Origin of the sequence: Flavobacterium sp. WG21 (assembly GCF_000335775.1) — a bacterium.
Taxonomy (GTDB): domain Bacteria; phylum Bacteroidota; class Bacteroidia; order Flavobacteriales; family Flavobacteriaceae; genus Flavobacterium; species Flavobacterium tructae.
Window position 1 is genome coordinate 1 of sequence record NZ_AMYW01000031.1, and the last position, 57,671, is coordinate 57,671.

Below are 57,671 nucleotides of genomic sequence, written 5' to 3' on the forward strand. Positions count from 1 at the left end.
TTTTTTATAGAAAGAATCTAAGAATCTAAGAATCTAAGAATCTAAGAATCTAAGAATCTAAGAATCTAAGAATCTAAGAATCTAAGAATTTAGCCCTGTAACGGCGTAGTTGCCTTCGCCTTTACAGGACTTGGTTTCTTGATGAGTTTTGCTTCTTCGCTAAAACGGGTAAGTTCGATTTTTGGACTTCCAAACAGTGAGATCTCTGACTTATCGCCGGCTGCGATTGCTAAATTGTTTTCTGCTAAAATAGTAGCGACAGAAGAGCCTTCAGTGGTAACGTTAGCCTCTTTTAAAGTAAATTTTATTCCTGTAAAAACAGCGTTATTGTCTAAACGGATTGTTGCTTTTTCGGCGATACCTTCAATAGCGGCAGTTGTTTTTTGGTACAAATCACATTTGAATTTTATGGCAGAAACTAATGTTTTAATCGAAGCGTTTTTGCTGAGTTGTAAGGAAGCATCTTCTGATTTTAAGTTTAGTTCGGTTTTGGATCTGTCATCTGCAAACAAACTGAATTTTTTTGAATTTACGTTGAGTAGTAATTTAGCATAATCGAAACTATGAAAAGTGATATCGTCTAATTTAAGTTCCTGAATGGCATAGACTACAGCCTCATTTTTGGCAATTACGGTTTTTAATGAACCGGTATAGATAACATGAACAACCAGTTTTTTGAAGATCGTACTTTCTTTGGCAGTATAGAGACGAAGTACTTTTTCTCTTAAATCCGTTCCAATGATTTCATGCAGATTGTCATCGGCTTCAATTCTAATTTCATTTTTTTCTCCTCGTTCCAGGTAAACTTCCAGATTGTCATCTGCTTCAATGCCATCAAATTCACCAACTTCTTTTACCGAAGTGGTTACAATTTTTGATCCTTTTATTTTTTCTCTTCGCTGGGCAAAAGTTAAGGTCGTAACCAATAATAATAGAAGAAGGGCCGTATTCTTTTTCATTAATTCTAAGATTTGATTTGGACAAATATAAAAAAATCATCCACTTTCGATGAATGATTTTTTTACATTTAACAGATAAATAAGGTTTATCCCTGGCTAATCGTTCCTCCTGAACTTGAAGTTTTTTCAATTGTTTTTGGAGTGATGTCATAATTGACAGTTCCTCCGCTACTGGCTGAGGCTTTAAGGTTTACAATTGGATGAACATTTACGTCTCCTCCGCTTGAGGCTTCGGCATGAATTTCATTTGCCAAAAGTTTACGAGCACTAACACTACCGCCACTTGAAGCTGAAGCCTGCATTTTTAATGCTTTTCCTTCCAGGCGGATAGAGCTCCCGCTGTCTGAATCACAAGTAATGTTATCCGATTCGATATTCACATCTACAGTTGAAGCACTGGAAGCTTCAATATTAATATCCTGACCCTGAATTAGGCCTTTACTCATAATAGATGCGGCGCTCCAGGCTGCTAATTTATCGATAACAGGCATTTTTACGGTTACCCTTTTTGTGGCAATATCCTGAAAACTATTGTATTTGCATTTGATGTATAGCGTTCCATTTTCCACTTTTGTTGTGATTTCCTGTTGAATGTTATCGTCAGCTTCAACAACAACTTCCGTAGAATCAGATTGGATGATAACAAGATCTATCGCATTGCTAACCGACACTTTTGTAAAATTACCGGATAGGGTTCTTTTTTCAGTAGTAACATTTCCGCTTCCTTTAATAGTATTCACATTAAGGTTACAAGAGGCAAACAATAATGCAGTAACTGCTGCAATAATGAATTTTGTAATATGAATGATTATTTTTATCATGGCCTAGTTAATTTTGATTACAACTCCGTTTTTATCAGTGGTTAATTTTCCTTTGGTTTTCTTTGCGTTTAAAATTTCTTTTCCGTTTACTTCGATGGAAACTCCATTTACGGTATCGTTTTCTATGAAACTTTTTTCGGTCGTATCATCATATTCGTCTCCATACTCATTTTCTTCGGCAGGGCAGTCAAGGCATTTGATTTTTGAACCTTGCACTTTGTAATTGTAGTTACCGCTAAAGTGTAAGTTGAAAAAATCATTGTCAGAATCGTCATAATCTTGTACAGATGAATCCGGCTTGAATAATTGCCCTTCAGGTAAGTATAAATATACATCTACTTCCTGTCCTCTGAATTTGTTTTTTACATCTGTAAGAAAATAATTATCCAAAATTAAGCGATTTCCGTTAAGCTCAAACTTGTAGTTGATTTTTTCTGCTCTTTGTTTGGCATTGATAAACGAGTTTCCTCTGGCTGTTTTTTCAATTTGAATGTAAGGAGCAGCTTCATCTGTAGGTAAAACATGCAAGCGAACATCGTTAGAATAGATTAACTGATTGTTGGCAGAGTCTTGTACAAATTCAAAATCGCTACGGTGGTCCAGATCTTTCGCATAGTAATCATTGTATCTGAATTTTACGAAAAGAGTATCTTTTGGAGTAATGTTGATTGATTTTTTCTCGACCATTTTGTTGTCGTATGAAAGTTCTGTCGCTTGTTTGATTCCAATGCTGATCGCGATAGCAACTGCAATAATCCAAATGGCTAATAATGTATATTTGGTAATGTTTCCAATGGACTTCAGGTTTGGAGATAACAATTTGAAACCTAAAAGTGTCAAAAAGAAAAATGGAATTCCAACAGCAAAGAACATTAATAAACCAAATGACCAAAGCGGATAATCTGTAAAGTTTCCGGCATCTACAAAGTTTTGCCATGGAAAATCAACAAAAACATTAGTTCCTAAAGTGAAAACTCCAATTAGCAACATAATCAAAGTACTGATTCCGGATATGATTAAAATGACTCCTAAAAATTTAGCGAATATTTTAAAAACCGTCATGATAAAGTCTCCAAATGAACTACTTATTCTCTCAGCTCCCGACTTTACCTGGTTTCCCATTGCGTCATAATCTGCATTTTTAAATTTATCAGATAAGTTTTCAATTTCTTCACGAACTTTTTTCTCAATGTTCGAGATCGTTACCGGTTCACCAGTCATTTCCAGTTTCTCCGAAGTTGTAATTGCTTCAGGAGTTACGATCCAAAGAACGAAGTAAGCTAAGATTCCGGTTCCAAAACCTGCGAAAACAAATATTAAGAAAATAATTTTGATCCAAACAGCGTCAATTCCAAAGTAATGCCCTAAACCGGTTGCTACACCACCAATCATTCCTTTTTCTTTGTCACGGTATAATTTTTTGTGTTTTCTTGTTCCGTAATCATTAAAAGACTGATTTGTTTTTTCTTCATCTTCCAGAATATAGTCTTCAGGCTGTCCCATAACGGCAATCACCTCATCAACATCTTTCAGTCCTACAACATGTTTATCGCTTTTTTGTTTCTCAATTAATAATTCTGAGATACGCATTTCGATATCTTTGATGATTTCATCCTGTCCGGACGAGTTGGTAAGAGATCGTTTTATGGCGTCAAAATAGCGTGTCAGTTTTAGATATGCATCTTCATCGATGTGAAAAACCATACCGCCTAAGTTAATATTTACTGTTTTGTTCATGACTTATTGATTTTGATTGGTGATTAGTTTTACGGCGTCAGACAATTCTGTCCAGGTACCGCTAAGTTCGTTTAAAAATGTTTGTCCTATTTCGGTTAATCCATAATATTTCCTTGGTGGTCCTGAAGTAGATTCTTCCCATCGATAATTAAGCAAACCGTCGTTTTTCAGCCTAGTTAAAAGTGGATAAACTGTTCCCTCAACAACTAGTAATTTTGCGTTTTTTAAAGTGTCTAATATTTCTGATGTGTAGGCATCTTTTTCTTTTAATACAGATAAGATGCAAAACTCAAGAACACCTTTGCGCATCTGTGCTTTTGTGTTTTCAATGTTCATAATTTCATTTTGTTTTTTTTTGATTGAACAATTCGTTTTTTGATTGATGATGATTGATTGATGATTGAGATGCCGGTTTACCCTTCCGGCTCGGGTGATTGATGATTGATGATTGATTTCGAAACTTTTGTGATGATAGTCAATAAGGTTCCGACTATAACTTTTAATTTTTATGTTAGGCTGAGCGAAGTCGAGGCCTACTTAATAAAAGGGATTGTTATCGGGTACTTGTATAATTCTCCGTTTGACGCTTTTATCGAAGCGTAAATCACTAAAAAGAATTCAACAAATTTTAATACTCCAAAAAGTAAAACTGCCGTTGCTCCAATACTTAATAATGCAATGTTTCCATTAAAGTCAAAATTTCTGATGATGAAATTTTCGTCGTTAAATACAGCTTCCATAGGAATATTTTGTAAAAAAACAGTGATGAAGATCGGGATTGCAATTAAGGCCAAAACCAGAGTGTAAAGCAAAAGACTCAGTTGAAAATTTAAAGTCTGTTTTCCGTGGTGGTTTACAAATTCTGATTTGTCTTTGTAACTCGTCCAGATTAATATCGGGAAAATGTAGTTCCCAAATGGAATGATGTACTGACTTAAAGTGCTTAAGTGTGTGAACGTTGCAGTGTTCTTTTCTGATGAAGTTTCCATGATGAGTGGTGTTGTTGTTTCCATGATTAAAAGTATATAGTAATTTCTTATGCAAATATATATCTAAAAGACAGTATCTTGTTTTGCATAGTACCAAATATTAACAAAATATTAACAAGTTTAAAATTGTTTGAATGCCTATAAAACGCTGAAAATCATTCGGAGTGCCTGAGTTTATTGGTAGTCCTTGAAAGTATTTTAAATTTATTGTGCGCGCATAGTTTTTTTGTATTTTTACATAAAAAAATAAATACCATGGCATTATCCGTTTCCAAACTCAATAAATTTGTATTATTCAAACTGCCGTCGGCCTACATTTGTGGTGTGCGTGTAAAGGCAATCGACAAAGACAGATGTGTCGTAAGTGTTAAGCACCGATGGATCAATCAAAATCCGTTCAATTCGATGTATTTTGCCGTTCAGGCAATGGCAGCAGAGTTAACTACCGGAGCATTGGTAATTTCTCAGATTCAACAAAGCGGGAAAAAGATTTCGATGTTAGTCGCTAATAATAAAGGGAACTTTACCAAAAAGGCGACAGGAAGGATAACATTTGTTTGTAATGACGGACACTTAATCGCCGATGCAATAAAAGAGACCATCAAAACCGGTGAAGGACAAACCTTCTGGATGAAATCAATTGGAACAGACGAAAGTGGTACTCAGGTTTCAGAAATGGACTTTGAGTGGAGCGTTCGTGTTAAATAGTTTTTTCGCCAAATTCCGCCAAAGGGAACGCACGAAGTGATTTCGCAAATTATTTTTTGCAAATGTTCAGATATCTGGGAGGAGCAATGATGGCCTTTGATGAAATTTAGAGCTTGGTCAAGGGAATAGAGACAGGCATTTGGTCATGAATTAGTATGCAATTTAAAAGTCAAATGATGAATGTCGAATGTAGTTTGTGACAATTGCTTTACGCGTTCCCTTTGGTTGGGGCATATTTTTATTTGTTTTGAAAAAAAACTTAGTCGAAATGACAAGGAACAAAAAAAGAGGCTAATGACAGCCTCTTTTTTGTTGAAATTAAGTTTCGTTTATTTTTTAGAGCAACAAGATTTCTTATCTGTTTTTGCAGTATCTGTCTTTGCAGTGTCTGTTTTCGCATTATCCAATTTTTTACAGCAGGATTCTTTTTTAGCTTTTTCTTTTTTTGGAGCTGGTTTAGTGTCTTGAGCCTGAACACCAATTGTAAATAAAGCAACAGCTAAAACGGCAAATAAGTTTTTCATTTTTGTTTAATTTAAGGTTTTACGATTTTGTTTTTTAATTGAAGATAGAAATTCAAATATAGAAAGACTTTCTAAAGTTAACTCTTACGGTTTAGTTAATGTTTTTGTAATAATTCATTTTAAAACGGGGCATAGAGAGAAGGTTATTATAGCGCTTTAATGCTATAAATTTGGATAAAAGTACATACGCCAATTTGTTTAATAATTCAGATTTACTCCAAAACCAACTCCCATATCACTGTCATAATGCGTTGTGATTCCGAAGTTTCGTCCAACGATGTATTTCAAACCGGCCATATACTCTTTGTCTGTATTCCACATCAAATTCATGCGCAGACGTCTGGCAAGAGGAATGTCTTTCCGTTCAAACTGAATTCGGACATTTCCATCAGTAAAAACCTCAACTTGTGCTTTTACCAGCATAGGCAAGGTATACTCAATACCGGCGCTTAGAACCGAACGATGGTCTTTGGTATTCTTTTGTCCGAACATATTTTGTTCTTGTTCGTCAATTCCCATTTTTCTGTAACGCCAGTCAAAACCGATGAAAGGCATAAACCATTGCATTTTGCCTATGTAACGGCCAATATGTGTCTCTGTTTCGAAACCGTTTTTGTTGTTATAGCCTAATCTCCATTCGGTACCAATGCTCCAACGCGTACTGCTTAAAAGCGCTTCTCCGTCATTTCCGTTAGAGGCAAAGTCATTTTCTGCTCTAAAATGAAACATACGATCGTCCATCTTCAGCATCTTATCGGCCATTTTTTTATCGTGAATTAGTGGATTGGGTGCCTGATTCTCGTAAGTAAAAATACGTCCCATTCCGGCCATCATGTGGTACAGGATATGACAATGAAAAAACCAGTCTCCTTCGGCATTGGCCTGAAATTCGATGGTATCGGTTTCCATCGGCATAATGTCAATCACATTTTTTAACGGAGAGTAATCGCCATGTTCGTTCAAAATTCTAAAATCATGTCCGTGTAAATGCATGGGATGACGCATCATTGATCCGTTGTACAATACGATTCGGACGTTTTCGCCTTTTTTGATCAGGATTTTATCAGTTTCAGAAATAACTTTATTGTCTAAACTCCAAACATAACGGTTCATATTTCCGGACAACTCAAAACGCAGTTCTTTTACCGGTGCATCTTTAGGCAACGTTGTTACCGTTGGCGATTTTAGCATTCCGTAATTCAAAGTAGTAATTCCGGCAACTTCAGTTGTGTCTGTAGCCATGTTCATGCCTTCCATGTTGTGATTGGAGTGATCTTCCATTTTCATAGGCTCGCCACCTCCGGTAATCTCAGGATACATAACGGCATTCATATCCATTTTGTTCAGCGACATTTGCATACCCATATCGTTCATGTCACCATTCATCTTCATCATATCATTCATCATTTTCATTCCTTCGAAATATTTTAATTTCGGAAGATGGTTGACAGACTGTTTCGTTCCTGCTCCTAAAAATAATGAAGCAGCTCCGGTTCTGTCTTCGGCTGTAGCCAGGAATGCGAAGGATTTTTTATCTTCAGGAATAGTAACCACCACATCATAAGTTTCCGAAACCGAGATAATCAAACGGTCAACTTCTACGGGCTCAACATCATTTCCATCACTCGCCACAACAGTTATTTTTCCACCGCCGTAGGTCAGCCAGAAATAACTCGAAGCCCCTCCGTTTGCAATTCTCAGTCTTACTTTATCGCCTGCTTTAAATTGTGAAAGCTGTTGTTCGTTTTTACCGTTGATCAGAAATTTTTCGTAATAAATATCACTGACGTCCATGGCATTCATACGTTTCCATTCGTTGGTTACTTTTGTTGCAAAGTGACCTTGTTTAATGGCTTCGGCATAACTTTGTGTCGTTCCTTTTTTTATGGCGAACCAATCGTCAGCATTGTGCAGCATTCGCTGTACATTTTCCGGTTTCAGATCCGTCCATTCGCTTAGAATAACCGGAATTGTCGGTAAATCATCGATTCCTTTTCTAATGGTCGGATCGTCTTTCTTTTTATTAATGATAAAAAGACCATACAAACCAATTTGTTCCTGTAACCCGGAGTGGCTGTGATACCAATACGTTCCATTTTGAATAATAGGAAAACTGTATTTGTGCGTTGTTCCCGGTTTTATGGGCATTTGGGTTAAATAAGGAACACCGTCTTCCTTATTCGGTAGAAACAGTCCGTGCCAGTGTAGTGCGGTGTTTTCTTTTTTTAAGTCGTTGTGTACGTAAATTTCTGCTATATCTCCTTCCGTAAAAGTCAGAGTGGGCATCGGAATTTGTCCGTTGACCGTAAGAGCTCTTTTTTCTTTTCCGGAAAAATTCACAATAGTGTCCCGAACATGCAGATCGTAACGAACCACTTTTTGCGCTTTTGTACTAAAAGTGATTAAAAAGAGGAGTATAATAGTCTGTAGTTTCATATTGATTTTTTTAAGGTTGGGATTTCGTAATCGTAGAGAGTTTACCATTACTAAAACCTAACTTGATTTTTACCTGCGTTATTTGGGTACTTTCGATCTCCATTTCGGTTCAGGTTCCTATTGTCGTAATTTTTCCCTCGGGCTGTAAATGTCATTTTTTCAATGTTTTAAGTATTACAATGCAAATTTCCGAAGTAAAGCTTACTTGGGGATTGTACAATTTTGAGAATGATTTGTAAGATTTTAAAAAATATCCAGTCACAAAGCTCGCAAGGGCTTATGTAAAGGGTGTAATCATTTATAGGGGCCGTAATTTTTTTGTCACGCAGATTTTAAAAGATTTTGAACAGATCTTACAGATTATTTAGGAGTAAATTTTTAAAATGTAAATCTGCTCAATCTGCAGAATCTGCGAGAAACAAATTCTTTCAAATTCTTTTAGTTACGGGTTAGAATAAATGAAAATGGATTACAAATTCTAAATCTCAATGCGGTTTTTATCCTTCAATTGTTTAAAACCGGTAGGAGTAAAGCCTGTGATTTTCTTGAATTGATTGCTCAAATGTGCTACATTACTATAGTTTAGAGCATCTGCAATCTGACCTAACGACAGTTCATTATAAAGGAGCAGCTCCTTTACTTTTTCTATTTTTTGGCTGATAAAGTATTTTTCAATAGTTGTGTTTTCAATCTCTGAGAATAAATTGCTTAGCGTGCTGTAATCCTGGCTGAGGTTTTTAATTAAGTGATCAGACAAGTTGACTTTGTGGTCGTTGTTTTTAGAATGAATCAGGTCAGCGATGTCTTTTTTTATCCTCTCCACCGTCTTGCTTTTTTTGTCATCAATAAAATCAAAGCCCAGTGTCTGTAAACTTTTGAGCAGCACTTCCCTTTGACTTTCAGAAATAGAGTCCTGTAGTTTGACTTCACCTAATGCAACAGAAATTGGATGGAGTCCAAGTTTTTTAAACTCAGACTCCACAACCATTATACATCGTCTGCACACCATGTTTTTGATGCAGAGTGTCATATTTACTTGATCGTTTCTACCACACTTCCGCAAGTTAACATTGACGAACCGTAATAAGGATTTTTAATCGTCTTTTCTTTGCTCAGCCAGTCGGCATCGACCATCGGGCAGTGTTGTTTGTATACGGCCTGATCTGATTTTGACACTTTAATAAGTTCGTAAGTGTTTTTGGAGAGCGATTTGAAAGTTTCGCGCTGTTTTTTAAGATCTGTGGTAGCCGAAATACTTTTAGCGTCAGCCGTTATTTTTTTCATGACTTTCATCCAGGCGTTGTGTTCTTCACCCTTCAATTGGTTCATTTTTATAGCTGTGATGGCATCCAGTAAATCTTTGGCTTTTGCCGAAGTGAGTTTGGCATCGCTTTTAATTAAGGCATCTTTTACCGTAAAATAAGCATCATAAACGGTTTGTAACTGACTTGAATCGGCAACTTCTATTGTTGTAGTTTCTCTTTTTATGGAAGTGGCCAAAATAATATTAGCAGAAAAAGCGACTAAGATTACTATTACTATGGTTAAAATTGATTTTTTCATTGTATCTGATTTTATTAGAGCGTTAAATTCCCTCTAAGTTAAATAATTTAAGATTGATTATTACTAATTATAGTCTCATAAATAATCTGATGCACAGTGTGTTACTTTTTTTATGAGAAATAAAAGCTTCGTTACAAAGCGTAACTTTGGCTGTCAGAGATACAAATTATTTTATTTTTGGGGGTGACCAAATAGAAGTAAAACCAGCAGAAATACTGATGTTTTTGTAGTAAGGTATTGTTTTTTCCGGAGAGAAATTGAATAGATTTTTTTCAAATTCAAATTCATTCTTTGTCATTAAGCTGAATTGAAGCCCGGATGGGGTACAGCCCGAATGATCACATTTTCGATTGCAGCCGTGCTTATCATTTTTTGAGCCGTTGTCTTTTTTGCAACAGTTTTTTTGAGAAGTATCAGCCGTCTCATGTTTTGAAACCGCTTTCTTTTCGCAGGAACTTTTCGCGTTCGTTTTTCCGCAGGCATAACCTTCACTTGGCATCAGTAAGAAACCAAAGGTCATGATTAGAAACACTATGTAAATTTTTCCTGTCAACGAAAATGTTTTAGAATTACAAATTTAGGTATTTTTTTTTACTCTTGAGTTTTTTGAAATTCAATACTCACAGTTTTTTATAATCGGTAGGTTTCATGTTTTCCTTTTTTTAAAGTAATTGGAAAGGTGGCTTTCATCGGTAAAACCAAATTCATGAGCAATTTGTTTAATGGGCAGCTGATTGTTGTGAATTCGCTTTTCGATTAAAGTAGTTCTCAGATTGTGAATGTACTCACGATAGCTTATGGCAAAAGTTCTTTTAAAGTAAGCGCTGAAATAAGTTTGGGCAATATTAAAGTGATCTGCAATAACTTTAATCTGAACCAATTTGGGGTTGTAAATGTTTTGATGAATATAGGTTGCGATTTGTTCGTTGTCAATAGGAGTTGATTTCAGTTGCAGATTCATGCAGCGGATGGTTTCTTTAATCAATCCAAAAATGGAAAGGATCTGATAAAAAATTATTGGCGAGCTCGAAACATCCGTCTTACAATTATAAGCAGTAATGTTTTCGATCGTATTTTTTAAAATGGTTTTGCAAGGATCGTCTAATTTTAAAATGGTTTCCTTCAGCAACTTGTTCCGCATAAAATCCTCCGGAGTGTTCAGCAGTAAATCATCACAAAAAAGATTCCTGTTCGAATCAAAATAGTTGTCAGTAAACTTGATGTAAACAAAACGCGTTCTTTTTTTAATATCGAAATAATGCTCGTCTTCCGGAGAAATCACAAAGAGATCACCAGATTTATAAGGCAATAAGTTGTGGTTAAGATGGTGAATTCCGTTGCCTTTTTTGATGTAAATAATCTCATAATAGGTATGAGTGTGCGGAACATGGGGAAATACGTCATCTTCGAACTCATGAATGACAAGCTTTTCAAACTGATTGAATTTAGGCATAACTTAAATTTACAAGTTTATGTCGTAAATATACAATTTATTTTCTGCTTAACAGTGTTAAATTTGCAGCATAGAAATTCTATTCCTTTCTATTACAAACAAATGAAAAAAAGTCTTATTGCACTCTCATTAGGAGGTTTGACTATCGGAATTACCGAATTTGTCATGATGGGTTTGCTGCCTGATATTGCTTCAGATATGAAAGTTTCGATTCCGGTTGCCGGATATTTAATCTCTGCTTACGCACTTGGTGTTGTCATTGGTGCGCCTTTACTGGTAATTCTGGGAAGAAATTTTGCACCCAAAAAAATGCTTTTAATTTTGGCTTTGATGCTGACGGTATTTAATGCTCTTTCGATTATTGCCCCTGATTACAATTTTCTATTCGCTTCAAGATTTCTTTCGGGATTACCGCACGGAGCTTTTTTTGGAGTTGGTGCTGTGGTAGCGAGCCGTTTGGCCGATAAGGGTAAAGAAGCTCAGGCGATCGCTATTATGTTTTCGGGTTTAACACTGGCGAATTTAATAGGTGTGCCTATTGGTACTTATATAGGGCATAACTTTATCTGGCGTTATACTTTTGTTTTAATTGCCGCTGTAGGTTTGCTAACGTTTTTATTTATTTCGTTATGGATGCCAAATCTGGAAAAGAGCAGAACGGTCAATATGAAAACCCAGTTATTATTCTTTAAGAAAACAGAAGCCTGGCTAATTATTGGAATTACAGCCATTGGATTCGGAGGTCTTTTTGCATGGATTAGTTATATCGCACCTCTAATGACAAATGTTTCTAAGTTTGCGCCCGAGGATGTGTCTTATATTTTGATTTTGGCTGGTTTAGGAATGCTGGTAGGCAATTTTGCCGGAGGTAAACTGGCTGATAAATATTCTCCGGCACCTACTGTACTGGCGCTGCTTTTTGTTATGGCGATTGATTTAATTATGGTGTACTTTTTCTCCTTCAATCAATATGTATCTTTATTCCTGACTTTTTTAACGGGTACTGTTTCTTTTTCGGTGATTGCTCCAATTCAGATGTTAATGATTAAAACGGCTAAAGATGCTGAGATGATTGCTTCGGCAGCGCTGCAGGGAAGTTTTAATATCGGAAATGCGTTGGGAGCCTTTTTGGGAGGTTTGCCATTGTCTGCAGGGTACAGTTATGCTTCGCCAAATTTAATCGGTTTGGTTATGGCGTTAAGCGGAATGGTAATTACTTTTGCTTTAATGCAGAAACATAAAGGGAATTTGCAGTTGCAAAAAGCGTAAAGATTTTGTTGTAATCTTTGAGAGCTATTGTTGTTGGTTAGATTTAGACGATGCGAGAGAAGCGTAAGCGGTAAAAAGTTAGCTAACGTTAAGGTTTGCAAATTATATTAAAAAAGAGTCTTGAACTTATCGGGTTCAAAGACTCTTTTTTTGTTTTTTTGATTCCTCCCAAGCAGGGTTGTAGTATGTTGTTTTTCTTTTTAGTAAGAATATGGTGTCTTTACAGTGGTAGCTTGACTTCGTATGCGATAATTTTTGTGACAGGAATACTGTTTTTTGTTATTTTTTTTGAAAAAACAGCCATTAAAAACAGCTCAAAAAAGAAGTTGACAATATCGCAATGAGTTCCCTTGTAATCGATTGTTTTTTTGTAAAACCACCGCAATCTGCTAAAAAAAATAAAAATGTATTTACTATTTATATCGGACTTAAATTGCATTTGTGATATAAAAAGGCGGTTTTATTTTTGGTATGTCATTTATTTTGGGAAATTTTTATGACTTTTAATTTTTTATCTCAAAAAAATATTTAAGTTTGTGTAATCGATTACAACTTTTTTTAAGGCTAAAAAAATGACCTTATTTAGAAGGTCAAAAAACAACTCAAAAAAGAAACTGTTGTCTTAGAAGTGAGGCTTTGATTATCAGTTAAAAAAAGAGGGAACCTAATCAAAACGAAATAACCACTTAGAACAAACAATTAATAACTTAAACAATCAACCATGAATTTTAAAGATTTATTTAACAAAGGAGCAAATTGTTGCTTTGCAGTTGTTTTCTTATTGTGCTTACTGGCCGGCAATCAAATGCAGGCGCAAAGTATTACACTCGAAGGAACCGTTAAGGATGCTGCAGGACTCACCTTGCCGGGTGTTAATATATTAGAGAAAGGAACAAAAAACGGAACTTCCTCAGATTTTGACGGACGGTACAAATTAAAATTGACCAATCCCAAAGCAGTTGTAACCTATTCGTTTATAGGTTTTAAAACCAAAGAAGTCAATGCTGCCGGAAAAACGAAAGTTGATGTTGTTTTAATTGAAGATTCAAATGCTTTAAATGAAGTGGTTGTGGTAGGTTACGGTACCGTTAAAAAATCGGATCTGACAGGGGCAGTTTCTTCCATTTCAGGAAATGACCTGAAAAAAGTTCCGGTTTCTAATATCGCCGAAGCTTTAACGGGTAGAATCGCCGGAGTTCAGGTTACTTCAAGCGAAGGTTCACCGGATGCCGATATTAAAATCAGAGTGCGTGGAGGCGGGTCTTTAACACAAGATGCTTCTCCGTTAATTATTGTAGATGGTTTTCCGGTAAACAGTATGAATGATATTGCGGCTTCTAATGTTGAATCGATGACGGTTTTGAAAGATGCTTCTTCTACTGCAATCTATGGATCAAGAGGAGCAAACGGGGTTATTATTATTACGACTAAAACCGGTAAAGACGGAAAAATGGCTGTGAGCTATAATATGTTTTACGGAATGAAAACCATGGCCAAAGAAATCGAGGTTCTTCCGGTTGATGATTTTGTAAAATGGCAATACGAATATGCATTATTGGATCAGACGGATAAAACGATTTTGAGCAATCCAAGCTCCTATACCAAGTATTTTGGCAGCTGGCAGGATCGTGATTTGTATAACGGTTTAAAAGGAACAGATTGGCAAAAGCAGATTTACGGCCGTCGTGGTGAAGTAAACAGCCGTGATTTAGGAATTCGTGGAGGGAATGAAAAGCTTAGTTACAACTTTAACTATGCATATTACGATGAAAAAGCAATTATGGCAGGTTCGAATTTTAAAAGAAACAACCTCTCATTGGCCTTAAAAAATAAAGCAAGCGAAAAAATAGACCTTGGATTTACAGTGCGTTACTCTGATACTGATATAAATGGTGGCGGTGCAAACGATCAAAATCAGGCTTCATCATTAGACAGCCGTTTGCGCCATAGTGTGGGTTACGCACCAATTCCAATGCCGGGATTAACTACTGATAATGATGATCAGTCTGTGAACAGTTATCTGGTAAATCCATTTTTGGCAATAACAGACAATGACCGTCAGCAGTTCCGAAAAAATTATAATTTATTGGGAAGCTTTGGTTGGAAACTGGCTAAAGATTTAAAATTTCAAAGTGATTTAGGATTGGACAATTCAAACTATTCTGATTATCGTTTTTATGGGTCTTCTACTTATTTTTCAAGTACAGCCAAAATAGGTGCAGGAAAGCCGGGTATGGTCATGAGTGATCGTAAAGACGTACGTTTTAGAAATGCCAATACTTTAAACTATGATTTTAAAAATATTCTGGGAGACAATCATCATTTGACGGCACTTTTAGGAGAAGAGATGATTACGACAACCTCAAACACCGTAACTACGACGATTTTAAATTATCCGAAATTTTTTGATTTAGATCAGGCTAAGAAATTAACGACACAGGGAACACCTTTTTCAGTGGACAATTTTTACAGTGCGGATGATAAATTGCTGTCCTTTTTCGGACGTTTAAATTATGATTATAAAGACCGCTATTTGTTAACAGCTTCTTTTCGTGCAGACGGTTCTAGTAGGTTTTTAGGAAACAATCGTTGGGGGTATTTCCCGGCAGCAGCGGCAGCATGGAAAATTTCTGAAGAGGATTTCCTGAAAAATGCTTCCTGGTTAAATCTTCTAAAGCTAAGACTTAGTTATGGTGAGGCGGGTAACAATAACATTCCTGTTGGGCAAACCGTTCAGAGTTATTTGTCCAGTACAAATGGGTTCATAAACGGTTTCGATAGCTATTGGTCTCCATCGAGTGTTTTGGCAAATCCGGAATTGAAGTGGGAGACTACTGTAACGCAAAATATTGGTCTGGATTTCGGGTTTTTTAAAAATCGTCTGAACGGAACTTTTGATGTGTATAAAAATGTTACGAAGGACTTACTGATCGAGTTTCCGGTAGGAGGTACAGGTTACAAAACCCAGTTTAGAAATATGGGTGAAACACAAAATACCGGTTTTGAAGCAACCCTGAATTTTATAGCCATCGAAAAGAAAAATTATGGTTTGAGCTTTTCTGTGAACGTTGGAATGAACAAAAACCGAATCAACTCTCTTGGCGTAATGGATAATTTTGGCACAAATACCAATTGGGCGTCTACTGATGTTGGGAATGATTATGTGGTAAATGTAGGTTCTCCAATGGGATTAATGTACGGATATCAAAGCGACGGACGCTATGAAGTTTCGGATTTTGATTATACAGGAGGAAAGTACACCTTAAAAGCAGGAGTTGTTGATGCAAGCAGTGTAGTAGGTGCTTTACAGCCGGGGATGATGAAGCTGAAAAATACAGATGGTTCTGCTGATAATAAAGTGACAGCATCGGATCAAAAAGTAATAGGAAATTCTAATCCTAAACATACCGGAGGTTTGGTTATTAATGCAAATGCTTACGGTTTTGATCTTTCTGCCGCTTTCAACTGGAGCGTTGGTAATGATATTTACAATGCCAATAAAGCCGAGTTTTCAACAGCAAACCGAAACGGGCAATACAAGAATTTAAGCACCGAGATGGCAGATGGCAAAAGATGGACAAATTTAGATCCTGCTTCGGGACAATTGGTAACAGATCCTGCTGCTTTAGAAGCGCTAAATGCCAATACTACGATGTGGTCTCCTTACATGCAAAAATTCATGTTTACAGACTGGGCAGTAGAAGATGGCTCGTTCTTCAGATTGAATACGCTGACTTTAGGATATAGTACACCGCAAGCCTTAACCTCTAAGCTGGGAGTAAGTAAATTGAGATTCTATTTTACCGCAACGAATGTGTTTGTAATTACAAATTACTCCGGTCCGGATCCTGAAGTGTCCACAAGAAGAAAAACTCCGCTAACACCGGGAGTTGATTATTCGGCTTATCCGCGCAGCAGGCAGTTGGTTTTTGGTTTAAACCTTAATTTCTAATTTAAAACGTATCACAAAATGAAATATAAAGTAATAATAGCAGGATTGATAATCTCAGGTTTGTTGACTTCTTGTCAGGATTTCGGGGAGGAATATTTTGATACACCGGCACAGTCAACCTTAGACGAACAGCTTATTTTTTCTACTGCCGGACTAGCTCAGGGTGCTGTCGATGGAATAAAAGTCTCATTTGGAGAGGAGCAATCTTATAGAGGAAGACTTTTGGCTTACCAAGGACTAAATACAGATACAGAATGGCTTTTGACTTCTTCAAGTGATAATGTCAAATCGGATCTGGTAGTTTATGATGCAAAATCGGATAATACAGAAATGAATTCGCCAAAAAATGCCTGGGCCATGATGTATGAAGGAATTGAACGTGCTAATTTGTGTATCAGAGGTCTGCGCAAGTACGGTAATCCATTACCGAATACAGAGATGGGGCAGTTGTTAGGAGAAGCACTGACTTTACGAGCCATTTATTACGCCGATCTGATCAGAAACTGGGGTGATGTTCCAGCCCGTTTTGAACCAGTTTCTACGTCGACAATCTATGTGTCTAAAACAAGTCGTGACGAAATTTACAAACAGTTAATTGCCGATTTAGGCGAAGCTTCAACTTTAGTAGCATGGCCTAATGAAACTGCTGCTACAACAAGCACAGAGCGTATCAACAAAGCTTTTGTAAAAGGTTTAAGAGCCCGTTTGGCTTTGATGTCCAGTGGCTTTCAGCAATATCCGGACGGAGTGAGAAGAAGTACAGATCCTGCACTTTCAGTAGGTACGATGTACAAACTGGCATTAGACGAATGCCGTTCTGTAATTGCCAGTGGTTCTGCACATTTAGAACCGACTTTTGAAGGTTTATGGAGAAAATACAATCAGGAAAGTACAACAGCCGGAGGAGAATCGCTTTGGGAAATTCCTTTTGCAGCCACACGAGGCAGAGTCCTGTTTACTTTCGCTGTGCGTCATGATGCTTCAGATCAGTTTCAACAGATGGGAACTAATAAAGGCGGTGTAAACGGACCGTTGCCATTTGTTTTTTATGACTACGATCAGGCCGACAGTCGCAGAGATGTTACCTGTGTGCCTTACAAATGGGGAGCTGCGGTAAACGGCAAGTCCAAACAAGAACTTACAGATTTACAAACCTGGTATTTTGGTAAATATCGTTTCGAATGGATGAATCGTATCGTTTCGGCACCAAATGACGATGGGGTAAATAAAATTTACATGCGTTATGCCGAGGTACTTTTAATGGCTGCTGAAACGGCAAATGAATTAGAAGGCCCGGGATCTGCCGCGGTCTACTTAAAAGAAATCCGCCGCAGAGCGTTTGCCTCGCAAAACCAGGCGGTAAAAGTAGACGCTTATGTAGATGGTCTGACAAGTAAGCAAGCCATGCTGAACGGTATTATCGAGGAGAATAAATATGAGTTTACCGGAGAAATGGAACGTAAGTTTGCCCTGATTCGCTGGAACTTGTTAAAAGTAAAATTAGACGAAGCTAAAGTTAAAATGACTCGTTTAAAAGCACGAAGTGATGAATATGCCAATGTGCCTTCAACACTTTATTATAAATACAAAGCAGATAATACTACACTTGAGATTTATGGTTTAAACCGTGGAGAAACTCAGGCGCAGGGTACTGATTATACGTCAAAAAGCTGGGATAAACTGGATGACAACAAAATAACCACACTGTACAAAGCCGGAGTTAATCCTGATAAAAGACAATTTTGGCCAATCTGGCAAACGTTTATTGACGGAAGTAATGGACAGTTAGCAAATGACTGGGTTTTTGGAAACTAAAAACAATTAACAAATAAGAATTATGAACGCAAAATATATATTTAAAGGACTGCTGGCTATGTTTTTATTGGTAATTGCCGGTTGCGAAAGTTACAATGAAGCAGTGTTGGAGGATATAGGAGCCAATAGAGTATTTTCTCCAATCGAACTAAAAGCGGTAGTGAAAAATCAAACTACGGTCGAACTAAACTGGACCACAAAAGAGGATGTTGATCATTATACGGTAGAATTCAGTGCTGATGATCCGGATTTCAAAACAATTTACAAAACAGTTAATGTTACCGCAAAAGAACTTCCGGTAAAAGTTGCATTAGAAGGAGAAACGGTTTATTCGATAAGAGTAAAAGCAGTCAGTACTTTAGGACTTGCCGATTCGAAATGGTCTGTAACAACAGCAGCAACATTAACGGAGCAAATCTTCTTTCCTGTGCAGCCTGCCGATATCGAAGCAAAACAAGTGACGTTAAGATGGACGCCTAACAGTTCTGTTACCCAAATTACTGCGGGTCCAGGCGGAATTACGCACACGATTACAGCAGCCGAAAAAACGGCCGGTGCAGCGATAGTTACGGGATTTACAGGAGAAACGGCCTATACTGCCACTTTATTTAACGGAACCAAAAAGAGAGGAGTGGTTACTTTTACTACAGGAATTGACATTGGAACAGCTACTTTAGTTAAACCTACGGATGATTTGAATGCAAAAATCGCAGCGGCAGATCCTGATGCAGTATTGGTATTGATGCCGGGAGAATACAATGTTTTTGTTGGTGAAATTATTTTGAATAAATCGATTACAATTAGAGGTCTGAGAAGCGATAATAAGCCTTTGCTTCATAATAAGTTTACACTAAACGCAGGAGCTAAATCCGTTAGTTTAATTGATTTGGATATCAATGGCGACAAGACTCAAAGTGATGCTGTAAAATACAATGAAATAAGTACTGCTTACGGCGCTCTTTTAATTAGTGGTTGTAAGGTTCATGATTTTGTGAAATCGTTTATAACACAAACGGCAACAGGTATTACTAAAATTGTTTCGGTGACGGTTGAAAATAGTGTCGTCACTAACATATTAACGGTACAAGGTGATTGTATCGATTTTAGAACCTCGCATTTGGCATCGTTAACCCTTAAAAACAGTACTTTTAACAATTGTGCTACAGGCCGTGATTTTATCCGTATCGATAACGCACCTGGCATTACCGGGACGGGTTTAACAACTACAGTATTGGTAGATGCCTGTACCATTTCAAATAAAGCGATGACAGCTTCTAATAGAATTCTGTATGTGCGTTTTGCCAGTAATGCTTCAACAATTCGCAACACGCTTTTTGAAACACCATTAGCGATGTATACCAATCAGACCTCAACGACACCACCTACTTTCTTGAATAATAACTATTTTAATTCGGCTGCATTACATACAGCCGGTGTTGCTGCGGTAAAATATGATGCTTCGGGAACTTACGGAACGTTGGATCCTCAGTTTACGAATAGTGCAACAGGAGATTTTACTCTTAAAAATCAAACGTTAATTGACAAAAAAGTAGGAGATCCGCAATGGAGACAGTAATTAGTTTATAAGTTGTTTAAAAAGGAACAGGGATGCAATTGGTTTTGCATCCCTGTTTTTTTGGGTATAGAGGAAAAAATTGCCGACCATTTAAATCAAGCTTTTCTAACAAACAGAAAAGTGTTGTGTACTATACTTTTTTTTGAATTTATTCTAATTCGACACAATCGAAAATCGCATTCTTGAGAATCTTTTCATTTATTTCGGCCTCACTGTCAATTCTTAAAATATTATCGCAGTCCTCAAGGTCAAAATTCCATATCGCGTTTGGTATCCGTTCATCAAGTAATGCACTTGCGAATTCCAGCTTTGATGGTGTGTCAACAGATGTTTTGAAAACGTAAATCATAATTTGCTTTTTTTAACGGAACAAATTTCAATAAACGTTTTTCAAGTTTATAGGATGCAGGAAGCAATAATTAGGACTTATCAATCAATTTACGATATTGAATAGGAGTGATTCCTTCATGTTTTTTAAAGAAACGGCTAAAGTAAGAATGATCCTCATGTCCTACCTGCATAGCGATTTCACTTACAGAAAAGGTAGTTTGGTACAACAGGTATTTTGCTTCTGTTAAAATGGTCTCATCAATCCATTTGACCGCAGACTTACCGGTTGCCGATTTGACCGATTTATTTAAATGATTGGGGGTAACATTAAGTAAAGAGGCGTAATAATTTACCTGATGATGCGTCCTGATATTAGCGTAAATGAGTTTTTTGAACTTAGCAAAAATAACAGCTGCGGCTGTATTGCTTTTAGATGTTTTGGGAGCATTTTTATTCATCTCAAAGAACAAAGCCATTAAATAAGACTGAACGATATCAGAATTATCGATTTCAGTTTCAAGATAAGCGGCCTGTAAACGCTTAAAGAGATTCACTATAAAATGGAAGTTGTCCGGAGAGATTATAATTTTTGGATTTCCTCCAATTTTAAGAAAGTCGAAATCATTGAGCATTTCACTGTTGCCATATTTACCGATCAAAACATCCGGATGAAACTGGCAAATAAAACCAATATGTTTCGTGTTAATATGCTCAATAGAGAAAATCTGCCCGGCCGGAACAATAAGCATTTCATTTGGATTGGTTTGGTATTCTTCGAAACCAACCTTTGCAACATGAACTCCGGAAGTCACAAAAAGTATGGTGTGACAACTGTGTTTTGAAGGAGGAACAGCGTAACGAAGCTGCATCATTTCTTCCATTTCCAGACAAAAAAAATGGTCAGAGCTGGATTTAAACAATAAATGCATTGGATTTTCCTGTCCTAGAAATTTTTCACGAAACACTTTCGCGCCATAGGTTTTTATCTCTCCGTTGGCATTGCTTTTCATAATTTAATAATACAGTCTAAAATCAAGTAATTTGCAAAGAGCATAATGCTTTTGATAAAGTTCTTCCACCACTTCAGTAATGTCGTCATTTTCCTGATACAGGCTAAAAAAAGCTTTGTCGATGGTACTACAGCTCGCGATCTTATTATAAGTAGAGCCGTAACCCGAAATCGCCCGTGCACCGGTAATGTCTAAAAAGTACTGCGCTTCTTCGTCGTTTAAATCAAGTACTTTTAAATTGGCAAAATGAATAATTTTTCCTTTCATTTTTCCTTCAAAAAGTTCTGCGATTTCTTCCAGACTATAATAGTAATCATGCAGGCAGATATTGTTGGGGCCGCCTGGCATTACCAAATAAATAATTTCGTAATCTTTAAAATTGTGATCTTCATAAAGTAAAACATTCAGACTTTCTTCTAAGCCTTCAATGGTATCGCAAGTTTTGTAAATACTGGCGATACCCTGATCAATAGCGATTTCTTCCAGGTTTTTTACTACCTGGGTAACAAAATTGTTTTCGATGTCAGGAACACCTTCAAGGCAGAAGATGAATTTTTCGGAATCCATACCAATGTGTGTTTTCGTTCTCACAAAAGTATTTTTAATTGTCGAAGAATTGTTGTCCGAAAGCTATTTTAACGCATTTTTTACATTAAAAAAACAGCGGTATATTCCTGAAAGCAGAAAATCCACTTTTAGTACAACTAAAAATGGATTCCAGGATTGATTTCGTTTTTTTGATTTTTATAAATTTAAATCCAGTTTTGCAATTAAAGCACTAACCGCAAGCACTGGCTGACTAAAGGTGTTTGATTCCAATAGTTTTTGCCACCATTTTTGTTCCTCCTCGGTAAAGGTGTGAGTATTGTTGGTTACCGCTGCTGTTCTTTTGTGTCCGCAGGCTGCACAAAATTTTGCTTGAGGAGTTCGGTAAGGTTTAGAACAACATTCGCAAGGCGGACCGTAAAGATCAATTCGATGATGCATAATAGCATTAGGATTGGTTTCTTTAAATCCGGTTAGTTCTTTATAGTAATTTAGAAGTTCACTGAATCGCTCTGTTCTGGTCATATTACATTTTCCATGTTCAAAGCCATTACGATAGAGTTTAGTTGCAATTTGATATTCTTCTGTATGTAACATAGGAACTTCTGTTTTGCAACGCCAACACCAAAGTTTTTCCATGGTTCGTTTTTTTGGTTTTTATTTTATGGTTAAGTATTATAGTTTTCTTTTTGTGATTTTTGTTCTTTTTAATACGCTAAGTTATATCAGTTTTCAGAGAATAACTTACGGTTTCACGTAATTTGCAACAAAAATCGTTTTTTAATAGATTAATTCACTAAGTAGAAATACCTGATTTTAGTTTAGATTTTGAAGTAAGTTTTTGATTTTAGTCTCGTAAAAAGACAGTGTAAGCCTCAGATTAAGGTTTTGGAGAAGTTATTTTTTGAAGAACAAAAGCTGGAGATTAGAATTTGGATGTTCTGAAATTGTTTGGAATCTAAACAAAAAAACAAAAAAAAGAGAAAATCTCATGGTGTGGAGACTTTCTCTTTTTTAGAAAATAAATTTTCAATGATAAACTAACGATGGTTTATTTTTCCTGCTCCAGATTATCCGCAGCCGAAATCTGATCCAAAATATTAGTTTGATTAGGTGAAATATAGTTTTTAATCTCAGGATGAGTTTCTTTTTTAAAAAGAAGGTCCAACGCATTGTACAGTCTTAATAAAACCTCTCTGTCTTCTTTTTCAATCTCTAAAGCCGTGTTGAAATTAAAAACGTAGTTATTCGAATTGCGTACTTCTACTTTTATCGTTTTTGACGTGATTTTAAATTTAACTATATCCATGTTTTTATAAATGATTTAGCTTATAAAATACTATTCTGACCTGTCCGCATACTTTTCTTATAAAAAAAGAAGAAGTACAAAGTCTGAAGTCCGCTGTCGTATTGTTTACATTGTTCGAATTTCAGTTGCTTTTTTTTAATTTCCTCATTCTAATTAACGGGTTAGAGAGGGTGTAAATTTAAATAAAAACCCCTAATCAATTGATGATTAGGGGTTTGTTTTTTGTAGCGAGGACGGGAGTTGAACCCGTGACCTCAGGGTTATGAATCCTGCGCTCTAACCAACTGAGCTACCTCGCCAAGACTGCAAGTAGAACCGTGTTCCTCATTGCGGGTGCAAAGATAGAAATAATATTAAAGCTTGCAAGCATAAAATGAAGAAAAAAAATATTTTTAAAAATGTGTTGTTTTTGGACATATATTCTTATATTTCCAAAAAAATTAAAAGTAGCACATGGATCCAAAAATACGTTACGAAATCGAGTTTCCGATCAATTCTTCGCCGCAACTATTGTATCAATATATATCAACTCCGTCAGGATTATCAGAATGGTTTGCTGATAATGTAAATTCAAGAGGAGAATTTTTTACTTTTATATGGAACGACTCACAGGAAAAAGCGCGTTTGGCTTCCAAAAAAACAGGTGAAAAAGTCAAATTCAAATGGGTGGATGAAAGCAGTAAAGACACCGAGTATTTTTTTGAATTGCACATTCTGGTTGATGAACTTACCAAAGACGTATCGTTAATGGTAGTAGATTTTGCTGATAAAGAAGAAGTAGGAGAAGCTAAACAACTGTGGGAGAATCAGATCTCAGATCTGAAACATCTTATCGGATCTGTTTAGTAAAATTCTATTTTATACCTTATATTTGCCCTGAACAAAATTCAGGGTTTTTTTATGATTAATTTTAACGGAAATATAGTAGCAGAAGAAGATAATATATTAACTCAAAACCGCGCATTTTTATACGGAGATGGTGTTTTTGAAACAGTAAAAATTATCAATAATAAAATCTTGTTCCTGGAAGATCATTATTTCAGATTAATGGCTTCTATGCGTGTGGTTCGAATGGAAATTCCGATGAATTTTACCATGGAATATTTTGAAGAGCAGATTTTAAACCTTGTTCAGCAAAAAGGAATTTCGGCATCTGCCAGAGCCAGAATTACTGTTTTTAGAAAAGAGGGCGGACTTTATTTGCCTAAAACAAATGAGGTTTCGTATTTAATTCACGCAACAGTACTTGAAGATGTTTTATATGCTTTAAATTCAGTTGAATACGAAGTAGATTTGTATAAGGATTTTTATGTGACTAAGCAATTGTTATCGTCGATCAAAACTACTAATAAGATGATAAACGTTACCGGAAGTATTTTTGCTCATGAAAATGGTTTGGCCAATTGCATTTTGCTTAACGATACTAAAAATGTAGTTGAGGTATTACAGGGGAATTTATTTATGGTTATGGGTAAAAAACTTATAACTCCGCCAATTTCTGAAGGTTGCCTTAACGGTGTGATGCGCAAGCAGATTTTAGCTTTGGCTAAAAAAGTAGAGGGCATAGAAGTAATAGAAGAAATAATTTCACCATTTGATCTTCAAAAAGCAGATGAATTATTTCTGACTAATGTGATCATGGGAATTCAGCCGATCACGAAATATCGAAAAAAGGACTTTACAAGTAATTTGGCTCATCTGTTATTACAAAAGCTGAACGAATCCATTTCTGAAAATTAATTCAGATATGGATTTTCAGGTGCATTTGACCAAATAAGATAGTCGCCTCCAAGTTCAATGATTTGCTCTTTCCAGAAATGGGTGGTTGATTTTCCGATAATTTTATTTTTATAACTATTATCGGCAATGATCCAGGAGTTTCCCTGCATTTCATTCTCAAGCTGATTTTCATCCCAACCGGTATACCCTAAGAAAAAACGAATGTTATTTTTACTGATAGATCCGTTGTTTATTAAGTCTTTGGTCGATTCAAAATCACCTCCCCAATAAATTCCATTAGAAATCTCAACACTATTCGGGATTAACTCTGGAATATTGTGAATAAAATAAAGGTTGTCCTGTTCAACAGGACCTCCGTTATATATCTTGAAAGAGGCTTCAATCTCAGGAATCAGGTCATTAATAGTGTACTTTAAAGGTTTATTAATGATAAATCCTATTGATCCTTCTTTGTTATGGTCTGCTAATAAAATTACCGATCTATTAAATGATAAATCTCCAATTATAGAAGGCTCGGCAATAAGCAGGTGTCCTTTTTTTAATTTTTCTGAAATCATACGGCTACAATTTTTATTAAATTTAATCATAAAATTTCTAAAATCCCAAATAAAATCGTTGAAGCGCAAAAAAAAACCCTTCATAAGAAGGGTTTTGATTATATTATTAGTTTGGAGAACTTTCTTACTTAGTTCACCGCACCTTCTAATTCAGCACCAGCTTTGAATTTTACAACATTTTTCGCAGCGATTTGAATAGTTTTTCCTGTTTGCGGGTTTCTACCGTCTCTTGCAGCTCTAGCAGATACAGACCATGATCCAAAACCTACTAATGAAACTCTCCCACCTTTCTTTAGAGTAGCTCCTACGTTCCCTAAAAATGACTCTAAAGCTAATTTTGCCGCAGCTTTTGTGATTCCTGCATCAGCAGCGATAGCATCGATTAATTCTGATTTGTTCATAATATTAGTTATTAATTGTTGGTTAAAAAAAATTGTTAATACACAAATTTAGTAGGAAATCCGTTCCTTGCAAGTGTTTTCTTTATTTTTAGCAAAAATTGTTAATAACTTGCTTTTTTTGTTCATAAAGCAGAGCGTTAGTTGGTCAAAATCAGGTAGAAACCCCTGTTTTATTGACCTTAATAGACTTTGGCGCTTTCAGAAAAAGTTATTCCGTTTAGTAATTCTGCCACCTGCATTCTTTTTTTTCCAGGTAGCTGTAAACTCAAAATTTGAATGTAACCGTCTTTAACTGCAACTTTGATTTCTTTTTTACTGCAAATCAGACTTCCGGCTTCGTGAGAATGTGTCTCAGGAAGTAGTTTTGCCTCATATATTTTGATGGTTTGTTCTTCTTCTTTATCTTTTAAGAAGCACCAGGATGCAGGATACGGACTTAAACCGCGAATGAGATTGTTGATTTCTGCACCGGATTTGGTCCAGTCAATTTTGCAGTTTTCTTTGTTTAATTTGTAAGCAGTTTTTATTTCGGCAGTGTCTTCCTGAATGGTAGTTTTTACATTTCCGCTTTCAATAACTTTTAAAGTATCAATAACAGTTTCACTTCCTAATAGCATAAGTCGGTCGTGTAATTGTCCGGCATTTTCTTCCGGCTCAATTGCAATTTCCGAATTCAGGATCATTGCTCCGGTATCTATTTTGTCATCGATAAAGAAGGTGGTGACTCCAGTTTTGGTTTCTCCGTTAATAATGGCCCAGTTAATTGGTGCGGCACCACGGTAATTGGGTAATATGGAAGCGTGAAGGTTAAATGTTCCAAATTCCGGCATTTCCCAGACTACTTTTGGAAGCATTCTGAAGGCAACAACAATTTGTAAATTCGCATTTAAAGCTTTTAACTCCGCTAAAAAACTCTCGTCTTTTAAGTTTGTTGGCTGAAGTAACGTAAGGTTGTTTGCCAGTGCATACTCTTTTACTGCAGAGTATTTTATTTTTTGTCCGCGTCCTGCAGGTTTGTCTGCTGCAGTAATTACGCCCACGACATCGTAGTTGTTTTTAAGGATAGTGTCCAAAATGCCGACAGCAAATTCGGGAGTCCCCATGAAAATAATTCTCAATTTTTCCATTATGATTTTAAAGTGTATTTATTGTTCGCCAGTATGGTGATATGATTGTTTTCTAATAATTGCTGAAGTACCAAAATAATATCATTGGCATCCAGTTTGATTTGAGACTGAATTTCTCTGGAAGTCAAAGCGGTTGATTTTAACAAATACAGAATTTTATCAGCAATCGAATCGGCTTCAGTTATTTTTCCCTTCAACGTAATACAATAGGAACAAACGCCACAGTTTTCGTTGGTTTCTTCTCCAAAATAATCCAGAATCAATCTGTTTTTACAGGTTTTGTTTTCTTTTATATAATAGAGGACGGAAGAAAGCTGCTCTTTTTTGAGTTCATTCTGTTTTTCCAGATATTTAGAAACGCGATTTATAGTTAATTCGTCTTCACGCACTTCATTGAATAATACAGTTGAATCGTTGTTTTTGGCTTTGTATTCGATAATTTCTTTCTCTTTTAATTTTTCTAATAGAGCTAAAACCTGTTCTTCTGTATGGTGTGATTTTTTTGCAATCAGCGAAAGATTAAAAGGAGTTCTAATATCATAAACTCCGGGGTAAGTTCTTAGAATTGCTAATATAATTTCCTCGTCGTTTGAATTGAGATTCATGTATCGAATTACCTCTTTGGATTCGATTATAAATTGTAAAGTAATTTTTTCTGAGAATTCCTGCGACAAAGTAATGATTCCTTGCTGGTTTAAAAACTGTAATGCATTGTATGTTTTTAAAGTGGGGAAATCGTATTTGTTACAAAAGTTATTTAGTTTAAAAGAAAAGGACTCGTCTAAACCTTCTCCGTACGCTATCTGAAAATAGTTACAGAGTTTTATATACATCGTTTTTAGAAATTTTTTATCGGGCAGAATGCTTAAAAACTGCTGTTCAGTCTGAGTGGCATCTGAATTGTTAAAAAGCAATACTGAGAAAGCTTTTTCTCCGTTTCGTCCGGCTCTTCCGGATTCCTGATAATAGTTTTCTAAGTTTTCCGGTAGTTGTGTATGAATGACTGTTTTTACGTTGTCTTTGTCGATTCCCATTCCAAACGCATTAGTTGCTACAATAACCTGTGCTTGTTCCGACATCCAAAGCTGCATGTTTTTGTCTTTTTCCTTAGCAGAAAGGCCACCATGGTAATAGGTTGCAGTAAAACCTAATGATTGTAATTGAGTGGAAAGGTTAATGCACGATTTTCGGTTTCGTACATATATAATAGAAGGCTGCGGGTTTTTCTTTAAGATTTGTTCGGTGCGATACAACTTGTCTTCGACTTCAAAAACCATGTAGGCAATATTTTTTCTTTCAAAAGATTGCTGAAAAAGTACGGGGTCTTTTAATCCCAGTTCTGATTTAATGTCTTCGATGACTCTGGGTGTTGCTGTTGCGGTTAAAGCTAAAAACGGAATCTTTGGAAAATATTTTTTAAGTTCTGAAATTTTCAGATAGGCAGGGCGAAAATCGTGTCCCCATTGCGAAATACAATGCGCTTCGTCGATTGCAATTAAATTAATCGGCAGGTTTTTAATGCGTTCCAGTATCCAGTCTGATTGCAGTCTTTCGGGAGAAAGGTATAAAAACTTGTAGTTTCCGTATTGGCAATTGTCAAGAAGATCTATGATTTCTTCGGTATGAATACCTCCGGTTAGTGCAATAGCTTTTATGTTGCGTTTCTGCAGGTTGGCAACCTGGTCTTTCATAAGAGCAACCAAAGGTGAAATGACTAAGCAAATGCCTTCCAGCATCATACTTGGAACCTGGAAACAAATCGATTTTCCTCCACCTGTTGGCAGCAGGGCAAAGGTATCCTGACCGTCCAAAACAGAGTCAATAATCTCCTTTTGCAACGGTCTGAAACTGTCGTGTTTCCAGTATTTTGAAAGAATTTCCTGCGCTTGTGGCATTGGTCGTGTTTTAAAGTTAAAAAATTTAGAAATCAGTTTCTAGTTTTGCAACTTTAAACGCCTGCCTAAATTTTATCTAAGATATAAAGAATTCTGTTTTCAACCGTATCTTTAGGTACTTCAATTAAGTCGTATCCATATTTTTTATAGGTATCAACAAGATGTTTTTGGATTTTTTCGGCCTGCTCAAAATTTTCGTAGCGCTCGGTGTCGCTTTCGTAAATTTCTTCCCATGGCGGTAAAATGAAAGTTTTTGAATATTTATAATCCTCACAGGCTTGTACAAAACTCTCTGGATAATCATCATTAATGTAATCCATGTAAGCTGTTACATCAGGAATTCCACGATCTATAAAGACTACTTCATGCGGTTCTTCAACTGCGTCTTTGAATTGTTTAATTCGACCATTCAACAACATTTCACTAAATAATAAAGGTTGTTCAAGGAACAATTGTTCGATGCCTCTTTGCTGTGCTTCGAGTGTAACTTGTCTTGAAATTTCTGGGTAACAACAGTAGCCACGAGCTACCAATTCGTTGATTAGAGTAGATTTTCCCGTTCCCGGGCCACCAATGAGAACTATAATTTGTTTTTGCACTTTCTAAAAATAAAGCGCAAATTTACCTAAACTTATTGGTATTTAAAAAGATTATTTTGCCTTAACTAGATGATTTCGCAATTTAAAATAAATATAAGGTTCAGCTGTTTATTAAAATTCTTTTGTTTTTTGAATTTCAAGAAGCTCCGAAGGAGCGATATATTTATAGAAAATAAGAGGTTGTAGAAGGAGGACCCCATCGAGGTGAAATAATTTTTGGCTGAGATATTATATTTAAATTTCAGGATTTTTTGAAAATCGAATGTGTTTTAGAAATATTGATAAGTCCCATCGGGACGTAATATTTATAGAAACCCATCTGGGTGAAATAATTATTCACAAAATAAATAATTGCCGGAGTTTTTCTTTTGAGAAGGAATAATCAAATGAGATTCGATTTTTTTGCCTTTCAAAACGTTATTTACAAAATCCAGAACATATTGCTGTCCTTCATGAAATAAATATCCTGAAAATTCGTGCCCGCCTCCACAAAAAGTAATCAATTCTATATTTTTATGTAAGTCTTTCATGTGATTGTACACGGCATAAGATCCAAATAAAATCAGCCAACCGGAAGCATTTGTTAAGCAGGAGCGATGCGAGCCTGCATTGTAAGGAACCGTTTCGTCGTTGTTTCCGTGTGCTAACAGCATTGGGATGGCTTTTCCTTTGGTAATTAGATTAATGTCCATAATAGCGCCCGAGCCTCCAATGAAACCGGCATATTTGAAATCAGGAGATAAATTGTTTGGGTACAAATTCATCAGTTTGTAATCCCAAAACGAAGCGTGAAAGCCAATTTCGGCACCTGCACTGATTCCTGAAATAAAGAATTTTGAAGTGTCGAGATTGTATTGGTCTGCATTTTTAACTAGAAATGAAGTGGCTTGCCACATATCACTAACGCCAATTTGAATTGCTTTTATCTTTTCGGTTAAAGCGCCTTTACAGCCAAAATCTTTTCCTTTCATGTATAGGCTGTAGGAGATGCTGGCAACCGCGTAGCCGTTTTTCGCCATAAAAAGCCCAAAATCTTTTTCACTGGTTCGTTCTCCACCCGAAAACCCTCCTCCAAATGCAAATAAGATTAAAGGCGTTTTTTCATTGGGTTTTTTCTTGGGCAGGTATAAATCTAAATCCAGTTTGAGTGTGTCGTTTTGGAAATAGGTTAAGGTTTTAATTTCCTGTGCGTGAATGTTGTGAAAAGTGAGAGTAGTAAAAAGTAAGAGGATAATTTTTTTCATTGTAGTGTGGTTCAATCCCATAATCCTGATAGTTATCGGGAGCAAAGGCGTGAAGTTTTTCAAATATAAAAGTTTGCCACGAATTCCACTAATTTTTACTGATTTTTTTAGGTATTAACTTGTTTTAAAATGGTGCAAAAACTAAAGTTTTTATCAGTATATTTTATTTACTAATAATTAGTGGAATTTGTGGTAAAAAAACAATCATTATTTCCTTCTGAAAAATCTAAAATCTAAAATCGAAAGTCTGAAATCAAAACCGTATATTTGCGTTTATTTTTAATTACGAATGGAGAACGATAAAGAAAAAAACACCGCTGAATTTTACGAAAGATTAAAAGTTGAGTTAGACAATTCAAATACCTGGCCAGCAGAATACTTGTATAAATTCATAGTACCTTCAGTAGACGATAATGTTGAGCGAGTTGAAAAAGCTTTTGACAGTATGGGAGCGGTTATCAAAACCACAAAATCTAAAACCGGTAAATTTACCAGTGTTTCGGTTGATGTTACCATGCATAGTGCTGACCAGGTGATTAGCAAATACAAAGAAGTTTCTACCATAGAAGGTATAGTTTCATTATAACTTATGAACGAAAAATATAAAAAAGAAAGTGCGAATGATGTTGTTTTTAATTTAGAATACAATTCTGAAAGACAACGATTAATCATTCCGGAATATGGTCGTCATTTGCAAAAACTGATTGATCAGGCTACTGCAATTGAAGATGCCGAAACACGCAACAAAGCTGCTAAATACATTATTCAGGTAATGGGAAGTCTGAATCCGCATTTGCGTGATGTGCCGGATTTTCAGCATAAATTATGGGATCAGCTTTTTATTATGTCTGATTTCAAATTGAATGTTGATTCACCATACCCAATTCCGTCTCGCGATGTTTTGCAATTAAAACCAGATGCTTTACAGTATCCGCAGAATTTTCCAAAATACAGATTTTACGGAAACAATATCAAGTATATGATCGATGTTGCCAATAAATGGGAGGATGGCGAGATGAAAAATGCTTTGGTAATGGTGATTGCCAATCACATGAAAAAGTCGTATTTAAGCTGGAACAAGGATACCGTTAAAGACGATGTGATTTTTGAGCATCTGTATGAGTTGTCGGGAGGTAAAATCAATTTGCTTCAAAGTTCTGAAGAGCTTTTAAATACAACTGATTTATTGCGTACCAATAAGCGTATGTCAAATAAGATTACACCGGCAGGACAGCCAAAAATCCAAAACAATAAAAACAATAAAGGCTCGGGAAAACCGAAACCTTTTCAGAAAAATAATAATCAGAAGTAAAAAAGTAGCTAAGATGCTGAGGGACTAAGATGCTAAGTTTTTTTCTTAGAGTCTTAGAACCTGAGAATCTCAGAACCTTAGAACCTAAAAAAGAAATATGGGAATTTTTAAAATCGAAGGAGGAACACCTTTAAAAGGAGAAATCACTCCGCAAGGAGCAAAAAATGAAGCATTACAAATTTTATGCGCCGTGCTTTTAACGGGGGATAAAGTGAGAATTAATAATATTCCCGATATTATTGACATCAATAAATTAATTACTTTATTGGGTAATTTAGGTGTGAAAATCCAACGAAATGAGCCGGGTTCGATTACGTTTCAGGCAGATGAGGTTAATGTAGGTTATTTGGAAACTGAAGCTTTCAAAAAAGAAGGTGGAGCTCTTCGTGGTTCTATTATGATTGTCGGACCGCTTTTGGCACGTTTTGGTAAAGGATATATTCCGAAGCCTGGAGGAGATAAAATTGGACGTCGTAGATTAGATACACACTTCGAAGGTTTCATTAATCTTGGAGCAAAATTCAGATACAACAGAGAAGATCATTTCTATGGAGTAGAATCTCCTGAGGAAGGTCTTACCGGAACAGATATGCTGCTTGATGAGGCATCAGTAACCGGAACAGCAAACATCGTCATGGCTGCTGTTTTGGCAAAAGGAACAACAACTGTTTACAATGCTGCGTGTGAGCCTTACTTACAGCAGTTGTGTAAAATGTTAAACTCTATGGGAGCTAAAATTACCGGAGTAGGTTCAAACTTATTGACTATTGAAGGTGTTGAAAGCCTTGGTGGATGTGAGCACAGAATTCTTCCGGATATGATCGAAATTGGTTCATGGATTGGTCTGGCGGCGATGACAAAAAGCGAAATTACGATCAAAAATGTGAGCTGGGAAAATTTAGGTTTGATTCCAAACACCTTTAGAAAATTGGGAATTACCATTGAAAAACGCAATGATGATATTTACATTCCTGCTCATAAAGACGGGTATGAGGTAAAAACAGATATTGATGGTTCTATTTTAACTATTGCTGATGCGCCATGGCCAGGATTTACTCCTGATTTATTGAGTATTGTTCTGGTTGTTGCGACACAAGCCAAAGGCGATGTTTTAATTCACCAGAAAATGTTTGAAAGCCGTTTGTTTTTCGTAGATAAATTAATCGATATGGGAGCAAAAATTATGTTGTGCGATCCACACAGAGCGGTGGTTATGGGGCATAATTTTGAGTCTCAATTGAAAGCAACAACCATGTCATCTCCTGATATTCGTGCAGGAATCTCCTTGTTGATTGCCGCTCTTTCAGCAAAAGGAACTAGTACAATCCAAAATATCGAGCAAATTGACCGTGGTTACGAACGTATCGATGAGCGTTTGAGAGCAATTGGAGCAAAAATCGTGAGAGCGTAAACGTAGGAATACTTGCCACGAATTCACGAGTTTAAACTAAGATTATAATTTTTTGTATAATTCGTGAATTCGTGGCTAAAAAAATATAAACGTAGTTAAATGACAGATGAACAAAAAGCTGTAAAAGCTACTTATTTCAGTATTATAGGAAACACCTGCTTAGCCATTTTAAAAGGGCTGGCAGGTTTTTTTGGCAATTCATATGCCCTAATTGCCGATGCAATCGAATCGACAACCGATATCTTTTCGTCATTTTTGGTTCTGTTCGGAATTAAGTATTCGAATAAACCGGCAGACGAGAATCATCCTTATGGTCACGGTCGCGCAGAACCTTTAATTACGTTTTTGGTGGTTGGTTTTCTGATTACTTCAGCGACTATTATCGGATATGAGAGTATTGCTAACATCCAGACTCCGCATGATTTGCCAAAATCATGGACACTTTATGTTTTGGGCGCTATTATCATATGGAAAGAATATTCATTTCGTCTGGTGATGAAACGAAGCAAACAAACCAACAGCTCATCATTGGCGGCAGATGCCTGGCACCATCGTAGTGACGCAATCACTTCGGTAGCAGCGTTTACCGGAATTTCTATCGCCTTGATTATGGGGAAGGGGTATGAATCAGCAGATGACTGGGCGGCACTTTTTGCTGCTTTTTTTATCTTATACAACAGTTATAAAATTTTCAGACCGGCCTTAGGTGAAATTATGGACGAAAATCTGAATGATGATTTAGTCGAAGAAATTCGTGTAAAGGCTTTAACTGTTCCGGGTATTCTGGGTACCGAAAAATGTTTTATCCGTAAAGCAGGAATGCGATATCACGTAGACCTTCATGCCATAGTTTCGGCTAAAATTTCGGTGAAAGAAGGGCATGAGCTATCGCACAAACTGCAAGATACTTTAAAAGAAAAAATTCCGCAATTGGGCAATGTGTTGATTCATATTGAACCGGATGATTATCATTGAGGAGAAAGACTCTAAGTGGCTAAGGTCCTAAGATGCTAAGGAAGAACTTAGAATCTTAGGATCTTAGTTTTTTAGTAGCTTTTGCTAATCATTTTGCTGAATTCTTCCTATAGAATAGGAGATGCTTATATTGAGGAAAAAGACTCTAAGTGGCTAAGGTCCTAAGATGCTAAGGAAGAACTTAGAATCTTAGGATCTTAGTTTTTTAGTAGCTTTTGCTAATCATTTTGCTGAATTCTTCCTATAGAATAGGAGATGCTTATATTGAGGAAAAAGACTCTAAGTGGCTAAGGTTCTAAGATGCTAAGGGAAAACTTGGAACCTTAGGATTTTAGTTTTTCAGTAGCTTTTGCTAATCATTTTGCTGAATTCTTCCTATAGAATAGGAGATGATTATATTGAGGGGAAAGATTCTAAGTGGCTAAGGTTCTAAGATGCTAAGAAAAAACTTAGAATCTTAGAACCTTAGTTTCTTAGTAACTTTTTCTAGTCTAGAACATTCAAAATCTTCAATCCAAAGACAACGCCATTTTGCTGAATGCCTCCCTGATAAGAATGAACATAATCTACTCTGAAGATTTTGAACTTCCCAAATCCTAAATTGTCTAAACCGGCTGTAAACTCAGAATAAGGCTTTTTTTGTGGTATGGCCAACGAGTGAAAACCAATATTCAGAGTTGATTTTAAAAGATTTAGCAACGGTATTTTATTCATAATATAGCCTTTGTCGTTGTGTTCCAGATGCATTTCAAAATAACTGTCATTAGTGCTGTTGGTGTAGTAAGGCATCAGGTTGAAAACATTCAGGTAACGGCTGCTTGTGCCAATGTGAGTCTGGTTTCCGTTAAAATGTTTATAATCGACAAACGAAATGTTATCGGCATTAAAGAATTTGGCGGCTTTAAAACTCATTCCTAAAACACCTTTATTGCCTAAAGATAAATCGTAGAGAACTGCTGCTCCTATTTTTTCAAACTCATATTTCTTTTCGCTTGCTGCAAATGCTTTTTCAATATTTAAGAAGAGTGTTGGAAATTTGTCGTTTTTAAAATTATATCTCCCATCTGGTCTCGAAATGTATTTGTTTCCAAAGTTAATTCGGGCACTTAAAGCTGTTTTAAACAGATGATGTTTTTCAAATGCAGGAGTGGTAAAATCGTTTGGAGCTAATGGATTATTGGAAGAGTATAAGTCCTCTCTTTTAAAGAAAGAATAATCGGTGGTGTTAAAAAGCGGTTTTCGCTGCTCATAACCCAATTTTGCGTTGAGACTAACACCATTTAGCACGTTTTGCGAATAGTTGATCTGTGCAAATTCTAAATTATACAGTTTCATGTAATTGTCTTTAAAAAATAAAGAACTTACAGAGTTGACTAACTTGGTTATGGGTTCGGCACTATTGAATTGTGCTACTTTAGTCCCTCCTGAGGCACTGATCGTAGCGTGATTTATAGTGTTGAATTTATGGCTGAATTCTCCAGTAACCCTAAAGCGTTCATCTGAAAAACCATAATTAAAAGTGGTGCTTAACGAAGTCGTTTTACTTTCGTCTTCACTCCATTTTTTAAAAGAGAAACCGGAATCCAGATTGAATCCCTGAACGGTATTAAAACTTAGCGAAGCCAAATTCAACAATCCTTTATATTCGAAAGAATGTCTTTTGTAGGTGTTTTTATAGTCGTAGCCCATTAAGACATCCAGAACTTTAAATTTGTTGTTTTTGGCATCAACGGAGTCCGTATATTTTTGAGATTTTCTGATTATTTGCAGGCTATCCTTTTTAGTGTAATCGTTACTTTCTTCAATGGTTAGAGGAATTGGACGAATGTTGTTCCAGAAAGCATCATCCTTTTTATTTGCGTTGAGTTCGAAAGAGACAATTTCATTACCGAATGTTTTATTTTCAAACGAAGCAGGAAAGTCGTAATTGGAATATATATAAGCAAATTTTCCGGAGAATTTAATACCAAAAAGGCCAGCGGTGAAATCTAAGGTTTGCGCATTTTTAATCCAGATTTTATTTTGTGTATTGTAGGTGAAATTTTGTTTTAGATTCATTACCTCCGTGAATTCGTTTTTCATGCGATAGCCTTTGATGTCTAAATCGATGGCGTAAATGGCAAAGCTGTCATCTACAATGTAAATGTAGCCTTCAAAAACAGGTTCTTTATCACGTTTTGGGATTACCTTGATTTTGTAGATCTGCTGTTTGTTGTCGTCAAAAAAAGTACCTTCGAGTTTGTATTTATAATAAGCGAAAGCATTGTCGGCAATAGGAGAAATGAGTTTGGTGTCGAAGTTTATCGTGTTTTCATAAAAATCATAAGTCGACCGTGAAGCAGTATTGTAGCTATATCCCCTATTGTTTCCTGAGATTTTAGAAGCAATAATGCGTTCTTTTAATTTGTTAGGTTTTTCAAAAGTAACCTTAGAAATGGTTTCTGATAAATACAAAATACCAGTTCCGGTAGAATCTAAATTCGATGCAAGATCGTCACCCAGATCTACTTTTTGCCCCAGAATCTTCTTCGGTAAGTCTTTTACCTTAAACATTCCTTTGGAGTAGAAATCGGCGGTATATCGTGCAATTTTGTCGGAGTTGTCTTTTTTTGCTGCAATAGCACTTTTAATAATGGTGTTGGCAGGATTGTTTTTCGGGTCAATTACCACCTCGTTTAAAGCAAAACTTTCCTCAGTCATTTTCACATCCGGCAGCGTCGTTTTTGCGTTAGCAGAAATGGTTATTTTTTGAGTTTTATATCCCAGATATTGAAAAATAATTTTGTTTTTGCCTGGCTCTTTTACGGTAAGCTGATATTTTCCCTGCTCGTTAGAAGTAGTTCCGCTATAGGTGTTTTCTTCAAAGATGGATACAAAGGGCAATGGAGTACCTTTTTCATCGGTTACTGTTCCTTTAATTTGGGCGAAATTTGAAATTGAAAAGAATAAAAAGGCAAGTAAAGTATAGTTTTTCATGAGAGTTGTATCTCTCACAAAAATAGAATAAGTTAAAAATGAGGCTATTAAAAATTTGTTAAATGTAAGATGTTAAATGTAAGATGTTAAGTGTGAAATGTGAGATGTGATCTGAACTGTTTTATTTGTTTAAGTTGTAAATCCTGGAACACTGCATTTGGTTACGTTTTAAGAATCAAAAAATAGTAATCGGTGAAAATATTAACCTGTTGCCTACAGCTCACATCCTGCAGTTTACATCTGACATTTCACATCTGACGTTTTACGTCTCACAGAAAAGACTGAATGGCCAGTTCGTAGCTTTTTAGTCCGAAACCAAGGATAACACCTTTGGCATTTCCGGATAAATACGACTGATGTCTGAAACTCTCTCGGGCGTAAGTATTTGAAATATGTACTTCGATTACGGGAGTAGTAACGGCTTTCATGGCATCGCCCAATCCTATAGACGTGTGGGTATAGGCTCCGGCATTCAGAATAATTCCGTCAAAATTAAAACCACATTCCTGAATTTTTCCAATCAATTCGCCTTCAATATTGCTTTGGTAATACGAAAGTTCAATGTTTGGAAATTTAGCCTGCAACGTTGCAAAATAATCTTCAAAAGTTTGACTTCCGTAAACTTCCGGTTCTCTTTTTCCTAAAAGATTCAAATTGGGTCCGTTGATAATGCAGATTTTCATGGATAGTAAGGTGTGATATGTGAAATGTAATATGTGAAATGTAAAACAATTGATAGTATCATTGAATTTTGACATTGACATTAACATTAACATTAACATTAACATTGTCATTGATTTTTGCCATTGCCATTGAACAGTTGTAAAAATAAAAAAACCGTTCCAATTAATAGAACGGTTTTGGTAAAAGTATGTGATATATTTTTTAGAACAAGAATCCGGCAGAGATCTGGAAAGTTGAGTTTTTAACATCAGCATTTTTAGAAGCTTCAGTTAATCCTAGACCATAACGACCCTGAACAAAAATGCTTTTAGTAAGTTTTACTCCTAATCCGGCATTAAGACCGAACTCAAAAGTTTGTGCATCTTTAACATCAAACTTATTCTTTTCACTTAATAAAAAGGAAGCCTGAGGACCTACTTCTAAGCTAAAAGTATCGTTTAAGTAAAACTTAGCCATTACAGGAATAGATAAGTAGCCTAATTCATTTTTAAATTCATTTACAGCATTTTTGTAAGTTGCTCCCTGAGTAGAATATAAAAGCTCCGGTTGAATAGCAAATTTGTCTAACAATTTAAGTTCTGCAACAACCCCTACGTGATAGCTAGTGATTCCCTCTTTGTCAAATGCTACACCCTGAAGACCTGCGTCTCCGGTTTGGCTCGCAAAGTTAACCCCCGCTTTAACTCCAAATTGTACTAATTGTGCCTGAATTGTAGCTGAAGTTGCGATAAACAATACAGCTGCTAAAATTATCTTTTTCATAAAAGTGTTTTTAAAATTTGATTTTTTTAAATGTTATTTATTAGTCAAAACTACAGAATTAGGAATTTATTGTTTTATATTTTGGTTTAAATAATTACTAAATTTCCCATTTTTCTTGATTTTAGGTCTGTAATTGGCTCTATTTAAGAAGTTTATTTGTGATTGGTTTTTTGAGACGCACTCATTATTTGGTAAGAATTGTATTTCAAATTATGTTTTTGAATTTTTTTATTTCGTAAGTTTATTTTGATATTATAGATTTAATATTGGGCTGTAATGAAGAAGAAAGGTCTGTTGATAGGGTGATAAAACAGTATTTACCAATTTATTAATTAGCATACAAGTTCTTTTTTAATAAGGTTATCTTTATATTTGTTTTGAATAACTCAAAAAACAAATTGTAATGAAAAGAATAATTTTGGCTGCTATGGCAGTAATGGTATTTGGTTTTGCTAATGCACAAAAGACCAGATTTGGAGTAAAAGGAGGTCTTAATATTTCGACAGTAGTTGGAGGAGATGTGGATCATGTTAAATCTCTTGTAGGTTTTCACGTTGGAGGTTTTGCAGAAATTCATGTGGTTCAAAGATTTTTTATTCAACCGGAGCTTTTGTTTTCTGCTCAGGGAACTAAAGTAGACGGACCTGTTGGTAATGATACTGATATTAAATTGAATTATTTGAATATTCCTGTACTAGCAAAATATTATATTGTTGATAAAAAATTCAGCGTTGAAGCTGGTCCACAATTAGGTGTTTTATTGTCAGCTAAAGCAGATAGTCAGAATATTAAAGATTTTACCAGATCAGCAGATTTAGGATTTAATCTTGGAGCCGGATATAATTTCACGGATAATCTTTCAGTAGGTCTTCGTTACACAATCGGATTATCTCCGCTTTCTGATAAAGATATTGATAATTCAGATGATTATTATGACAGTGCTAAAAACAGTAACCTTGTGTTATCTTTAGCATACAAATTCTAATTTTATCCAACAATAAAATTTGCAACCTTCCCTAATCCGGAAGGTTTTTTTATGCCTGAAAATGTTTTACTTTGTAGCTATGAATTGGAACCGTTACATAAAAGATTATCAGTCGTATTTGCGCATCGAGAGAGGTTTGTCTAAAAACACGATCGAAAACTATGGTTTTGACATTGAACGCTTGTGTCTTTTTTTGGAAACCAATAGTATAGAGATTTCTCCCATAAAGATTGATGACGAAACGGTTCAGCAGTTTATTTATGCGGTAGCTAAAGAAGTCAATCCACGGTCACAGGCGAGAATTATTTCGGGATTGAAAAGTTTTTTTAATTATCTCGTGTTTGAGGATTACAGAAACGACAATCCGATGGAACTGATCGAAACTCCTAAAACAGGACGGAAATTGCCTGATACGTTGTCTTTAGATGAAATTGATTCTCTTATTGCGGCAATTGACCTGAGTACCAATGAAGGGGAACGTAATCGCGCTATGTTGGAAACTTTGTACGGCTGTGGACTTAGGGTTTCGGAATTGGTTTCTTTAAAAATTTCAGATTTATTTTTTGAAGAAGGGTTCGTTAAAATTACCGGAAAAGGAAATAAAGAGCGTTTTGTTCCGGTGGGTAAATTTGCTCAGAAATACATTCAGATTTATCAGAAGGAGATTCGGGTGAATCTTAAAATAAAAAAAGGTTGTGAAGATACTTTATTTTTGAACAGGCGAGGAAATCAGCTTACACGCGCCATGATTTTTACCATTATAAAAGATCTCGCGGTAAAAATTAACCTCCATAAAAGTATCAGTCCGCATACGTTAAGGCATTCTTTTGCAACTCATTTACTTGAAAATGGTGCCGACTTAAGATCAATTCAATTGATGTTAGGGCACGAATCGATTACTACGACTGAAATTTATGTGCATTTAGACAGGAGTTTTTTGAAAGAGGTAATGTTATCTTTTCATCCACGGAAGTAATTTTTGAAGCCGGAAGTCGTTTTTAAATCAAAAAAGTGATATATTGTATAATATTTTGTGGTAATTAGGGAATAAAAGAGCCAATTTCAGCTTTTGTTTTTTACTATTGGGATCATTGTTTTAATATTTCAATCTACATAAATAAGTGATATATGGTTTTTGATTTATATGGAAATGAGAATTGCTTAGAGGTAAATAATTTTTATAAAAAATTACTTGCCGAAATGCCGGACCTGCTGTTTCAGTTTGTTGTTGACAGCGAAAACAGGTATACTTTCCCTCTGGTCAGTAAATCAGCTGACGATATTTTTGAACTTAGTGTAAAAGAGTTTACCAATGATATTAAGTTGGTCATTTACGATCGTATTTTTCCCCAGGATCGTGATCTGTTTTTTCAGTCTTTAGTCAAAGCACGTAAAGAAGCAAAGCCCTGGAATGTCGAATTTAGAGCTGTTTTACCCAAAAAAGGAATGCGATGGTTTAAGGTTTCTGCTAAAACAGAGCAGTCCGCTGACGGGCGTGTTAGCTTTTTTGGACATGTTTCGGATATTACGGAACTAAAAGATAAGGAAGAAAAACTACGTATTTCTGAAGAGCGTTTTCAATTTGCTCTGGAGGCCTCTACTGCCGGAATCTGGGATTGGGATATGGTAACTAATAGGGTTTTCTATTCGTCATTGTCGTTAAAGATTTTGGAATTGGATTCTGCTGATATTTTCGATGATCCGGAACGTTGGGATAAGATTGTGCATCCCGAAGATCTTCCAAAGTACTATTCGGATATACAGGAGCATTTTGATAATAAGATCCCATATTACGAAAATTACCATCGCGTCATGACTTCAAGCGGTAATTACAAATGGATTCTGGATCGTGGAAAGGTTATTGAAAGGGATGAAAATGGAAAACCATTGCGTGTAATAGGGACACATACTGATGTTTCTTTGCAGAAAGAGAAGGAGTTGGAACTCTTAAAAACGATGAAATTGTACAGCGATCAAAATAGCCGATTGGTGAATTTTTCACATATCGTTTCGCATAATTTGAATACGCAGGCCGGAAATATAAAGTCGATCCTGGATTTTATTGACGCGGATGTTGACAAACAAACTGTAAACGAAATGTTGGAACATTTACGAACTGTTTCTAATGATCTGAACGATACGATTGCCAATTTAACTCAGATTGTAAAGACACAAAGCAATATCAATATTGCTGTGGCGCCATTAAAGCTTTCAGAATATATTGAGAAAACAATTTCAACCATTAGAGGGTACGACAAGCATAAGAAAGTTACAATTATAAATAATGTTCCAAGGTATTTGACAATTAATTTTAATCCGGCTTATCTGGAAAGTGTTTTGCTGAATTTTACAACAAACGCTATAAAGTATGCGCATCCGGACAGAGATCCTGTTATTATTTTTGATTTTTCAATCGAACCGGACGGTTACAAATCATTAAAAATTACAGATAATGGTTTGGGAATCGATTTGGCGGTGTACGGTGATTTATTATTCGGGATGTATAAAACTTTTCACAAAAATCAGGAGGCAAGGGGAATAGGGCTCTATATTACCAGAAATCAAATCGAGGCAATGAAGGGGAGTATTTCGGTAGAAAGTACAGTGGGAGTAGGAACGAGCTTTAAAATTATATTTAACGATATTTAGGGGGGGGTGTTGCAGTCTCAGTTGCAGTGACAGTAGTCTTGGCTGTAGTTTTATTGATAATGTTAGTATCAATATTTAGGACGGTTTATCACGGTTGCCGTCCTGAGTGAAGTCGAAAATTTGAGTCTGGGCGAAGAGGTGAGTGTCAGTCTGAGCGAAGTCGAAGACTGATGAGCTAAGTGTAAATTACCAGACCGTAGTGTTATAAAAAATAAAGGCTATCTTGTTTAAGATAGCCTTTATTTTTATGAATAATGATAGAAATTACTTGGCAATATTAACCGCTCTGGTTTCTCTAATTACAGTAACTTTTACCTGCCCCGGATAAGTCATTTCAGTTTGGATTTTTTGTGAAATCTCAAAAGATAAATTCGCAGCATTGTCATCAGAAACTTTTTCGCTTTCTACAATGACACGAAGTTCTCTACCAGCCTGAATTGCGTATGCATTTTTTACACCGCTAAATCCGTAAGCTACTTCTTCAAGGTCTTTCAAACGCTGAATGTATGAATCTAAAACCTGACGTCTTGCACCCGGTCTTGCACCTGAAATAGCATCACAAACCTGAACAATCGGAGAAAGTAATGATTTCATTTCGATCTCGTCGTGGTGCGCTCCAATAGCGTTGCAAACTTCTTCTTTTTCACCATATTTCTCTGCCCACTGCATACCTAGTAAGGCGTGAGGTAAATCACTTTCAGTATCCGGAACTTTACCAATATCGTGAAGTAAACCAGCTCTTTTGGCTAATTTTACGTTTAAGCCTAATTCGGCAGCCATGATACCACAAAGTTTAGAAACTTCTCTTGAGTGCTGTAATAAGTTTTGTCCGTAAGAAGAACGGTATTTCATCCTACCTACAACTTTAATCAATTCAGGATGTAAACCGTGAATTCCTAAGTCGATAACAGTACGCTTACCAACTTCGATAATTTCGTCGTCAATTTGTTTCGCTGTTTTAGCAACTACTTCTTCAATTCTTGCAGGGTGAATACGTCCGTCTGTTACCAGTTTATGCAAAGATAAACGAGCAATTTCTCTACGAACAGGGTCGAAACAAGAAAGGATGATCGCTTCAGGTGTGTCGTCAACAATGATTTCAACTCCCGTTGCGGCTTCAAGAGCTCTAATGTTACGTCCCTCACGTCCAATGATTCTACCTTTTACATCATCAGATTCAATGTTGAATACTGAAACGCAATTTTCAACTGCTTCCTCAGTTCCAACTCTCTGGATCGTATTGATGATAATTTTCTTCGCTTCTTGCTGAGCAGTAAGTTTAGCCTCTTCAATAGTGTCCTGAATGTGAGACATTGCTTTGCTTTTAGCTTCGGCTTTTAATCCTTCTACTAATTGCTCTTTTGCTTCTTCGGCAGAAAGTCCTGAGATTACTTCAAGCTGTTGCAATTGACTTTTGTGTAGTTTGTCAACTTCAGTTTGTTTTTTGTCTAAAACTTCAATTTTGTTGTTGTATTCCTGTGTTTTAGATTCAAACTCGTCGTTTACTTTTTTTGCCTTCGAAAGTTCGTTAGAAACTTGTGATTCTTTATCGCGTACTCTTTTTTCTACCTCTGCTACTTTTTTATCTCTTGCTAAAATAACTTGTTCGTGCTCTGATTTTAGTTCGATAAAACGTTCTTTTGCCTGAAGGATTTTATCTTTCTTAATATTTTCGGCTTCTAAATTAGCATCTTTTAAAATGGAAGCTGCTTCTTTTTTAGCGTTTTTGATGAGGTTAGAAATATTGCTTTTTTCGATGATTTTAGCAATTGCAAAACCTGCTGCAATTCCTATAACGCCTGAAATAATGATCGTTATTATGTCCATGTTTGTTAAAATTTATATATAAAAAAAGCCTACATTAATTGCTTGAATAAACTCGTAAAGACAAGTTTTGAGCTAACTCACTGTTCAAGTTTCCAAGCCGAAGCATGGCATACTATAGTAGCGACGATTTGCTCATTCTAAATTGTTAGTGTTGAGTTTACCAATTGTGAACTAATGTAGGCAGTATCTTAGTTGTTGTAAAAGAACGTTTAATTTTCGAGATATTGATCTAATAGCGCATTTAATCTTTTAATTCTTTCGATAGTTTCTTCTCCATCGATTGCATTGTCAATTTGTTTTTGTTCGACTTGCGATGCAAATTGCAGGGCACACATCGCCAGAACATCCTGTTTGTCACGAACCGCATAACTTTCTTCGAATTGCTTGATCATAGCATCAATTTTTTTAGAAGCACTTCTGAGTCCTTCTTCCTGAGCAGGTTCAACCGTTAAAGGGTAAACTCTGTCTGCAACTGATATTTTAATTTTAAGCTTTCCGTCCATGTCGTCTTGGTTAATCGGATAACTGTGCTATACAGTAGTCAATTTCGCGAATTAATGAATTTATTTTAAGCTTTGTCTCTCTCTTGTTGTTGTCACTGCCGAGTAACGAATTGGCGATCTTAAGTGTTTCATGTTGCTTTTTCAAAGCTTCAATTTCTTCAGATTGTTTCTGGATAATTTGCGCAGCTTTGGCTAATTCTAATTGTAAAGCCTGATTATTATGCTCCAGGCCTTTTGATTTCTCAAAAAGCTTTTCGACTTTATATTCAAGAGTATCAATTATTTCGGCAATTACACTCATTATAAATCCTATTCATTACTTAATCCTACAAAGTTAGTATTCCTTTTTATTAATGCAATTTTTTATCGATTTTTTTACATTAAAAATAAACAAACGAATGAAATTCAATCGATTGTATTTTTGTGGCGTTATACTCGGTTTTCGCTTCTTAATTTTTTATCTTAGCAAAAATGTTACTTATGAGATTTTCGTTACTTGCCCTGCTTTTTAGTCCGTTTATTTTTGCGCAGACGCAATATCCAAAAGATTATTTTCGTCCGCCGCTGGATATTCCGATGCAGCTTTCCGGTAATTTCGGGGAGTTGCGACCAAATCATTTCCATGCGGGGTTTGATTTGAAAACGAATCAGAGAGAAGGATTAAAGGTCTACGCCATTGCTGACGGATATGTGTCGAGAATTAAAATTTCGACTTTTGGCAACGGTAAATGCATCTACATTACACATCCAAATGGATACACTTCGGTATACGGACATTTGCAAACTCCGGTAGGATCAATTTTAGATTATGTAACCAAAACACATTATAAGGAAAAGGCTTATGAGATTGAAATGTTTCCAAAACCCAACGAATTACCGGTTACAAAAGGTGATCTGATTGGACTTTCCGGCAATACAGGTTCATCAGAAGGACCGCATCTTCATTTTGAAATTCGGGATACTAAAACAGAATTTGTGATTAATCCCATATTTTTTGGTTTCGATAAAAATCTAAAAGACACTAAAAAACCTAATATTTCTGGTGTGTATGTGTATCCTATGGATAATGCGACGGTAAATCAGTCCAAACAGCCTTTGTTGCTGAATGTGGCCTTGCAAAAGGACGGGACTTATCTGGCTGGTAAAGTAAAAGCCAATGGTAGGATTGGTTTCGGAATTTCTGCGGTAGATTATGATGATGTTTCGTTTAATAAAAATGGTGTTTTTAATGTTTCTACTTTTCTAAACGGAAATCAAAATTACAATTATCAATTCAATACCTATTCCTTCGATGAGATGCGATACATAAATGCTTTTATCGATTATGGCAAATATAAAAAGTCAGGTCAGCGGGTTCAGAAACTCTTTATGAAAACACCTTACGCGTTGAGCATTATTAAAACCGATTCCTTGCGTGGAATTGTTTCGGCCGAACCTAATTTAGCATCCACTTACAGAATTGAGGTTTCGGATTATTTTGGGAATTTAAGCACGGTTACTGTTCCGGTTGAATATGATACGGCGACGCCAGTTGTAAAAGAGGAGCCAATAACTTCAAAATACTTTATTAAAGTCAATAAAGATTCAAATTTTGAAAAAGATAATATGTCTGTGTTTTTTCCGGCTGGAACTTTTTATGATGATTTTAATTTAAACTTTGATGTTAAAAATAACCGTATTTACGTTCATGACGATACCGTTCCTGTACATTCCAATTTTACCATTACGATTAAGGACAGCTCGTTTCCGGAGGCTTTAAGAGATAAACTTTTTATTGGAAGATTTAACGGAAACTCCGCCAGTTATAACGGAACAGTAAGAAAAGGCGATGTTTTTACTGCCAAATCAAAAATATTAGGGCAGTTCGGATTAGTTCTGGACACTATAGCGCCTGTCATTAAAATCGTAAAACCAATTCAGGACAAGTGGATTACCGGAGTTAAAAAGATAGAATTTATCATTAATGATGCTTCTTCCGGAATCAAATCATACAACGGTTATCTTAATGGAAACTGGATTCTGTTTGAATATGAAAGTAAATCAAGAAAAATAACACATACTTTTGATGATACTCTCCTTGCTGAAGGAGCAAATGATTTAAAAATTGAAGTGATTGATAATGTAGGAAATTCTGCTATCTTTGAGACTCATTTTTTTAGAAGCCAACAAAAATAAAACCCAAACACTTGAATCAAATTAAGTTAATAGCCGTTTTCCTTTTTTTATGCATGACCAGTATTTCATTTGCTCAAAAGGCTCATGTAAAAGGTGTTATTCTGGATGAACAGAAACGTCCTGTGGCTGGAGTAAATATCAGTTCTTCCGGGAATGTTTCGCAATCTGATTCAAATGGTTTTTATGAAATCATAGTGCCGTCAGGTAAAAAGATTTCGTTGATTTTTACTCACGTTTCTTTAAAAATGATGAGTCTGACCGTACATTTAACCTCAAATGAGATTTTCGTTTTTAATCCCTTAATGAGCAGTTCCGAAGAACAAATGGGAGAAGTTTTTGTTTCTTCTAAAAGTAAGAAGAGGATTCAGGGTATCGCAAATGTCGATGTCGCTACTATTAAGAAAATACCGGGAGCCAATGCCGGAATCGAGAATATTTTGAAAACATTACCAGGTGTAAATTCCAATAATGAACTGAGTACACAATATGCGGTTCGAGGTGGGAATTACGATGAAAATCTGGTGTATGTGAACGAGGTTGAAGTCTATCGTCCGTTTTTAATTCGTTCCGGACAACAGGAAGGGTTGAGTTTTACCAATACCGATTTAGTGCAGAATGTTGACTTTTCGGCAGGAGGATTTCAAGCAAAGTTTGGAGATAAATTATCCTCTGTTTTAGACATCACTTACAGAAAACCAACGCAGTTTGGCGCTTCGCTTGAAGCGAGTTTGCTTGGAGGAAGTATATCGGTCGATGCTGTTTCTAAGAATAAAAAATGGTCGGCTGTAACCGGAGTTCGTTATAGAAATAATAGCTTGTTGGTGAATAGCCAGGACACGCAAACAAATTATACTCCAACTTTTGCAGATATTCAGACCAATGTTAATTATGATATTTCTGCAAAATGGCAAATGAGCTTTTTAGGTAATATCTCACAAAATAAATATTTGTATCAGCCTTTAACCCGTGAGACAAAATTTGGGACGATAGATCAGCCAATGGCACTTGCCGTGTATTATGACGGCAGGGAACGGGATCAGTACAATACCTATTTCGGTGCCTTGAAAACGACTTACAAAGCTTCACCCACTTTTACTTTGAAAGTAATTGGTTCGCTTTTTCATACCATAGAACAGGAGCATTTTGATATTCTCGCACAATATCGTTTGGGCAGTATAGAGAATGAAGATACCTCAAATGTTGATTTCACTCGTGGAATAGGTTCGCAATTGAGCCATGCCCGAAATGACTTGGATGCTTTAATTGCTAATATAGAGATTAAAGGTTTTAAAGAATGGAAAAATGACAGTCAGCTGGAATTTGGTTTGAAATATACGCGTGAATCAATTAGGGATCGAATTGTAGAGTGGGAGATGATTGATTCGGCTGGATTCTCGATTAATCCACCAATCGCTTTTTTACCAAAGAACAATCAGCCTTATGAGCCTTATACCGGACCGTTATTACCGTATCAGGAGGTACGGGCGACAAATTTTAATACCATAAACCGCTTTTCGGGATATGCGCAATGGAATAAAAAATCAGAAATAGGATCCAGTCAGGTTTGGTACAATCTCGGTGCTCGTTTTCAGAGTTGGAATGTTTCAGGAAGTGCTGTTGAAGGTAAGACTCAAACCGTTTTCAGTCCGCGTGCCCAATTTGCTTTAAAACCGGATTGGGATATGGACATGCTCTTCCGACTTTCCGGAGGATTGTACCATCAGCCCCCTTTTTATAGAGAACTTAGAGATTTAAATGGTGTGGTCAATCCAAATGTGAAAGCGCAGGAATCTGTTCATATCGTTTTGGGGAACGATTATAATTTTAAAATGTGGAACCGCCCTTTTAAATGGGTTACAGAACTTTATTATAAATCGCTGTCGGATGTAAATGTGTATTCGATTGATAATGTCAGAATTCGATATGTTGCCAATAATAATGCAAAAGCTTATGCGCAAGGAGTTGATTTCAGACTGAATGGAGAGTTTGTACCCGGAACAGAATCATGGATTAGCTTTGGGTATTTAAAAACCGAAGAGAATTATGAAAACAAAGGTTATATCGCGAGACCTACAGATCAGCGATTGAAATTTGCGATGTTGTTTCAGGATTATATGCCAAGTATTCCAAGTGTAAAGTTGTATTTGAATCTGGTTTATAATACCGGTTTACCCGGAGGAGCACCGGCTTATTCAGATCCATATCTGTACCAAAGAAGATTGAATGATTATCGCAGAGCCGATGTTGGTTTTGCGAAAGTTTTTGTAGATGGGAACACGAAAGTTGCTAAGGCTAAATGGTTGAAGAACTTTAAAGAATTGTCTGTTGGAGTTGAAATTTTCAATCTTTTCAATAATCAAAATGCGATTACCAATACTTGGGTTCGCGATGTGTATTCTAAAAATCAATATGCAATTCCAAATTATATGACCTCGAGGGTTTTTAATGTGAAGTTGAATGCGAGATTATGATTGCAAAACGTGAAAAACGAAAGAAGATTTTTTACGTTCCGGGAATGATTTCTTTAATCTTAATCCCTTTGTTTTGTTTTTATCATTTTTATAAAGTTGATGCTTTTAAGGTTTATGGGGTGTTGGATATTTATTTAGTTCCTGATAAAGAAGAATTTGAAAAATATAAAATTAAAGACTTAAGAAAATACAAAGATTTTATTTTTAATGGTGAAAAAACGCAAGAACTAAAATTGCAGGAACTAAGGTGTTTTGTTCGGGATTTAGTTAAGAAATATGATACTGTGAATGGAGCGAAAATTCATTTTGGTTCAAAAATAGATTATAATACTTTTGTAGATGTTATTGATATTTTGAAATTAGAGAAGGTTCCAACCTGGGCTCCATATAAAGATGATATATATGTACTAACGAGTGCTAAATCAAGGCCAAAAAAAGATCGTCGGTTTTTTTGCGGGACCCCTAAGTATTCGAGAGAAAATACAATTAGAATAGAGGAAGAAGGTAAAAGAAGCGAACTTGATGTTTTTCAGGTTTCTTTCCTAAAACAGCAATGGGGCATATTTATAGGTTATCTAGGCATTGTGTTACTTAATATCTTTATACTAGTAAAAATCAATAAAACTAGATAATACAATCAAAAATACTATATTTGATATCCTAATAGAATTAGCATACATGAAAAAATCTTTAACCTATATAGCTCTGGCAATCATCGGAACACTTACAAGTTGTAAAGATGAAGTGAAGAAACCGAAAGTAATTTACGATACCGCCAGTAAAACGAATACTGTTGCAAAAACAGATTCTACGCAGATTGAAATAGCCGATTTGCCTATTCAAATGGAAGGAACAAGTTATTTGATTCATCCGGTTGGAGACTTGCGTGTTTTTGAAAAAGGAACAAAAGCCCGTTATGGCTCTTCGAGTGTAAATGATGTAAGTTTTACAATCTCTAATTTAGGAGAATTTGAAATCACGGGTTATTTGCAGAACCTGAAGTTTCAGAAAGTTGATTCAGATTCCATACGTCCTTTGACAGATAAACCAGCCCTGATTTTGACGGCTACTTATTTAAAAACGGTTGCTGATAAAACACAGAATCAGATTATGGTCTATACTCTGGCCGACTCAGATACCAATAAAGATGGTAAAATTGACACCAGTGATATTAAGACCTTGTATTTAAGTAATATCAGCGGTGAGCGTTTTACTAAAATTTCAGAAGACTTTCAGGAATTGGTAGACTGGAATTTAATCGAATCAAGAAATCGTTTGTATTTCAGAACGATTGAAGATACGAACCAAAATGGACAGTTTGATAAAAATGATGTTTTACATTACAATTATATTGACTTAGCTTCAAAAAAATGGGAAGTGAAGAGTTATAAACCTATTTAGGAGGTTCTAAGGTGCTGAGATTCTAAGATCCTAAGATTTTTGAACCAGAAAAAAGGTTTTTAAAAATTAATTTACTTAATTTTTAAAAACCTTTTTTTCTTTTAGATGATGTGTAAAATCCTTTTCATCTGTGCAATCTGTGGCAAAAAAACTTAGAACCTTAGCACCTCAGAATCTCAGCACCTTAAAAAAACCTATATCAAAATATCACTTTCCAGATCCGATTTCTCGATATCAAGATCAAATCCCAGGCGTTCCGTTAAATCGATTACCAGTTTTTTGTACCAGTTTTCAGATTTTGGATGAATGTAAATCTTTTCGATCAATTGCTTTAGGTCAACATTGATTTTTAAGCCATCGTTTAGTTTAATGTCACTTTTTGAAGTATCGGTAAGAATTCGAACTTCTCTTTCGTACTGAAAGCTTTTGCGCTTAAATAAAAAGGGAAAAAATAAATCATCAAACGGAATGTACTCTTTTTTGTAGTCGATATAATTTACCTCGCCAATGTATTGATCGTAATTGTTTTCCGGTTTTACAGCATTCTGTAATCTTCCTATGGTAGACTGAATAGCTAGACCCTCATTGTTTTTGGTGAAAATCTGCCACATAGCAAACGATTCATATTCGTTGATGTGCCAGCTGCTTATGGCTACCTGTTCGCGATGGGTTTTGTAGTAGTTTAAGAAATCAGGATTGTCTATGGCTAGTTTTTTTATCTCTTCAAAGGTTGGCTCGCTAAAAGTACCCTCGTACTGATCCTCAAACTTGTCAGAACGAGACATGAATAGTTTTTTGGACATTAATAAATCAAGGAATTTAGATAAGTCTAAGTATTTCCAGACAATTGTATCCGGGTCATCCGGAAGTTTTATGTTTGAATTATTAAGGTACATTTTTACGGATTTAAGATTATTCGAAATAAAAAAGCCACAAATTATACAGATAAATATAAGATTTTAATTCGTTGAGAGAAAAATAATCTGTGGTAATCTGTATAATTTGTGGCTAAACCTGTCTGCTTATGTTTAGGACTCGAAAGACTGCATGGTCACCAGTTTGTTGTAGGTTCCGTTATGCGCAATCAGCTCTTCATGTGTTCCTTGTTCTACGATTTTTCCTTTTTGCATAACAACAATTAGATCTGCTTTCTGAATGGTTGAAAGTCGGTGAGCAATTACAATCGAAGTTCTGTTTTGCATCATGTTTTCTAAAGCCACCTGAACAAATTTCTCGCTTTCAGTATCCAATGCCGATGTGGCTTCATCCAAAATCATAATTGGCGGGTTTTTCAAGACCGCTCGGGCAATTGATAATCGTTGTTTTTGTCCTCCTGAAAGTTTGTTTCCGCTGTCTCCAATATTGGTGTAAATGCCTAAAGGAAGTTCTTTTACAAATTCAAAGGCATTTGCAATTTTTAATGCCTCGATAATTTCATCGTCTGTCGCGTCGAGTTTTCCTAAGGCGATATTGGCTTTGATGGTATCATTGAATAAAATACTGTCCTGTGTTACCAGTCCCATCAAACTACGAAGCGACTGTAAGTTCATGTCTTTAATATTGATGCCGTCAATTGAAATTGTTCCTTCGTTTACATCATAAAAACGGGTTAACAAATTGGCAATTGTGCTTTTTCCACTACCGGATTGTCCAACAAGTGCAACAGTTTGTCCTTTTTTAATGTCAAGAGAAAAGTCTTTCAGAACCGTTTCGTCTTCGTATTTAAAGTTGATATTTTGAACACTGATGTTACTGTCGAACGATGTTTTTTCAACTGCTTTGTCTTTAGAGGTAATGGTATTTTCCTGTTCTAAAATTTCAAGAACACGTTCTGCAGCGGCGTTTCCTCTTTTTACCCCGTAAGAAGCTTTAGAGATTGCTTTTGCTGGAGTTAAAATGTTATAAGCTAATCCCATATAGGCAATAAAAGATGGGCCGTCGAGTGTTTTTTCAATCAGAACCATTTGACCTCCATACCAAAGCAATATGGCAATTACGGTGATACCCATAAATTCACTGGCAGGCGATGCTAAGTTCTGGCGATTTCCAATACTATTGGACAGTTTGAAAAAACGTTCCGTTGAATTTTGAAAGATAGTGTTAAAGTAATTCTCAGCATTGTATCCTTTTACCACTTTTAAACCACCAATCGTTTCTTCGATAGTAGATAAAAAGCTGCCTTGTTCCTGTTGAGCTTTACCCGATTGTTTCTTTAATTGTTTTCCGATTAAGGAGATAATATATCCCGAAACAGGAATAAAAACAAATACAAACAGGGTAAGTTTAGCGCTGATGATTAACATAGCACATATCGTAAAAACAATAGTTAAAGGCTCTTTTACGATAAGTTCTAAGATCGCTAAAAACGAAGTCTGAACCTCATTGACATCGGCAGAAATTCGGGAGATAACATCTCCTTTTCTTTTTTCAGAATAAAAAGCCAAAGGCAATTCCAGTGTTTTTTTATACAATGCATTTCGCATGTCTCGTAATACACCATTTCGCAAAAAATTAATGAAAAACATAGCGAGATAGTCGGCTAAATTTTTCAATAAGAATATCGAAATAATAAGTGCCACCATCACAGAAAGTATAAATCCGGGATTATTAGGATCGGTATTCTTTGTAATGTAATAGCTTAGGTAGTTTTCGGCAAATTCTTTTGCATGGGTAATTCCGTCATAAGTTGGCATCACATAATTCTTCTTCGTTTTGTCAAACAAAACCTGAAGCATCGGAATTAATGCCATGAAAGAAAGCGTGCTAAAAAGTGCATACAAAATATTAAAAAAGATATTTAAGAATGCATATCTTTTATACGGATATATAAAAGGAACTATTTTTTTGAAATTACTCATTTATTTTTGATGTTATTTTCTGCTATGGCAATTGCTTTTTCTAGCTTTTCTAATAATAATTTTTTTTCAGGTAATTGGGTTAAATAGGCTGAGACTTTGATTTGTTTGTCATTATCCAGCATTAGATAATTAATCTGTTCGGGTGATTTTTCACTGCATAAAATTAATCCAATTGGTTTGTTTTCTCCTTCTTTTTGTTCGTTTTTCTCTAACCAGCGTAAATACAATTCCATTTGGCCTTTATAGCCGGCTTTAAATTTTCCTAGTTTTAGATCGATAGCGACCAGAGATTTTAATCCCCTATGGTAAAAAAGTAAATCAATATAAAAATCTTCATCATCAATAGTAATTCTTTTTTGACGGGCTAGAAAAGCAAATTCACTACCCATCTCTGTGATGAAGTTTTGTAATTGAGCTAAGATGGAACTTTCTAAGTCTTTTTCGGAATAAGTATCATGTAATCCTAAGAAATCTAAGAAATACGGATCGCGAAAAGTTAAGTCCGGACTAATTTGTTTTTCGTTTTTCAGTAAAGCTAAATCATTAACGATTGTTTCTTCCGGTCTTTTGCTGATAGCTGTTCTTTCAAAAAGCATGCTGTCCATACGTTCTTGTAGAGTTCGAACACTCCATCTTTCGTGAATACTCATTTGGATGTAAAATTCACGTTTTATATCATCTTCAATGTAAATTAATGATCTGATATGAGACCAGGTCAATTGTGCACACACTGTGTGCACAATTGTAAAGTCTTGTATTACAGTGTTTAATTTGATGAAACTATGTAGGTTTCTTTTGTTGAAACCAGTTCCGTATCTGTTTGAAAGATTAATGCTTAGATTCTGAATAAGTCTCTTTCCATAATCAGCCCGATCATTTTTTAAAATCTCTTCATTGATTGTTTTTCCAATCTTCCAGTATAAGAGCGTTAATTCCTGATTAACCGTTTTGGCAACAAAATGACGTGTCTGATCTATTAGTCCAATGATTGAATCTAATAGTTCAGGCTTGTCATTTGTGTCAGGCTTGTCACTCATTGTTTTATTTCAATTGCATACCTGCAATAATGCTTTGTATCTTTTCGTCCAGGTAGCTTTCTGCCGCATCAAAATCCTCAACGGTATCCAACTGTGCATTAACACTAATGTAGAATTTAATTTTAGGCTCAGTTCCGCTTGGTCTTGCGCAAATTTTAGAACCGTCTTCAGTATAATAAATCAATACATTTGATTTTGGAATATCCATTACTGATTCTTCTCCGGTCAATAAATTCAAAGCAATTGATGTCTGGTAGTCTTCCATCATGATCACACGCTGTCCGCTGATTTCTTTTAACGGATTGTTACGCAGGCTGATCATCATTTGATTGATTTCCTCCAGACCCTGCATTCCTTTTTTGGTTAAAGAAATCAAATGTTCTTTATAGAAACCGTTTTCAACATAAAGTTGTAGAAGCTCTTTGTAAACACTGCTTCCTGCTGCTTTTGCCTGAGCGGCAACTTCACAGATTAATAAGGTTGCAGCAACGGCATCTTTGTCTCTTACGGCATCACCAACCATGAAACCAAAGCTTTCTTCACCACCTCCAATAAATTGAAGTTGAGGGAAATCTTTGATCATTTTGGCAATCCATTTAAAACCTGTCAATCCTACTTTGCATTCAACACCATAATTAGTGGCTAATTCCATCATCATCGGAGTGGAAACAATAGTAGATCCAATAAATTGTTTTCCGTTAATTTTACCTGCTTTTTTCCATTGTTTCAATAAGAAAGCAGTCATCATAACCATGGTCTGATTTCCGTTTAATAAAATCAATTTGCCTTCGTTGTTTCTAACAGCAACACCAAGACGATCGCAATCAGGATCTGTTCCGATTACAATGTCTGAATTCGTTTTATCAGCCAAAGCCAGAGCCATAGTTAAAGCTTCAGGTTCTTCAGGATTTGGAGATTTTACCGTTGGAAAATTTCCATCAGGAATAGCTTGTTCCGGTACGATGTGTACGTTTTTATAACCTGCCTGCGATAAAGTATCAGGAATAGATTTTATAGAGGTTCCGTGTAAAGAAGTAAAAACAATATGTAGATTGTCTTTTGCTTTAGCAGGAGTATTAAAGCTTGCGTTTTCGATAGACGATTTTACAAAAGCTTTGTCAAGTTCAGTGTCGATATACTCGATCAGACTTTCGTTAGCTTTAAATTTAATTTTATCGTAAGTTAAATTTTCAATAGTGTTGATAATTGCATTGTCCTGTGGAGGTACAATTTGTCCGCCATCTTCCCAGTATACTTTATAGCCGTTATATTCCGGTGGGTTGTGAGAAGCAGTTAATACAATTCCGCATTGGCAGCCTAAATATTTAAGAGCAAATGATAATTCCGGAGTTGGACGCAAATCTGAAAATAAATACACGTGAATTCCGTTTGCCGAAAAAACATCTGCAACAACCTTTGCTAAGGTATTGCTGTTGTGACGACAATCATACGCAATGACTACTTTTAAAGGTTGATTTGGGAACGCAATATGTAAATAATCAGATAAACCCTGAGTGTTTTTTCCAAGGGTGTATTTGTTAATTCGGTTGCTTCCAACACCCATCACACCACGCATTCCACCAGTTCCAAATTCCAGATTTTTATAAAAACTTTCCTCTAGTTCCTTTGGTGAGGTGGTCATTAATTCTTTAACAGCAGCTTGCGTTTCGCTGTCAAATGTAGGGGTTAGCCATTCGTTTACTGCATTTAGAATATTAGGCGCTATATTCATCATTCGTGTCTTTTTGTATTAAAATAATAAGTTTTTATAGAGCTTATTCCCGCTATCCGTTTCAATCTTTTTCTTTTTAAAGGAAAAAGAAAAAGGATTTTCACTACTATCGGGGCTAAGGTTTTGCGTTAAAAATTAACCTCTCGGGCTACTTTGTAACGAGCTTCGTTATTTTTGGTTCTCAGGATAATTTCACCCAGAAAACCAGCCAGGAACAATTGTGTTCCCAGTATCATGGTAGTCAAAGCAATGAAAAACCATGGATTATTGGTGATTAGGCTGTACTTCATTCCGTTATACATATGGTATAATTTTGAAATTCCAATATAACCAGCCAATAAAAATCCGATGATAAACATCAAAGATCCAATGGCACCAAACAAGTGCATAGGTCTTTTGCCGAATCGGGATAAGAACCAAATAGTAATTAAATCAAGAAAGCCGTTTATAAAACGTTCCATTCCAAATTTAGTTTCACCATATTTACGGGCCTGATGAATAACCACTTTTTCTCCGATTTTATTAAAACCGGCATTCTTGGCCAAAACCGGAATGTAACGGTGCATTTCGCCCGAAACTTCAACGTTTTTAACTACTGCATTTTTATAAGCTTTCAGTCCGCAGTTGAAATCGTTTAACTCGACACCTGAAGTTTTTCTGGCGGCCCAGTTAAATAGTTTTGAAGGAAGATTTTTTGCTACAACAGAATCGTAACGTTTCTTTTTCCATCCTGAAACCAAATCAAATTTTTGAACTGTGATCATTTCATATAAACCCGGAATTTCATCCGGGCTATCTTGTAAATCCGCATCCATGGTGATGATAACATCTCCTTGTGCTTTGGCAAAACCAGCATGCAGAGCCTGCGATTTTCCAAAGTTTTTCATAAAACGAATTCCTTTTACATTCGGATTTTCGTTAGAGAAACTTTCAATGATATTCCAAGAATTATCTGTACTTCCATCATCCACAAAAATGATTTCATAAGAGTAATTGTTAGATTGCATCACTTTAATAATCCACGAATAGAGTTCTTTTAGTGATTCCTCCTCATTAAGAAGCGGTATAAGTATAGATAAATTCATTTATTTTTTTATTCTTGTGTAGTTTTGCTTTTAAAAAAATGCGGCGAAAATTAATCCAAAAATGGCACTGATAACAATTGCAAAAACAGATCCCTTTAATAATTCAAAAGTCGAGTAAGGACTGCTTTCTTTCATTTTGCTAATGGCTTCATTAATAGATGAAGCAGGAGCTCCAAATTTCTGCATCATGTTTGCAGTGTATTTAATCATGATTTCGTTTAAAGTATCTTTTGCGCCCGGATCAATAACGTTAAATAAAACAATATTA

General features: G+C 35.8%; 52 protein-coding genes and 1 tRNA gene (1 of these 53 running past the window's edge). 18 read left to right on the forward strand and 35 right to left on the reverse strand.

Going from position 1 to position 57,671, the window contains the following annotated elements; all coding sequences use genetic code 11:
* Window positions 1-89: 89 nt before the first annotated feature.
* The 5 genes from C245_RS0118320 to C245_RS0118340 form a co-directional block, all read right to left on the reverse strand.
* Window positions 90-959 (reverse strand): GIN domain-containing protein, encoded by an 870-nt coding sequence (locus tag C245_RS0118320; protein ID WP_017498069.1) that lies wholly within the window; start codon window positions 957-959, stop codon window positions 90-92.
* Window positions 960-1,045: 86 nt separating this feature from the next.
* Window positions 1,046-1,780, reverse strand: coding sequence for a head GIN domain-containing protein (locus C245_RS0118325; RefSeq protein ID WP_017498070.1), 735 nt, complete (start codon window positions 1,778-1,780; stop codon window positions 1,046-1,048).
* A 3-nt stretch (window positions 1,781-1,783) separates the two neighbouring features.
* Window positions 1,784-3,517, reverse strand: coding sequence for a PspC domain-containing protein (locus tag C245_RS0118330; protein WP_017498071.1), 1,734 nt, complete (start codon window positions 3,515-3,517; stop codon window positions 1,784-1,786).
* Between the two features lie 3 nt (window positions 3,518-3,520).
* Complete coding sequence (locus tag C245_RS0118335) at window positions 3,521-3,853, reverse strand: PadR family transcriptional regulator (protein WP_017498072.1); 333 nt, start codon at window positions 3,851-3,853, stop codon at window positions 3,521-3,523.
* A gap of 197 nt (window positions 3,854-4,050) precedes the next feature.
* A complete protein-coding gene (locus C245_RS0118340; protein WP_017498073.1) occupies window positions 4,051-4,530 on the reverse strand; it encodes a DUF4870 domain-containing protein in 480 nt (159 codons plus the stop codon).
* 231 nt (window positions 4,531-4,761) lie between these two features.
* Between C245_RS0118340 and C245_RS0118345 the strand changes: the two genes are divergently transcribed.
* Window positions 4,762-5,214, forward strand: coding sequence for a DUF4442 domain-containing protein (locus C245_RS0118345; protein ID WP_017498074.1), 453 nt, complete (start codon window positions 4,762-4,764; stop codon window positions 5,212-5,214).
* 329 nt (window positions 5,215-5,543) lie between these two features.
* Here the strand turns inward: C245_RS0118345 and C245_RS23250 are convergent, their stop codons facing one another.
* The 6 genes from C245_RS23250 to C245_RS23255 all read right to left on the reverse strand — a co-directional run bounded on the left by C245_RS23250 (window position 5,544) and on the right by C245_RS23255 (window position 11,190).
* The gene (locus tag C245_RS23250) at window positions 5,544-5,738 is read right to left on the reverse strand and encodes a hypothetical protein (RefSeq protein ID WP_017498075.1); all 195 of its coding nucleotides are present in this window, start codon (window positions 5,736-5,738) and stop codon (window positions 5,544-5,546) included.
* A 198-nt stretch (window positions 5,739-5,936) separates the two neighbouring features.
* On the reverse strand, window positions 5,937-8,174 hold the full coding sequence (locus C245_RS0118355) for a multicopper oxidase family protein (protein ID WP_017498076.1): 2,238 nt from the start codon (window positions 8,172-8,174) through the stop codon (window positions 5,937-5,939).
* A 478-nt stretch (window positions 8,175-8,652) separates the two neighbouring features.
* Window positions 8,653-9,204 (reverse strand): AraC family transcriptional regulator, encoded by a 552-nt coding sequence (locus tag C245_RS0118360; protein WP_026110148.1) that lies wholly within the window; start codon window positions 9,202-9,204, stop codon window positions 8,653-8,655.
* 2 nt (window positions 9,205-9,206) lie between these two features.
* Complete coding sequence (locus tag C245_RS0118365; protein WP_017498078.1) at window positions 9,207-9,737, reverse strand: DUF3347 domain-containing protein; 531 nt, start codon at window positions 9,735-9,737, stop codon at window positions 9,207-9,209.
* 166 nt (window positions 9,738-9,903) lie between these two features.
* Window positions 9,904-10,290, reverse strand: coding sequence for a hypothetical protein (locus C245_RS0118370; protein ID WP_157495910.1), 387 nt, complete (start codon window positions 10,288-10,290; stop codon window positions 9,904-9,906).
* A gap of 93 nt (window positions 10,291-10,383) precedes the next feature.
* A complete protein-coding gene (locus C245_RS23255) occupies window positions 10,384-11,190 on the reverse strand; it encodes an AraC family transcriptional regulator (protein ID WP_017498080.1) in 807 nt (268 codons plus the stop codon).
* Between the two features lie 102 nt (window positions 11,191-11,292).
* Here C245_RS23255 and C245_RS0118380 point away from each other — a divergent pair, with 102 nt between their 5' ends.
* The 4 genes from C245_RS0118380 (at window position 11,293) to C245_RS0118400 (ending at window position 19,802) form a co-directional block, all read left to right on the forward strand.
* Window positions 11,293-12,459 (forward strand): MFS transporter, encoded by a 1,167-nt coding sequence (locus tag C245_RS0118380; RefSeq protein ID WP_017498081.1) that lies wholly within the window; start codon window positions 11,293-11,295, stop codon window positions 12,457-12,459.
* Window positions 12,460-13,180: 721 nt separating this feature from the next.
* On the forward strand, window positions 13,181-16,411 hold the full coding sequence (locus tag C245_RS0118390; RefSeq protein WP_017498083.1) for a TonB-dependent receptor: 3,231 nt from the start codon (window positions 13,181-13,183) through the stop codon (window positions 16,409-16,411).
* Window positions 16,412-16,429: 18 nt separating this feature from the next.
* Window positions 16,430-18,226: a RagB/SusD family nutrient uptake outer membrane protein gene (locus tag C245_RS0118395; RefSeq protein WP_017498084.1), complete on the forward strand. Its 1,797-nt coding sequence runs from the start codon at window positions 16,430-16,432 to the stop codon at window positions 18,224-18,226.
* A gap of 22 nt (window positions 18,227-18,248) precedes the next feature.
* Entirely contained in the window at window positions 18,249-19,802 is a 1,554-nt protein-coding gene (locus C245_RS0118400; RefSeq protein WP_017498085.1) for a DUF4957 domain-containing protein, read from the forward strand.
* 148 nt (window positions 19,803-19,950) lie between these two features.
* On the opposite strand, the gene C245_RS0118405 is transcribed toward C245_RS0118400, so the two are convergent.
* From C245_RS0118405 to C245_RS0118440, 6 genes are all read right to left on the reverse strand, one after another.
* Window positions 19,951-20,151 carry a hypothetical protein gene (locus C245_RS0118405; protein WP_017498086.1) on the reverse strand — a complete coding sequence of 67 codons (201 nt, stop codon included), beginning with the start codon at window positions 20,149-20,151 and terminating at the stop codon, window positions 19,951-19,953.
* 70 nt (window positions 20,152-20,221) lie between these two features.
* Window positions 20,222-21,142 carry an AraC family transcriptional regulator gene (locus C245_RS0118410; RefSeq protein WP_017498087.1) on the reverse strand — a complete coding sequence of 307 codons (921 nt, stop codon included), beginning with the start codon at window positions 21,140-21,142 and terminating at the stop codon, window positions 20,222-20,224.
* A 3-nt stretch (window positions 21,143-21,145) separates the two neighbouring features.
* On the reverse strand, window positions 21,146-21,709 hold the full coding sequence (locus C245_RS0118415; RefSeq protein WP_017498088.1) for a DUF6642 family protein: 564 nt from the start codon (window positions 21,707-21,709) through the stop codon (window positions 21,146-21,148).
* 177 nt (window positions 21,710-21,886) lie between these two features.
* Complete coding sequence (locus C245_RS24425) at window positions 21,887-22,285, reverse strand: hypothetical protein (RefSeq protein ID WP_198288060.1); 399 nt, start codon at window positions 22,283-22,285, stop codon at window positions 21,887-21,889.
* Window positions 22,286-22,739: 454 nt separating this feature from the next.
* On the reverse strand, window positions 22,740-22,997 hold the full coding sequence (locus C245_RS0118435; protein WP_017498092.1) for a hypothetical protein: 258 nt from the start codon (window positions 22,995-22,997) through the stop codon (window positions 22,740-22,742).
* 225 nt (window positions 22,998-23,222) lie between these two features.
* Window positions 23,223-23,296, reverse strand: a tRNA-Met gene (locus C245_RS0118440).
* Window positions 23,297-23,450: 154 nt separating this feature from the next.
* On the opposite strand from C245_RS0118440, the gene C245_RS0118445 reads away from it, so the two are divergent.
* Window positions 23,451-23,843, forward strand: a complete 393-nt coding sequence (locus C245_RS0118445) for an START-like domain-containing protein (protein ID WP_017498093.1) — start codon at window positions 23,451-23,453, stop codon at window positions 23,841-23,843.
* A gap of 54 nt (window positions 23,844-23,897) precedes the next feature.
* Window positions 23,898-24,737 carry an aminotransferase class IV gene (locus C245_RS0118450; RefSeq protein ID WP_017498094.1) on the forward strand — a complete coding sequence of 280 codons (840 nt, stop codon included), beginning with the start codon at window positions 23,898-23,900 and terminating at the stop codon, window positions 24,735-24,737.
* Here the strand turns inward: C245_RS0118450 and C245_RS0118455 are convergent.
* The 6 genes from C245_RS0118455 to C245_RS0118480 form a co-directional block, all read right to left on the reverse strand.
* Window positions 24,734-25,294 carry a YqgE/AlgH family protein gene (locus C245_RS0118455; protein ID WP_026110149.1) on the reverse strand — a complete coding sequence of 187 codons (561 nt, stop codon included), beginning with the start codon at window positions 25,292-25,294 and terminating at the stop codon, window positions 24,734-24,736. The two genes, C245_RS0118450 and C245_RS0118455, sit on opposite strands and share 4 nt — an antisense overlap.
* A gap of 128 nt (window positions 25,295-25,422) precedes the next feature.
* Window positions 25,423-25,695 carry an HU family DNA-binding protein gene (locus C245_RS0118460; RefSeq protein ID WP_017498096.1) on the reverse strand — a complete coding sequence of 91 codons (273 nt, stop codon included), beginning with the start codon at window positions 25,693-25,695 and terminating at the stop codon, window positions 25,423-25,425.
* Window positions 25,696-25,874: 179 nt separating this feature from the next.
* Window positions 25,875-26,822, reverse strand: a complete 948-nt coding sequence (gene fmt, locus C245_RS0118465) for a methionyl-tRNA formyltransferase (RefSeq protein ID WP_017498097.1) — start codon at window positions 26,820-26,822, stop codon at window positions 25,875-25,877.
* On the reverse strand, window positions 26,822-28,717 hold the full coding sequence (locus C245_RS0118470) for an ATP-dependent DNA helicase RecQ (protein ID WP_017498098.1): 1,896 nt from the start codon (window positions 28,715-28,717) through the stop codon (window positions 26,822-26,824). Before C245_RS0118470 ends, fmt begins: the two co-directional genes overlap by 1 nt.
* A 65-nt stretch (window positions 28,718-28,782) precedes the next feature.
* On the reverse strand, window positions 28,783-29,316 hold the full coding sequence (locus C245_RS0118475) for an AAA family ATPase (RefSeq protein ID WP_017498099.1): 534 nt from the start codon (window positions 29,314-29,316) through the stop codon (window positions 28,783-28,785).
* A 332-nt stretch (window positions 29,317-29,648) separates the two neighbouring features.
* Window positions 29,649-30,560, reverse strand: a complete 912-nt coding sequence (locus C245_RS0118480; protein WP_051041452.1) for a carboxylesterase family protein — start codon at window positions 30,558-30,560, stop codon at window positions 29,649-29,651.
* Window positions 30,561-30,849: 289 nt separating this feature from the next.
* Between C245_RS0118480 and C245_RS0118485 the strand changes: the two genes are divergently transcribed.
* The 4 genes from C245_RS0118485 to C245_RS0118500 all read left to right on the forward strand — a co-directional run bounded on the left by C245_RS0118485 (window position 30,850) and on the right by C245_RS0118500 (window position 34,258).
* On the forward strand, window positions 30,850-31,146 hold the full coding sequence (locus tag C245_RS0118485; RefSeq protein ID WP_017498101.1) for a DUF493 family protein: 297 nt from the start codon (window positions 30,850-30,852) through the stop codon (window positions 31,144-31,146).
* 3 nt (window positions 31,147-31,149) lie between these two features.
* Window positions 31,150-31,872, forward strand: a complete 723-nt coding sequence (locus tag C245_RS0118490) for a DUF4290 domain-containing protein (RefSeq protein WP_017498102.1) — start codon at window positions 31,150-31,152, stop codon at window positions 31,870-31,872.
* A gap of 97 nt (window positions 31,873-31,969) precedes the next feature.
* Window positions 31,970-33,283 (forward strand): UDP-N-acetylglucosamine 1-carboxyvinyltransferase, encoded by a 1,314-nt coding sequence (murA, locus tag C245_RS0118495; protein WP_017498103.1) that lies wholly within the window; start codon window positions 31,970-31,972, stop codon window positions 33,281-33,283.
* Window positions 33,284-33,382: 99 nt separating this feature from the next.
* Entirely contained in the window at window positions 33,383-34,258 is an 876-nt protein-coding gene (locus C245_RS0118500; protein WP_017498104.1) for a cation diffusion facilitator family transporter, read from the forward strand.
* A 486-nt stretch (window positions 34,259-34,744) separates the two neighbouring features.
* Here the strand turns inward: C245_RS0118500 and C245_RS0118505 are convergent, their stop codons facing one another.
* The 3 genes from C245_RS0118505 to C245_RS0118515 all read right to left on the reverse strand — a co-directional run bounded on the left by C245_RS0118505 (window position 34,745) and on the right by C245_RS0118515 (window position 38,680).
* Complete coding sequence (locus C245_RS0118505; protein WP_017498105.1) at window positions 34,745-37,234, reverse strand: DUF5686 and carboxypeptidase regulatory-like domain-containing protein; 2,490 nt, start codon at window positions 37,232-37,234, stop codon at window positions 34,745-34,747.
* Between the two features lie 269 nt (window positions 37,235-37,503).
* The gene (gene aroQ, locus C245_RS0118510) at window positions 37,504-37,917 is read right to left on the reverse strand and encodes a type II 3-dehydroquinate dehydratase (protein ID WP_017498106.1); all 414 of its coding nucleotides are present in this window, start codon (window positions 37,915-37,917) and stop codon (window positions 37,504-37,506) included.
* A gap of 202 nt (window positions 37,918-38,119) precedes the next feature.
* The gene (locus tag C245_RS0118515) at window positions 38,120-38,680 is read right to left on the reverse strand and encodes a porin family protein (protein WP_017498107.1); all 561 of its coding nucleotides are present in this window, start codon (window positions 38,678-38,680) and stop codon (window positions 38,120-38,122) included.
* A 403-nt stretch (window positions 38,681-39,083) separates the two neighbouring features.
* Here C245_RS0118515 and C245_RS0118520 point away from each other — a divergent pair, with 403 nt between their 5' ends.
* From C245_RS0118520 to C245_RS0118530, 3 genes are all read left to right on the forward strand, one after another.
* On the forward strand, window positions 39,084-39,665 hold the full coding sequence (locus C245_RS0118520) for a porin family protein (protein ID WP_017498108.1): 582 nt from the start codon (window positions 39,084-39,086) through the stop codon (window positions 39,663-39,665).
* A gap of 79 nt (window positions 39,666-39,744) precedes the next feature.
* A complete protein-coding gene (gene xerD, locus C245_RS0118525) occupies window positions 39,745-40,641 on the forward strand; it encodes a site-specific tyrosine recombinase XerD (protein WP_017498109.1) in 897 nt (298 codons plus the stop codon).
* Between the two features lie 152 nt (window positions 40,642-40,793).
* The gene (locus C245_RS0118530) at window positions 40,794-42,314 is read left to right on the forward strand and encodes a PAS domain-containing protein (RefSeq protein WP_017498110.1); all 1,521 of its coding nucleotides are present in this window, start codon (window positions 40,794-40,796) and stop codon (window positions 42,312-42,314) included.
* 264 nt (window positions 42,315-42,578) lie between these two features.
* Here the strand turns inward: C245_RS0118530 and rny are convergent, their stop codons facing one another.
* The 3 genes from rny to C245_RS0118545 form a co-directional block, all read right to left on the reverse strand.
* Complete coding sequence (gene rny, locus C245_RS0118535; protein WP_017498111.1) at window positions 42,579-44,141, reverse strand: ribonuclease Y; 1,563 nt, start codon at window positions 44,139-44,141, stop codon at window positions 42,579-42,581.
* Window positions 44,142-44,350: 209 nt separating this feature from the next.
* Window positions 44,351-44,644 carry a cell division protein ZapA gene (locus tag C245_RS0118540; protein WP_017498112.1) on the reverse strand — a complete coding sequence of 98 codons (294 nt, stop codon included), beginning with the start codon at window positions 44,642-44,644 and terminating at the stop codon, window positions 44,351-44,353.
* A 10-nt stretch (window positions 44,645-44,654) separates the two neighbouring features.
* Window positions 44,655-44,945, reverse strand: a complete 291-nt coding sequence (locus C245_RS0118545) for a Mis12-Mtw1 protein family (protein ID WP_017498113.1) — start codon at window positions 44,943-44,945, stop codon at window positions 44,655-44,657.
* A 179-nt stretch (window positions 44,946-45,124) separates the two neighbouring features.
* Here C245_RS0118545 and C245_RS0118550 point away from each other — a divergent pair, with 179 nt between their 5' ends.
* Genes C245_RS0118550 through C245_RS0118565 form a run of 4 tightly spaced genes read left to right on the forward strand, consistent with a single transcriptional unit; the run spans window position 45,125 to window position 50,691 of the window.
* Window positions 45,125-46,819: a M23 family metallopeptidase gene (locus C245_RS0118550; RefSeq protein ID WP_017498114.1), complete on the forward strand. Its 1,695-nt coding sequence runs from the start codon at window positions 45,125-45,127 to the stop codon at window positions 46,817-46,819.
* A gap of 53 nt (window positions 46,820-46,872) precedes the next feature.
* Window positions 46,873-49,290: a carboxypeptidase-like regulatory domain-containing protein gene (locus tag C245_RS0118555; protein WP_017498115.1), complete on the forward strand. Its 2,418-nt coding sequence runs from the start codon at window positions 46,873-46,875 to the stop codon at window positions 49,288-49,290.
* A complete protein-coding gene (locus tag C245_RS0118560) occupies window positions 49,287-49,922 on the forward strand; it encodes a hypothetical protein (protein WP_017498116.1) in 636 nt (211 codons plus the stop codon). Before C245_RS0118555 ends, C245_RS0118560 begins: the two co-directional genes overlap by 4 nt.
* Window positions 49,923-49,968: 46 nt before the next feature.
* Window positions 49,969-50,691 carry a hypothetical protein gene (locus tag C245_RS0118565; protein ID WP_017498117.1) on the forward strand — a complete coding sequence of 241 codons (723 nt, stop codon included), beginning with the start codon at window positions 49,969-49,971 and terminating at the stop codon, window positions 50,689-50,691.
* 194 nt (window positions 50,692-50,885) lie between these two features.
* Here C245_RS0118565 and C245_RS0118570 read toward each other — a convergent pair whose 3' ends face one another.
* From C245_RS0118570 to C245_RS23265, 6 genes are all read right to left on the reverse strand, one after another.
* Window positions 50,886-51,587 (reverse strand): hypothetical protein, encoded by a 702-nt coding sequence (locus C245_RS0118570; protein WP_017498118.1) that lies wholly within the window; start codon window positions 51,585-51,587, stop codon window positions 50,886-50,888.
* Window positions 51,588-51,719: 132 nt separating this feature from the next.
* Window positions 51,720-53,549, reverse strand: a complete 1,830-nt coding sequence (locus C245_RS0118575) for an ABC transporter ATP-binding protein (protein ID WP_026110150.1) — start codon at window positions 53,547-53,549, stop codon at window positions 51,720-51,722.
* Entirely contained in the window at window positions 53,546-54,586 is a 1,041-nt protein-coding gene (locus C245_RS0118580) for a YhcG family protein (protein ID WP_017498121.1), read from the reverse strand. Before C245_RS0118580 ends, C245_RS0118575 begins: the two co-directional genes overlap by 4 nt.
* A 4-nt stretch (window positions 54,587-54,590) precedes the next feature.
* A complete protein-coding gene (locus C245_RS0118585) occupies window positions 54,591-56,318 on the reverse strand; it encodes a phospho-sugar mutase (protein ID WP_017498122.1) in 1,728 nt (575 codons plus the stop codon).
* Between the two features lie 128 nt (window positions 56,319-56,446).
* Window positions 56,447-57,403, reverse strand: coding sequence for a glycosyltransferase family 2 protein (locus C245_RS0118590; RefSeq protein WP_017498123.1), 957 nt, complete (start codon window positions 57,401-57,403; stop codon window positions 56,447-56,449).
* A 30-nt stretch (window positions 57,404-57,433) separates the two neighbouring features.
* A protein-coding gene (locus tag C245_RS23265; protein ID WP_017498124.1) for a DUF4199 domain-containing protein crosses the window boundary here: on the reverse strand, window positions 57,434-57,671 show its 3' end. 272 nt of this gene lie beyond the right edge of the window; the window shows 238 of its 510 coding nt (coding positions 273-510); its start codon lies beyond the right edge, outside the window; the stop codon is at window positions 57,434-57,436.

Excerpts from the sequence above, each read along its gene's own strand:
- C245_RS0118550 (WP_017498114.1), top strand. The coding sequence starts at position 45,125 with ATGAGATTTTCGTTACTTGCCCTGCTTTTTAGTCCGTTTATTTTTGCG.
- fmt (WP_017498097.1), bottom strand. The coding sequence starts at position 26,822 with ATGGAAAAATTGAGAATTATTTTCATGGGGACTCCCGAATTTGCTGTC.
- C245_RS0118515 (WP_017498107.1), bottom strand. The coding sequence starts at position 38,680 with ATGAAAAAGATAATTTTAGCAGCTGTATTGTTTATCGCAACTTCAGCT.
- C245_RS0118395 (WP_017498084.1), top strand. The coding sequence starts at position 16,430 with ATGAAATATAAAGTAATAATAGCAGGATTGATAATCTCAGGTTTGTTG.
- C245_RS0118460 (WP_017498096.1), bottom strand. The coding sequence starts at position 25,695 with ATGAACAAATCAGAATTAATCGATGCTATCGCTGCTGATGCAGGAATC.
- C245_RS0118470 (WP_017498098.1), bottom strand. The coding sequence starts at position 28,717 with ATGCCACAAGCGCAGGAAATTCTTTCAAAATACTGGAAACACGACAGT.
- C245_RS0118580 (WP_017498121.1), bottom strand. The coding sequence starts at position 54,586 with ATGAGTGACAAGCCTGACACAAATGACAAGCCTGAACTATTAGATTCA.
- C245_RS0118540 (WP_017498112.1), bottom strand. The coding sequence starts at position 44,644 with ATGGACGGAAAGCTTAAAATTAAAATATCAGTTGCAGACAGAGTTTAC.
- aroQ (WP_017498106.1), bottom strand. The coding sequence starts at position 37,917 with ATGAAAATCTGCATTATCAACGGACCCAATTTGAATCTTTTAGGAAAA.
- C245_RS0118480 (WP_051041452.1), bottom strand. The coding sequence starts at position 30,560 with ATGAAAAAAATTATCCTCTTACTTTTTACTACTCTCACTTTTCACAAC.
- C245_RS0118330 (WP_017498071.1), bottom strand. The coding sequence starts at position 3,517 with ATGAACAAAACAGTAAATATTAACTTAGGCGGTATGGTTTTTCACATC.
- murA (WP_017498103.1), top strand. The coding sequence starts at position 31,970 with ATGGGAATTTTTAAAATCGAAGGAGGAACACCTTTAAAAGGAGAAATC.
- C245_RS0118565 (WP_017498117.1), top strand. The coding sequence starts at position 49,969 with ATGAAAAAATCTTTAACCTATATAGCTCTGGCAATCATCGGAACACTT.
- C245_RS0118410 (WP_017498087.1), bottom strand. The coding sequence starts at position 21,142 with ATGAAAAGCAATGCCAACGGAGAGATAAAAACCTATGGCGCGAAAGTG.
- C245_RS0118505 (WP_017498105.1), bottom strand. The coding sequence starts at position 37,234 with ATGAAAAACTATACTTTACTTGCCTTTTTATTCTTTTCAATTTCAAAT.
- C245_RS0118445 (WP_017498093.1), top strand. The coding sequence starts at position 23,451 with ATGGATCCAAAAATACGTTACGAAATCGAGTTTCCGATCAATTCTTCG.
- C245_RS23250 (WP_017498075.1), bottom strand. The coding sequence starts at position 5,738 with ATGAAAAACTTATTTGCCGTTTTAGCTGTTGCTTTATTTACAATTGGT.
- C245_RS0118345 (WP_017498074.1), top strand. The coding sequence starts at position 4,762 with ATGGCATTATCCGTTTCCAAACTCAATAAATTTGTATTATTCAAACTG.
- C245_RS0118485 (WP_017498101.1), top strand. The coding sequence starts at position 30,850 with ATGGAGAACGATAAAGAAAAAAACACCGCTGAATTTTACGAAAGATTA.
- C245_RS0118435 (WP_017498092.1), bottom strand. The coding sequence starts at position 22,997 with ATGGATATAGTTAAATTTAAAATCACGTCAAAAACGATAAAAGTAGAA.
- C245_RS0118570 (WP_017498118.1), bottom strand. The coding sequence starts at position 51,587 with ATGTACCTTAATAATTCAAACATAAAACTTCCGGATGACCCGGATACA.
- C245_RS0118360 (WP_026110148.1), bottom strand. The coding sequence starts at position 9,204 with ATGACACTCTGCATCAAAAACATGGTGTGCAGACGATGTATAATGGTT.
- C245_RS0118530 (WP_017498110.1), top strand. The coding sequence starts at position 40,794 with ATGGTTTTTGATTTATATGGAAATGAGAATTGCTTAGAGGTAAATAAT.
- rny (WP_017498111.1), bottom strand. The coding sequence starts at position 44,141 with ATGGACATAATAACGATCATTATTTCAGGCGTTATAGGAATTGCAGCA.
- C245_RS0118490 (WP_017498102.1), top strand. The coding sequence starts at position 31,150 with ATGAACGAAAAATATAAAAAAGAAAGTGCGAATGATGTTGTTTTTAAT.
- C245_RS23255 (WP_017498080.1), bottom strand. The coding sequence starts at position 11,190 with ATGCCTAAATTCAATCAGTTTGAAAAGCTTGTCATTCATGAGTTCGAA.
- C245_RS0118400 (WP_017498085.1), top strand. The coding sequence starts at position 18,249 with ATGAACGCAAAATATATATTTAAAGGACTGCTGGCTATGTTTTTATTG.
- C245_RS0118575 (WP_026110150.1), bottom strand. The coding sequence starts at position 53,549 with ATGAGTAATTTCAAAAAAATAGTTCCTTTTATATATCCGTATAAAAGA.
- C245_RS0118545 (WP_017498113.1), bottom strand. The coding sequence starts at position 44,945 with ATGAGTGTAATTGCCGAAATAATTGATACTCTTGAATATAAAGTCGAA.
- C245_RS0118355 (WP_017498076.1), bottom strand. The coding sequence starts at position 8,174 with ATGAAACTACAGACTATTATACTCCTCTTTTTAATCACTTTTAGTACA.
- C245_RS0118325 (WP_017498070.1), bottom strand. The coding sequence starts at position 1,780 with ATGATAAAAATAATCATTCATATTACAAAATTCATTATTGCAGCAGTT.
- C245_RS0118520 (WP_017498108.1), top strand. The coding sequence starts at position 39,084 with ATGAAAAGAATAATTTTGGCTGCTATGGCAGTAATGGTATTTGGTTTT.
- C245_RS24425 (WP_198288060.1), bottom strand. The coding sequence starts at position 22,285 with ATGTTACATACAGAAGAATATCAAATTGCAACTAAACTCTATCGTAAT.
- C245_RS0118380 (WP_017498081.1), top strand. The coding sequence starts at position 11,293 with ATGAAAAAAAGTCTTATTGCACTCTCATTAGGAGGTTTGACTATCGGA.
- C245_RS0118340 (WP_017498073.1), bottom strand. The coding sequence starts at position 4,530 with ATGGAAACAACAACACCACTCATCATGGAAACTTCATCAGAAAAGAAC.
- C245_RS0118320 (WP_017498069.1), bottom strand. The coding sequence starts at position 959 with ATGAAAAAGAATACGGCCCTTCTTCTATTATTATTGGTTACGACCTTA.
- C245_RS0118450 (WP_017498094.1), top strand. The coding sequence starts at position 23,898 with ATGATTAATTTTAACGGAAATATAGTAGCAGAAGAAGATAATATATTA.
- xerD (WP_017498109.1), top strand. The coding sequence starts at position 39,745 with ATGAATTGGAACCGTTACATAAAAGATTATCAGTCGTATTTGCGCATC.
- C245_RS0118415 (WP_017498088.1), bottom strand. The coding sequence starts at position 21,709 with ATGGATTCCGAAAAATTCATCTTCTGCCTTGAAGGTGTTCCTGACATC.
- C245_RS0118455 (WP_026110149.1), bottom strand. The coding sequence starts at position 25,294 with ATGATTTCAGAAAAATTAAAAAAAGGACACCTGCTTATTGCCGAGCCT.
- C245_RS0118335 (WP_017498072.1), bottom strand. The coding sequence starts at position 3,853 with ATGAACATTGAAAACACAAAAGCACAGATGCGCAAAGGTGTTCTTGAG.
- C245_RS0118590 (WP_017498123.1), bottom strand. The coding sequence starts at position 57,403 with ATGAATTTATCTATACTTATACCGCTTCTTAATGAGGAGGAATCACTA.
- C245_RS0118500 (WP_017498104.1), top strand. The coding sequence starts at position 33,383 with ATGACAGATGAACAAAAAGCTGTAAAAGCTACTTATTTCAGTATTATA.
- C245_RS0118390 (WP_017498083.1), top strand. The coding sequence starts at position 13,181 with ATGAATTTTAAAGATTTATTTAACAAAGGAGCAAATTGTTGCTTTGCA.
- C245_RS0118560 (WP_017498116.1), top strand. The coding sequence starts at position 49,287 with ATGATTGCAAAACGTGAAAAACGAAAGAAGATTTTTTACGTTCCGGGA.
- C245_RS0118365 (WP_017498078.1), bottom strand. The coding sequence starts at position 9,737 with ATGAAAAAATCAATTTTAACCATAGTAATAGTAATCTTAGTCGCTTTT.
- C245_RS0118585 (WP_017498122.1), bottom strand. The coding sequence starts at position 56,318 with ATGAATATAGCGCCTAATATTCTAAATGCAGTAAACGAATGGCTAACC.
- C245_RS0118405 (WP_017498086.1), bottom strand. The coding sequence starts at position 20,151 with ATGATTTACGTTTTCAAAACATCTGTTGACACACCATCAAAGCTGGAA.
- C245_RS0118555 (WP_017498115.1), top strand. The coding sequence starts at position 46,873 with ATGACCAGTATTTCATTTGCTCAAAAGGCTCATGTAAAAGGTGTTATT.